The 57,112-nt window shown below is 59.0% G+C and carries 53 protein-coding genes and 1 pseudogene (2 of these 54 cut by a window edge); 20 read left to right on the top strand and 34 right to left on the bottom strand.

The window, feature by feature from the left end; all coding sequences use genetic code 11:
- From EPN93_07725 to EPN93_07670, 12 genes and pseudogenes are all read right to left on the bottom strand, one after another.
- Positions 1-548, bottom strand: the beginning of a protein-coding gene (locus EPN93_07725) for a TolC family protein (GenBank protein ID TAL36703.1). Its footprint begins 706 nt before the window's first position; the window shows 548 of its 1,254 coding nt (coding positions 1-548); it begins with the start codon at positions 546-548; its stop codon lies off the left edge, out of view.
- Positions 549-569: 21 nt separating this feature from the next.
- The gene (locus EPN93_07720; GenBank protein ID TAL36702.1) at positions 570-869 is read right to left on the bottom strand and encodes a YHS domain-containing protein; all 300 of its coding nucleotides are present in this window, start codon (positions 867-869) and stop codon (positions 570-572) included.
- A gap of 266 nt (positions 870-1,135) precedes the next feature.
- Positions 1,136-1,510: a hypothetical protein gene (locus EPN93_07715; GenBank protein ID TAL36701.1), complete on the bottom strand. Its 375-nt coding sequence runs from the start codon at positions 1,508-1,510 to the stop codon at positions 1,136-1,138.
- 83 nt (positions 1,511-1,593) lie between these two features.
- Positions 1,594-2,259 carry a methyltransferase domain-containing protein gene (locus EPN93_07710; protein TAL36700.1) on the bottom strand — a complete coding sequence of 222 codons (666 nt, stop codon included), beginning with the start codon at positions 2,257-2,259 and terminating at the stop codon, positions 1,594-1,596.
- Positions 2,260-2,348: 89 nt separating this feature from the next.
- Positions 2,349-2,726, bottom strand: a complete 378-nt coding sequence (locus tag EPN93_07705; GenBank protein ID TAL36699.1) for a hypothetical protein — start codon at positions 2,724-2,726, stop codon at positions 2,349-2,351.
- 329 nt (positions 2,727-3,055) lie between these two features.
- Positions 3,056-3,883, bottom strand: a pseudogene (locus EPN93_07700) (HD-GYP domain-containing protein).
- Between the two features lies 1 nt (position 3,884).
- Positions 3,885-4,463, bottom strand: coding sequence for a hypothetical protein (locus EPN93_07695; protein ID TAL36698.1), 579 nt, complete (start codon positions 4,461-4,463; stop codon positions 3,885-3,887).
- A gap of 148 nt (positions 4,464-4,611) precedes the next feature.
- The gene (locus EPN93_07690) at positions 4,612-5,217 is read right to left on the bottom strand and encodes a class I SAM-dependent methyltransferase (GenBank protein ID TAL36809.1); all 606 of its coding nucleotides are present in this window, start codon (positions 5,215-5,217) and stop codon (positions 4,612-4,614) included.
- A gap of 126 nt (positions 5,218-5,343) precedes the next feature.
- Positions 5,344-5,658 carry a hypothetical protein gene (locus EPN93_07685; GenBank protein TAL36697.1) on the bottom strand — a complete coding sequence of 105 codons (315 nt, stop codon included), beginning with the start codon at positions 5,656-5,658 and terminating at the stop codon, positions 5,344-5,346.
- A gap of 290 nt (positions 5,659-5,948) precedes the next feature.
- Complete coding sequence (gene larE, locus EPN93_07680) at positions 5,949-6,743, bottom strand: ATP-dependent sacrificial sulfur transferase LarE (GenBank protein ID TAL36808.1); 795 nt, start codon at positions 6,741-6,743, stop codon at positions 5,949-5,951.
- Between the two features lie 83 nt (positions 6,744-6,826).
- Entirely contained in the window at positions 6,827-7,684 is an 858-nt protein-coding gene (locus EPN93_07675) for a hypothetical protein (GenBank protein TAL36696.1), read from the bottom strand.
- 301 nt (positions 7,685-7,985) lie between these two features.
- Complete coding sequence (locus EPN93_07670) at positions 7,986-8,186, bottom strand: hypothetical protein (protein TAL36695.1); 201 nt, start codon at positions 8,184-8,186, stop codon at positions 7,986-7,988.
- A 247-nt stretch (positions 8,187-8,433) separates the two neighbouring features.
- On the opposite strand from EPN93_07670, the gene EPN93_07665 reads away from it, so the two are divergent.
- Both EPN93_07665 and EPN93_07660 read left to right on the top strand, forming a co-directional pair.
- Positions 8,434-9,078 (top strand): hypothetical protein, encoded by a 645-nt coding sequence (locus EPN93_07665; protein ID TAL36694.1) that lies wholly within the window; start codon positions 8,434-8,436, stop codon positions 9,076-9,078.
- Positions 9,079-9,155: 77 nt separating this feature from the next.
- A complete protein-coding gene (locus EPN93_07660) occupies positions 9,156-9,809 on the top strand; it encodes a hypothetical protein (protein ID TAL36693.1) in 654 nt (217 codons plus the stop codon).
- Positions 9,810-9,895: 86 nt separating this feature from the next.
- On the opposite strand, the gene EPN93_07655 is transcribed toward EPN93_07660, so the two are convergent.
- From EPN93_07655 to EPN93_07640, 4 genes are all read right to left on the bottom strand, one after another.
- Entirely contained in the window at positions 9,896-11,503 is a 1,608-nt protein-coding gene (locus EPN93_07655) for a hypothetical protein (GenBank protein ID TAL36692.1), read from the bottom strand.
- A gap of 45 nt (positions 11,504-11,548) precedes the next feature.
- A complete protein-coding gene (locus EPN93_07650) occupies positions 11,549-12,616 on the bottom strand; it encodes a hypothetical protein (GenBank protein TAL36691.1) in 1,068 nt (355 codons plus the stop codon).
- A gap of 28 nt (positions 12,617-12,644) precedes the next feature.
- Entirely contained in the window at positions 12,645-13,232 is a 588-nt protein-coding gene (locus EPN93_07645; protein TAL36690.1) for a PadR family transcriptional regulator, read from the bottom strand.
- 285 nt (positions 13,233-13,517) lie between these two features.
- Positions 13,518-14,849, bottom strand: coding sequence for a radical SAM/SPASM family putative metalloenzyme maturase (locus EPN93_07640; GenBank protein ID TAL36689.1), 1,332 nt, complete (start codon positions 14,847-14,849; stop codon positions 13,518-13,520).
- A 203-nt stretch (positions 14,850-15,052) separates the two neighbouring features.
- On the opposite strand from EPN93_07640, the gene EPN93_07635 reads away from it, so the two are divergent.
- From EPN93_07635 to EPN93_07615, 5 genes are all read left to right on the top strand, one after another.
- Positions 15,053-16,789, top strand: coding sequence for an aldehyde ferredoxin oxidoreductase (locus EPN93_07635; protein ID TAL36688.1), 1,737 nt, complete (start codon positions 15,053-15,055; stop codon positions 16,787-16,789).
- Between the two features lie 69 nt (positions 16,790-16,858).
- The gene (locus EPN93_07630; protein ID TAL36687.1) at positions 16,859-17,464 is read left to right on the top strand and encodes a hypothetical protein; all 606 of its coding nucleotides are present in this window, start codon (positions 16,859-16,861) and stop codon (positions 17,462-17,464) included.
- A gap of 33 nt (positions 17,465-17,497) precedes the next feature.
- Positions 17,498-17,722, top strand: a complete 225-nt coding sequence (locus tag EPN93_07625; GenBank protein ID TAL36807.1) for a MoaD/ThiS family protein — start codon at positions 17,498-17,500, stop codon at positions 17,720-17,722.
- Complete coding sequence (locus tag EPN93_07620; protein TAL36686.1) at positions 17,719-18,540, top strand: HesA/MoeB/ThiF family protein; 822 nt, start codon at positions 17,719-17,721, stop codon at positions 18,538-18,540. Before EPN93_07625 ends, EPN93_07620 begins: the two co-directional genes overlap by 4 nt.
- Before the next feature lie 137 nt (positions 18,541-18,677).
- Positions 18,678-19,061: a DUF1801 domain-containing protein gene (locus EPN93_07615; protein ID TAL36685.1), complete on the top strand. Its 384-nt coding sequence runs from the start codon at positions 18,678-18,680 to the stop codon at positions 19,059-19,061.
- A 61-nt stretch (positions 19,062-19,122) separates the two neighbouring features.
- On the opposite strand, the gene EPN93_07610 is transcribed toward EPN93_07615, so the two are convergent.
- The 3 genes from EPN93_07610 to EPN93_07600 are packed head-to-tail and all read right to left on the bottom strand — an operon-like array spanning position 19,123 to position 24,445.
- Complete coding sequence (locus EPN93_07610) at positions 19,123-20,898, bottom strand: hypothetical protein (protein TAL36684.1); 1,776 nt, start codon at positions 20,896-20,898, stop codon at positions 19,123-19,125.
- 12 nt (positions 20,899-20,910) lie between these two features.
- Positions 20,911-22,500, bottom strand: a complete 1,590-nt coding sequence (locus EPN93_07605) for a hypothetical protein (GenBank protein ID TAL36683.1) — start codon at positions 22,498-22,500, stop codon at positions 20,911-20,913.
- Between the two features lie 7 nt (positions 22,501-22,507).
- Positions 22,508-24,445 (bottom strand): cadherin-like beta sandwich domain-containing protein, encoded by a 1,938-nt coding sequence (locus tag EPN93_07600; GenBank protein ID TAL36682.1) that lies wholly within the window; start codon positions 24,443-24,445, stop codon positions 22,508-22,510.
- Between the two features lie 448 nt (positions 24,446-24,893).
- On the opposite strand from EPN93_07600, the gene EPN93_07595 reads away from it, so the two are divergent.
- Positions 24,894-25,682 carry an IclR family transcriptional regulator gene (locus EPN93_07595; protein ID TAL36681.1) on the top strand — a complete coding sequence of 263 codons (789 nt, stop codon included), beginning with the start codon at positions 24,894-24,896 and terminating at the stop codon, positions 25,680-25,682.
- Positions 25,683-25,726: 44 nt separating this feature from the next.
- Here the strand turns inward: EPN93_07595 and EPN93_07590 are convergent, their stop codons facing one another.
- Positions 25,727-26,020 carry a hypothetical protein gene (locus EPN93_07590; GenBank protein TAL36680.1) on the bottom strand — a complete coding sequence of 98 codons (294 nt, stop codon included), beginning with the start codon at positions 26,018-26,020 and terminating at the stop codon, positions 25,727-25,729.
- Between the two features lie 139 nt (positions 26,021-26,159).
- Positions 26,160-28,328, bottom strand: coding sequence for a penicillin acylase family protein (locus tag EPN93_07585; protein ID TAL36679.1), 2,169 nt, complete (start codon positions 28,326-28,328; stop codon positions 26,160-26,162).
- Between the two features lie 119 nt (positions 28,329-28,447).
- On the opposite strand from EPN93_07585, the gene EPN93_07580 reads away from it, so the two are divergent.
- A complete protein-coding gene (locus tag EPN93_07580; protein TAL36678.1) occupies positions 28,448-29,260 on the top strand; it encodes a protein-L-isoaspartate O-methyltransferase in 813 nt (270 codons plus the stop codon).
- A 48-nt stretch (positions 29,261-29,308) separates the two neighbouring features.
- Here the strand turns inward: EPN93_07580 and EPN93_07575 are convergent, their stop codons facing one another.
- The 4 genes from EPN93_07575 to EPN93_07560 form a co-directional block, all read right to left on the bottom strand.
- Positions 29,309-29,755 (bottom strand): ORF6N domain-containing protein, encoded by a 447-nt coding sequence (locus EPN93_07575; protein ID TAL36677.1) that lies wholly within the window; start codon positions 29,753-29,755, stop codon positions 29,309-29,311.
- Between the two features lie 191 nt (positions 29,756-29,946).
- Complete coding sequence (locus EPN93_07570; protein ID TAL36676.1) at positions 29,947-30,270, bottom strand: hypothetical protein; 324 nt, start codon at positions 30,268-30,270, stop codon at positions 29,947-29,949.
- Entirely contained in the window at positions 30,267-30,998 is a 732-nt protein-coding gene (locus EPN93_07565; protein ID TAL36675.1) for a class I SAM-dependent methyltransferase, read from the bottom strand. The genes EPN93_07570 and EPN93_07565 overlap by 4 nt, the downstream gene beginning before the upstream one ends.
- Positions 30,995-31,993, bottom strand: a complete 999-nt coding sequence (locus EPN93_07560; protein TAL36674.1) for a 2-hydroxyacyl-CoA dehydratase — start codon at positions 31,991-31,993, stop codon at positions 30,995-30,997. Before EPN93_07560 ends, EPN93_07565 begins: the two co-directional genes overlap by 4 nt.
- Before the next feature lie 187 nt (positions 31,994-32,180).
- Between EPN93_07560 and EPN93_07555 the strand changes: the two genes are divergently transcribed.
- The 6 genes from EPN93_07555 (at position 32,181) to EPN93_07530 (ending at position 37,651) form a co-directional block, all read left to right on the top strand.
- The gene (locus EPN93_07555) at positions 32,181-32,996 is read left to right on the top strand and encodes a hypothetical protein (GenBank protein ID TAL36673.1); all 816 of its coding nucleotides are present in this window, start codon (positions 32,181-32,183) and stop codon (positions 32,994-32,996) included.
- A gap of 10 nt (positions 32,997-33,006) precedes the next feature.
- Positions 33,007-33,858: a hypothetical protein gene (locus EPN93_07550; GenBank protein TAL36672.1), complete on the top strand. Its 852-nt coding sequence runs from the start codon at positions 33,007-33,009 to the stop codon at positions 33,856-33,858.
- A 74-nt stretch (positions 33,859-33,932) separates the two neighbouring features.
- Positions 33,933-35,225 carry an ATP-dependent 6-phosphofructokinase gene (locus EPN93_07545; GenBank protein ID TAL36671.1) on the top strand — a complete coding sequence of 431 codons (1,293 nt, stop codon included), beginning with the start codon at positions 33,933-33,935 and terminating at the stop codon, positions 35,223-35,225.
- 148 nt (positions 35,226-35,373) lie between these two features.
- Positions 35,374-36,255 (top strand): ABC transporter ATP-binding protein, encoded by an 882-nt coding sequence (locus EPN93_07540; protein ID TAL36670.1) that lies wholly within the window; start codon positions 35,374-35,376, stop codon positions 36,253-36,255.
- 3 nt (positions 36,256-36,258) lie between these two features.
- Positions 36,259-37,296, top strand: a complete 1,038-nt coding sequence (locus EPN93_07535; GenBank protein ID TAL36669.1) for an ABC transporter permease — start codon at positions 36,259-36,261, stop codon at positions 37,294-37,296.
- A 103-nt stretch (positions 37,297-37,399) separates the two neighbouring features.
- Entirely contained in the window at positions 37,400-37,651 is a 252-nt protein-coding gene (locus EPN93_07530; GenBank protein TAL36668.1) for a hypothetical protein, read from the top strand.
- Here EPN93_07530 and EPN93_07525 read toward each other — a convergent pair.
- Complete coding sequence (locus EPN93_07525) at positions 37,641-40,229, bottom strand: hypothetical protein (GenBank protein ID TAL36667.1); 2,589 nt, start codon at positions 40,227-40,229, stop codon at positions 37,641-37,643. The genes EPN93_07530 and EPN93_07525 overlap by 11 nt on opposite strands.
- 128 nt (positions 40,230-40,357) lie before the next feature.
- Here EPN93_07525 and EPN93_07520 point away from each other — a divergent pair, with 128 nt between their 5' ends.
- Positions 40,358-40,987: a TetR/AcrR family transcriptional regulator gene (locus EPN93_07520; GenBank protein TAL36666.1), complete on the top strand. Its 630-nt coding sequence runs from the start codon at positions 40,358-40,360 to the stop codon at positions 40,985-40,987.
- A gap of 14 nt (positions 40,988-41,001) precedes the next feature.
- Here the strand turns inward: EPN93_07520 and EPN93_07515 are convergent, their stop codons facing one another.
- The 3 genes from EPN93_07515 to EPN93_07505 form a co-directional block, all read right to left on the bottom strand.
- Positions 41,002-42,207 carry a hypothetical protein gene (locus tag EPN93_07515; protein ID TAL36665.1) on the bottom strand — a complete coding sequence of 402 codons (1,206 nt, stop codon included), beginning with the start codon at positions 42,205-42,207 and terminating at the stop codon, positions 41,002-41,004.
- Entirely contained in the window at positions 42,185-44,461 is a 2,277-nt protein-coding gene (locus EPN93_07510; protein TAL36664.1) for a DEAD/DEAH box helicase, read from the bottom strand. Before EPN93_07510 ends, EPN93_07515 begins: the two co-directional genes overlap by 23 nt.
- Positions 44,462-44,649: 188 nt before the next feature.
- Positions 44,650-46,518 carry a long-chain fatty acid--CoA ligase gene (locus EPN93_07505; protein TAL36663.1) on the bottom strand — a complete coding sequence of 623 codons (1,869 nt, stop codon included), beginning with the start codon at positions 46,516-46,518 and terminating at the stop codon, positions 44,650-44,652.
- Between the two features lie 217 nt (positions 46,519-46,735).
- Here EPN93_07505 and EPN93_07500 point away from each other — a divergent pair, with 217 nt between their 5' ends.
- From EPN93_07500 to EPN93_07485, 4 genes are all read left to right on the top strand, one after another.
- A complete protein-coding gene (locus EPN93_07500; GenBank protein ID TAL36662.1) occupies positions 46,736-47,257 on the top strand; it encodes a cupin domain-containing protein in 522 nt (173 codons plus the stop codon).
- Positions 47,258-47,388: 131 nt separating this feature from the next.
- Positions 47,389-48,033, top strand: a complete 645-nt coding sequence (locus EPN93_07495) for an XRE family transcriptional regulator (GenBank protein TAL36661.1) — start codon at positions 47,389-47,391, stop codon at positions 48,031-48,033.
- Between the two features lie 151 nt (positions 48,034-48,184).
- Positions 48,185-51,859 (top strand): DUF3683 domain-containing protein, encoded by a 3,675-nt coding sequence (locus EPN93_07490; GenBank protein ID TAL36660.1) that lies wholly within the window; start codon positions 48,185-48,187, stop codon positions 51,857-51,859.
- A 79-nt stretch (positions 51,860-51,938) separates the two neighbouring features.
- Entirely contained in the window at positions 51,939-52,712 is a 774-nt protein-coding gene (locus tag EPN93_07485; GenBank protein TAL36659.1) for a hypothetical protein, read from the top strand.
- Position 52,713: 1 nt separating this feature from the next.
- On the opposite strand, the gene EPN93_07480 is transcribed toward EPN93_07485, so the two are convergent.
- From EPN93_07480 to EPN93_07460, 5 genes are all read right to left on the bottom strand, one after another.
- A complete protein-coding gene (locus EPN93_07480) occupies positions 52,714-53,988 on the bottom strand; it encodes a hypothetical protein (protein TAL36658.1) in 1,275 nt (424 codons plus the stop codon).
- Positions 53,989-54,147: 159 nt separating this feature from the next.
- A complete protein-coding gene (locus tag EPN93_07475; protein ID TAL36657.1) occupies positions 54,148-54,771 on the bottom strand; it encodes a flavodoxin family protein in 624 nt (207 codons plus the stop codon).
- On the bottom strand, positions 54,749-55,753 hold the full coding sequence (locus EPN93_07470) for a TRAM domain-containing protein (protein ID TAL36656.1): 1,005 nt from the start codon (positions 55,751-55,753) through the stop codon (positions 54,749-54,751). The genes EPN93_07475 and EPN93_07470 overlap by 23 nt, the downstream gene beginning before the upstream one ends.
- Before the next feature lie 124 nt (positions 55,754-55,877).
- Positions 55,878-56,357, bottom strand: coding sequence for a transcriptional regulator (locus EPN93_07465; protein TAL36655.1), 480 nt, complete (start codon positions 56,355-56,357; stop codon positions 55,878-55,880).
- Between the two features lie 106 nt (positions 56,358-56,463).
- Positions 56,464-57,112, bottom strand: partial view of a PBP1A family penicillin-binding protein gene (locus tag EPN93_07460; GenBank protein ID TAL36654.1) — the 3' portion only. It continues 1,640 nt past the right edge of the window; the window shows 649 of its 2,289 coding nt (coding positions 1,641-2,289); its start codon lies off the right edge, out of view — the gene reads right to left on this strand; the stop codon is at positions 56,464-56,466.

The following is a 57,112-nucleotide window of genomic DNA, read 5'->3' as shown; positions in this document are numbered from 1 at the left end:
GAGTACTCGAGGTTCGCCTTGAGCACGGCCGAAAGAGACCCGCCCCCGGTCTTGTTCGCCGCGATTTCGCTTTCTATGAGAAGCTTCACCTGGTCCCGGATCTCGTTCACGATCGCGATCGACTCGCGCGCGTAAGCGAGCTCATAGGCTGCCATGCGCAGCATCGCGAGCATCTGGATCTTCTCGCGCCGCACGCGCTCGCGCGCCGCGAGATATTCCCGGAGCGCGATTTCTTCCTTCGCGGAGAGTTTCCCCCCAAGGGGCACCATCTGCGAAATGCCGATCTCCTTGGATGTCATGTCCTCCATGCGGAAATTCGGGTCCTTCACCGGAAGATTGTTCACCCCGAGCTTGAGCCTGGGATCGTCCAGCGCCCCGGCCGGGGACACGCGCTCCTTCATCATCGCGGCCTCGCGCTCCATCGCCTTGATGCGCGGGTTGTGCGCGAGCATGGTCCCCTCGGCCTCGGCGAGCGTAAGCGCACCGGACGAGGCCGGGGGGGCAAGGCACGCCGCGATCGTTATTATAATAAAGGTTAATCGGACCATGACGGGCCTGCCCCTTCCTGCTTATTTTTTAACCGGCGCCGGGGACTTCTCGAGCTCCACACCCTGGTCCCTGAGCTTCTTCATGTACTTTTCCGGGTTCTTGCTGAACTCCTCGGGGCATCCCTTGCAGCAAAAATATATCCGCTCTCCCTTGTAATCCGCGTAGAGGGATTTATCGATCGCTCCTCCCAGTACGGGACACTCCGTCTGCGCCTTGGACGACCCGTGCTTGTGCTCGTGATGCTCGCTTTCCCCGCACGCGGCGAACGCGAACGTCATGCACAGCGCGAGCGTGAGGGTGGTGATTTGAAATCTCTTCATATGGATTCTCCTGGATTTTTTGCGGCGCCTTGCGCCGACAGATTTATAAACTACTCCCCTTGACGACATTAGTCAATCTTTAATGGCACCCGTGCCCCGACTGGTGATCGCCGTGACTGTCTGAGTGTCCGTCCGGCGTCGACGAGCATCCCGCGACCGTCCCCAGTGCAGTGAGTATCAATACCGCGATAACGAGTTTTTTCATGTGAATCGCTCCTTCAAATTTATACCAGTGCTTTCGCCCGGCGTTCCGGCCCTTATTTAGTCTATTCATGTATTTCGATTTCCGCCATCGCGTTCTTTTCGGCTTTCCCGGAGACGATTACGGCTTGCGCATAATGCTCGTCGTAGATCGCCGTTATACGAACCACCCCGGTTTTTATCCTCCGGTATTCGGGAACGGCACTCGGGTTTGCGCGTGTGACGCGCCCCTCGATGGCGTACACCTCCAGCTCCTGTCCCACCTTCGCGCCGTCCCTCGTGCCGATGCAGAGGTCCACCTCGTTTCCCCTGGCGTCGAGTATCGCGCCCCGCATGATATACTTGTGGTAGGCCTTGTCGGCGCGATTGCACCCGGCCGGCCACGCGATCAATAACGCCCCCAGCACCAGCGGTACCACCCCGTATTTCAATCCAATCATGATCTCTCCTCCTCTCCGGAAAACCGTTCCGTTTTTCTAATCATTCAAACGCAAAATCTAAATTGTCCGATACCGCCCCATGATCAACGTTTCTCCCCCCTGTAAAAACATACGGTTCCAAAGACGGTGTTCAGCGAGTACGTGACCGCGACCTCTTTGAACCCCGCGGATTCCATGCGCGCCGGGATGAGCCCCTTCACGTTGTCCAGCGTCGTCTCAGGGCTGTCCAGAATGCGGATAATCGAAAAAATGATTTTCATCATGAGATTCGACGGCCTGCCGAAATCGGCGATGAAGAGCGCTCCACCCTTTTTCAGGACCCGGTAAATCTCTTTCAACGTCGCGACCTTTTTATCCGTCGTGAGATGATGGAACATGAGGCTGGAAAAGACCCGGTCGAAATGCCCGTCCGGATACGGCAACGAGTCCGACATCGCTTCCTTGAAGGAAAGCTGCACCCCCTCCCTCGAAGCTTTATCGGCGGCCCTCGCCAGTATTGCCGGGTCCCCGTCCACACCGTACACCGTGGCATCGGGATGCGCGTTCTTGATCATCACCGTAAGCGTCGCCGTGCCGCACCCCACGTCGAGGATCGTGCTCCCCTCCCGGATGTGCGCCTGGCGTATAAGCGCGGACTTGAACCGCCTTTCCCGCATGGTGGCCCCCACGAATAAATCGTATACCGCGGTCAGCCATTTAAAGCGCAGGGCGTAGATATAGCCTTCATGATTGTTCTTATCGTGTTTCATTTTTTCGTACCCGCTTCATTTTTCAACCTTCCTTACGATGTCACGATTCCCTGCCCGACGTGCCGCATTCGATCGAGCACCGAATTTATTCAATTGATCGTTCTCTCCAGCTCTACCACCGAATATTTCTCCGCGATACCCGAAATCACGACCGCCCTGGCGTAATGCACGTCGACGATTTCGACGATCTTTACCGCTCCGGATTTTTCCTTCTTGTAATAGGCGGTCGCGCTTCGGGGCCCGGACACGGTTCCTTCGGGTATGTTTCTGAATACCTCGTATTCCTGGCCCACCTGCGCGCCGTCATAACTTCCGATACAGAGATACACGTCCTTATCGGACACTTCGAGAATCATCCCGCGCATGATGTACGTGTGGTACCCTTTGCGGACCCCTATGCAGCCCGTTACGGATCCTGCCGCGATGACGCCTATAAGCATCATGGTAATCAAAATGGATTTCTTCATCATTCTCCTCCTTGTTATTTCGTCTCGGCCCGGGTCTACAAATTATCAGGCGACGAACGCGCATCCGAAACATATTTTTCAGGGAACGCGGTGAAAGACTCCCCGCACTCCCGGGAACAAAAATAGTAGACGGTCCCCTTGTACTCGAACGACGCCGGCGCCGTGGCCGGGTTCACCTTCATGCGGCACACCGGATCGACGGCAACCCCCTCAAGCTTTTCCATATCCAGCCTCCCTGCGACATTTCTAAATGCACGCACGACCCCCGGATCGAACTGGTTTCCCGCGCCCCTCTCGATCTCTTCAAGGGCGGCGCCGGTATCCTTTCTCCGGTTGTATACCCGGACGGAGGTCATCGCGTCAAAAGCATCGGCGACGGCGATGATGCGCGCGTCCGGGGGAATGTCTTCTCCCCTGAGCCCCTCCGGGTAACCGCTGCCGTCGTATCGTTCATGGTGCGATTTCACCCCTGCGACGGCCGTCCTGAACGCCTCCACGTCGCGTACGATCGCTGCGCCGATACGCGTGTGGGTTTTTATAAGCGCGTACTCCTCCTGTGTAAGCTTCCCTTCTTTCTTTAAGATCGCATCCGGGATCCCGATCTTGCCGATATCGTGAATAATGCCCGCCTGGTACAGCGCGCCAAGCGCGTCCTCGCTCATCCGCAGCTCTTTTCCGATCTCGCGCGCGATGCCCGCAACCCGCAGTGAATGGCCTTCCGTGTAGGTATCGCGCGCGTCGAGCGCAGCGCTCAGGCCTTTAAGAAAATCCATTTTCGAGGATTCGAGAAGGCTGCTTTTCCTCTTCTCTTCGCTGGAAAGATAACCGATCAGCGCGCCGGTGACACAAAAAATTGACGCCTGTAATACCAGATCAATATACATCACGCGGCCATGCATGGCAATGTGAGCGGATGAGCCGACGGCGGACAGTAATCCGAAGAATACGCCGAAGCGCGGCCCCAGGAGGTACGCGGACAGGATTATCGGCATGTAATATAAATGCCTCAGCAAATCGTGGTACTGGGGGAAGTACAGAACCGCGGAAGACTGGAACAGGAAAACCCCCAGGATGGCAGCGATCGCGGAAAGGAGATTCCATGTCCCCTTCCCCGCCCATCCTGATGACAGCTTATAGTGTAGCCCAAACACCGTCATGTCAGAACACCCCGAATTGAAGCGCAAGACCGGCGGTAAAGCCCCCCGCCTCGGAATCGCTCAGTCCTTTCCTGTCGACGCCGCGGGTAAACCGGTAACCGGCTCCCACGCCCACGCGGAAATACTTCACCACGTTCACGTAGAACGAAAGCTGCGGCTCCGCCGCGAAGAAGGCATCCATGTTGTGATTCATATTCCCGGTCGCGGGGTCGTTCACCCGCACCCCGCCCCCGCCGATAAGTGCGGAAAGGGCAACATTGACGATCCTTCCGGGGTTGAAGACATACTCAGGGACAAGCCCGTAATAACCCATCATGAGGTTACGATCGCCGTAGGGACTGTCGGCGTCCACGTTACTGGCCAGCCCGTACCCCGCGATCCCCAGAGAGAAGAAATGGTTGTAGATCAAACCCGCGCGGGCGCCCATGAGAAAACCACCCTCGCCGTTAATGATCGTATACCGCGCTTCGGGTCCGATATACCCGCCGTATTCCGCGTCACCCTTGATGAGCGTGTCCTGTTCGGCAATGCCCGGAACAGCCATGAGCATTATTACCATACACACGAAAAGCTTTTTCATTTAGTTTCCCTCCTTTCCCTAAAGAATATTCCCCCTATTAATCCCAGGACCGATGAAACCGCGGTAATAAGAACCGCCACTATGAAAATCGCGACACAACACATATCATACCCCCTGCCTTCGAATGGATTTTATCCCTGCCCGGATTTCACGGCCTCGCCTTTAAATACCTGAAAATATCCCGCAGCAGATGCCGCTCCTCGATGATTCCGAATCCCGCCTCCCTGATATGCCCGACCGTACGCCTGTTGACGTTAAAGCCAATGAGCCGCGAGGTGAGGGGATTCATCATATCGAACACGATCCCCAGCAGTCCCTTGTCGGGCCGCATGTGCTCCAGGAAAATCGCCGTGCCGTCCTTTTTCAGCACCCTCCTCATTTCACGGAGCGCGCCAATCGCGTCGGGCACCGAGCACAAGACGCAGGTGGTGAATACGGCATCGAAGGAATTGTCGGGAAATTTAAGATCGCCCGCGTCCATTTCCAGAAGCTCGATTTTCTTGCCGAGCCTGTCCGCGCGCGCACGCGCCTTCGCGAGCATTTTAGGGCTGATATCAATCCCGGTATAGTCGCGCGCTCCGTCCGGGTAGTATTCGAAATTCACTCCCGTCCCGACACCGATTTCCAGAATCCGTCCCCCGGGCAATTCGGAGAAGAGCATGGGCCTCCACTCGCGGCCGCCCATCATCTCCATGGGTGCGGCCCATAGATCGTAAAAATACGAGGTGCGGTCCCATTTCCTTTTTGCGTTCATCGCGTAATTCCCCCTGCGATCAGTCATAACCGGCAGCCGGTCTTCTCCCTGGAATCCAATGCGCGCAACGCCAGGGGAATGTCGTTTTCGACAGCCCGGAACAAATCAAATTTCGTGGTTGTTAAATCAGCAGATAAAGGCGTTGTACTGCAGGTAAAGGGGCGGAGCCGACGCCGGAATGGTCCGGACCGGTACCATGCTCATGAGCCCGATCGTGGAAAAGGGATTCTCCCGGCCGTGAAGCGCGCAGAATTTCTGTGCCTGAGACGATATTACGAATTTTTTCTCCGCGGGGACAACAGAAATAGTGGCGATTTCCCGGCCGGTTCCCGCGCAAAACGATTGTTCCCCGGAACAGCAGCATGGTTTCGATATGCTCCCCTGCGATGCATGGGCCATCGAAGAAGCAATGCTGTCTCCCGACGCAGCACTACACTTCATTGCGCATGCGCCGTCGGTGCACACACCGCCGGCAAGGACAGCGGTTGCGAGAAAGATGAAAATCAAAGCTTTTGCCAGTAATGTCATTCTTTCGTTTTGCATGGTTCATTCACTGCTATTGACACGGGCTGTACAAAATAAGTCGCTAAAGCCCAGTAATTCTATCAATATGGTAGAGTATACCGGATACCAGTGATACGGTCAATAAATTATTTAACGATTTTCCTATTAATCGATGTTTTTTGTCAAAACCGGATTCCAATGCTGCTCAATATAACGTTCTCAGGCCTTTACCCGGTTTCGTCCATGCTTCCCGAGCGGAAGCCCCGGATGTCCAGCGCGATGTATGCGAACCCCAGCCCCCTGAAATCCCGCGTGAGCGCATCTGCGAAATCCCCGTCCAGGAACGCCGGCATGTCCGCCCGCGGAACCTCGATGCGCGCGACGTCGCCGTGCACCCTCACCCGACACACGCGAAATCCCCGCTCATGGAGAAGCTTCTCCGCGAGGCCAATCCTCTTTAATATATCCGCCGATAACGCTGTCCCATAGGGGATGCGCGTCGCCAGGCACGGCGCCGCGGGCCGGTCGTGCGAGGGCAGGCCATACATGCGCGCGAGCTCCCGCACCTCGTCCTTGGAAAGCCCCGCATCCCGCAAGGGGCTTTTTACCCCGAGCTCCGCAAGCGCCCTCTTCCCGGGCCGATACGCCCCTTCGTCGTCGGCGTTGGTTCCGTCCAGCACGCAGGCGAGGCGTTCGGCGCGCGCACGCTCGATGAGTCCGGAAAAAATCTCCTTCTTGCAATGATAGCAGCGGTCCCGCGTGTTGGCCCTCACGCAGTCTACGGCCAGGAGGTCTATCGGCGCCACCTCATGACGAACCCCCAGGATTTGGGCGATCTCCTCGGCCATGCCGCGCTCTTCCGGCGCGTGGAGGTCCGATACGGCCGTAACCGCGAGGACGCGCCCCCCCAGCGCCTCGCGCGCAACGGCAAGCACGAGCGCGCTGTCCACACCGCCGGAAAAGGCGACGAGCGCGCTTTCACAGGCGCGGATGAGCTCCTTCAGGAATGCGAGCTTTGTCATGATGTCGGGGGAAAGGCTCATGGGCGGATGGTAGGGGAATTGCGGGCGGGTGACAAGAACTTTTGCGTGCCAGGAGGGACTGTTCACTCCGCCTTGAATGCGACGTCCACGTACTTGTCGCCGAGCTCAAGGTCAAGCTGGTGCGCGTGCAGCAGGATAAGAAAAGGGATCGCCAGGCAGGTGCAGCTGTCGCCGCGCCCGACCTCTGTGATGCGCAGCTTGGATGTTTCGCCCTTTTTGACCGGCAGGTCGAGCGTTTTGTGGTCGGTCAGGCCGATCGAGCTGTTCCCCGACTGGTACACGGTCAAGCCATTTCCCTGTTTTACCAGCCTTGATATCAGCTGGTATCGAATTTGAGCGGTCCCCTCCGGTACCTTCACTTCGTATAATTCTCCCGGTTTTCTCCTGAGCTCCTTTTCGGGAGATCCGTTGATCGAGATTCGCGCATCCCACTCCTTCACCGCGTCCGAGCTGAAATCGAACACGATGATGGCGTCGTCCTTCTCGCCGGAATACTTATCTGCGAGATAGCCCTCGATGTCCTCCGTCCCCATACTCGCCCGGATGCCTTCGAATACCCTCCCTGCGTCTGTAGTCTGAGCTGAAGGAAGGAGGTTGATTGTGTACTTGAATTCAATATCCAGCCTCACCTGGTACGCGGACTGTTCCACGAGCATAAATAGCAGGCTCTTGCCTCTCCCCTTGAAATCGAGCTCGTTCTGTCGGAATTTTGTTCGGATTATCCCTGCTTCCGGATCGCTTGATTCGATCTCGTATCCGTTTTCCTGGCAGTATTTGAGAACGGCTGCGTAAACAGTCTTCTTGGATCGCGGAAAGGTCCGGTTTTTATTGAAGGTCGACTTCATCTCCAGCGAGGTGCACGAAGGCAGTAAGGAAGCTATGAGGCATACGCAAATGCACAACAACGGGATCCCTTTCATGGCACTCCTTTTACTTTAGCGACCCGGCTTATGTATGACCGCGGGCTTGTTTAAAGTGGATGCGGACTTTATCGTATGGCAATCATATAAGGCCTGCGCCGGAAGGACAAGGATATTTACGGGCACGGGAGCCTTCCCCGGGCCGTGTCCGCTAAAGAGGCCGCGGCGTCCCCGCTGATGTCCGGCCCTTACCCGCGCAGGCGGACGATGTGTGACGACTGGCATGAGCGTAGAAACACTGCGATTGCGCACAAGCCTGTACATAACCGAAGGATTTCATTAAAACTTCTATGCATGATGGTCAGGTGAAGATGAAGGTAACGATCGGTTCCACTTCGGGCTCTTTGTCATAACCGATGGAGCGCATGTACTGTTCCCTGAGTAGTATAACGGCCTCAATTCTTTCTTCGGGCGTTTTACCGAGCCAGTAACGCAGGTCCGCGGCATCGTCGTCGCGGTCCACAATACGCACTATGGATTCAATGGAAGTTTTCCGTTTCATGGGGGATGACCGTCAGATATTAATATATCGAATTATTTTTTCACCGGTGTCAAGCTTTAATCATACGCAGGGCACCTTGTGAAATTACGGCAAATATGCATCAAAATAACCCGTATGCCGAATATACTATAATAAAAATCATTGAATATTTTAAAATCCTGCAGATGATGAAAAACGTAACGGCATTCAAGAGGCGCACACCAGGCACTCAATCGCATTGGGCGGTTTTTTTCCGGAAAGTGAGAGTTTGGAAACAGTCGCAGTGGGAGGAATTTTCCCCATGGACCAGGACATGATTCCCCGGCTGCTAAAGGAGAAGTCGATGATAGTATTCAGATATATCATGATCATTCTGTTCTTGTTCATTTCAAGCGCCCCCGGCAACAAGGTATTTCTCAGAACCATTCCCCTCGAACAACTCGTCCGCTTATCGGACATGATACTCGTCGTGCGCCCGCTTAAGCCGTTCATGGCCAGCGAGTCCATTAAGATACCCGGCTACAACAAGCGCGAATCCTCGAAAATAATTCCCGATTTTCAAACACACTCTTTGAATGTGGAGGTGCTGCGCGTCGTCAGCGACAGGCTGCACAAGAACTTGACAGGCGCGAAGATCGCCATCTACCCGGCGTACGCGCAGGAGGGCTTATACCTGCACACCAAGTACTACGCCGAGGGAATTGCGAAATCCCCCCTGAATTACAGGTACGATTCAATCCTCAGCGAAGAATCGCTGGAAAAGGAAAATGAATTCGTCGCCTTCGTCACCTACTCATGGACGCGCGAAGGCGGGCAAACCGATTTCGAATTTACCGCTGCAAGGAGCTTTGACCGCGCCGAGGTGATTCCAAAGGTCGAAGAGATGCTAAAGAAGGTAAATCAAACGGAATAGAATTATTTAGGGGCGCGGAGCCGTTCCCGCCAGTCCGCAAATAATTCCCGGACAACCGGGACTTCACGGAGGTCGTCATGACGCCATCATCCGAACAGGCACTCAAGGGACTCAGGGATCTGTCGACGCTGCAATGGTACGTCATCCCGCTCCTCGCGGTGGTTTTTTACATCTACACGCTCGAAATCAAGAACGCACGTGAATCGAAAAACTGGGACGCAGTGTTCGCGGGCCTTGCGCTCTTCGGCACGGATTTCCTGTTCGAGACCATAAACGGCTGGGTGTTTGCGCTGTCCTGCTACTCGGCGCTGTGGACGACGCCCGGGGAAACGGCGCTTCGCACCACCGTGGGCTGGAATATCGAGATAATGTTCATGTTCTCGATCGCGGGGATCATCTGGTACAACACGCTGCCGTTTGACCGGAGCACGAAGGTCCTTGGGATACCGAACCGGCTCTTCTGGGTAATCGCCTACGCGATCTTCTGCGTCTTTGTCGAATGCCTGCTGAACATGGGCGGCCACCTGGTGTGGGACTGGGCGTATTACGGACGAAGCCTCAAGGGCGTGTGGCCGATTTTCTTCTGCGCTTACTTCCCGCTCTTCCTCTCTCCCATGCTGGTGATCGGATTGAAAGACGACAGGCGTAAGGCGATTGCCGTGGGGGCGATATACGCGGTCGCGGCGGCGATGAACCTGCTGGCCTTCTGGGTGCTGGGATGGAATTATTGAGTTTAATTCCGTACGATCAGAATGTCGGGCCCGTGCTCGTCAAGCCATTCCATGATCCCTGGATTTTCCCCGGATTATCCAGGTGACTATTCCCTATTGGGGCTTAAGTGAAATGAAATTTTACACCTGGGCACCTGAAGCGTATCAAACCCGACTATCGTGAGTGCTTTATTTTTTCGCAATGCCTCGTTGAGCGCTTCGAGCGGGATTTCTATCCTAGATACGGGAACAGGCGTTATCTTGATATCCGCGAGCAGGGATACTACCCCCTCCCTTGAAGTCCAATTACCCATGCTTTGTGAAGTGGCATCGATCCAGTTTTTTGCTTTGGGCACCAGTTCCATGATATCCAATTCGGGAGTCGCTTTCGGATAGAATACCGCGATGGCATTGGCTGTATGATTTCCGGCATCGGGTGCAACGAGATAGAATCGCAGGGAATTGATATTCTTATAATTCCTTATTGAATCGAACTCCTTTTCCGTCAGTGTGGCAATATCCGAATTGCCCAGGTCGGTACAGGTCAGCTCGGGCCCTCCCCATAAATTGCGCAATTTTTCCGCCGAAAAAGTACCAATGTCCCTTAAATCGCTTAATCCGCCTCCCGTGCCGTCCAGGGTTGCGTGTTGCGATCCGGGATAGAAGCTGAACGCTCCCTCGCCTGGAATATAGTATTTCTCAAACTTGATCCTGATAAAGTTTTTAATCAATCTCTCGGCTGCGATCTTATTTTCCGGTGAGGCGGTATTCCACAAGTATCTCGTCACCACTCGTAATGCCTTGGGCGTTTTTAGATTCCACTCGTGCCACTCCTCAAATTCGTTGTCCCCGGGAATTGATTTCACCAATTCCTTAAGGATTGTGTTAAAAAGCTCGTTTTTATAACGCAAGGGGTATGATGCATTAATATTGTTTCCGTCATTATCCACGAACGCCTTCAAAATCGAAGCGGTATTCGATAAATCCATTTTAACGAGCGTACCGCTTTTCGACTTTGGACCCCAAAGGCCTGTTTCGGGATCCTGATTCTTATAAAACCACCCCAGCATCGCCTGTTTTGATTCCGGAGAAAGATTGTACAGGTTGTATTTTTCAACGGTATCATCTTCATGATAAAGGCTCAATAAATCCCTGGCGTTATGAAAAGTAGTTTGGGGAAATTTCGAGGCGATCCACCCGACGGTGGACACCTCATCCAGATAGGCATTCATTTTTTCAGGGGTATTGATTTCATCGAGATATTTCAAAGGATAGTAAAGCCGCAATCGCTGTCCTGTTTCTTGTGCTAACGCGGAAAGATGCATCAATACATTTCCCGTGGGCCCGGTGTAGGTGCAATACGGATACGAGTCGTCCATGAAAGCGCCTGTTCGGGGATTCTGGAGGTTCAGGTAAAACTCGAGTTCCTGCTTCTTGTCGCTAAACTTTGGCACCTTGATCAATCCTTCCCTCGTTGTCAGTTGCGAATGCAGATTCCTCATGCAGGTTAATGCTTTGATATATTCTCCCTTATCGATATAGTAGGCCAATCCCAGCATCTTGAATTCGAATTCAGCCATGTAATAGCCCTCTTCCTGGAGCTGCTTGTTAAGCCTGAACATTCCGGGAATAGAAGGGATACTCACATACACGATGACGCCAAAGAAAATAACGCACGCCGATACACCCAGGAAAATATTTTTTAATCTGCTCATATACTACCCCCGCAACTAATGTTTGAATTATAAAAAGTAGAATAATTAAAAAGCCTCGAGTATTTTTATATATATATCCTTATTTCCCCGGGAGTCGAGGGCCAAATCGAAACGAAGGGTGATGTTCTTTTTTTTATTCAGCGTAAGCCTGATCCCGGGACCGCCCGCGACGCGGACATTTTTCCCGAAATCCCCGGCATGTTCCTCCACCTCGCCTGCGCCTGCAAATACGGCCGCGCCGATTCTCCAGAAGACCGGAAAGCGATATTCGGCCTGTGCCGCGATCAGGTTGGCGGCGGCATATCCGCCGCCTCCCCGTAAAATCTTGCTTCCGCCAAGGACGGGAAAATAATAAAAAGGGACCTCGCCCGCGCTTCGTTTCCCTATGAATTGAACCCCCAGTACGCCCTGTGAAAAAATCGGGAAATAATGCCTGTAATCGATTCCCATGGTATCGAATGACGAGGAGCCCAGAAATGCCCGGGCGTAATGGACACCTTTCAATTCGCAGTAAGTGCCGCTTCTTTTATAGAGCTGCCCCTTCGGGGTGCTTTTATAAACAAGGTGCGCTCCCATTCCGGAGGAATACATGACACCGGTTCCTCTGAGGTCCCGGTCTACATACCAAGGATCGGTTTCCTTAACCGTTACATTGCCATATTGGAAAGAATATACGGGTCCCGCGTAGATATAATCAAATAGCCGAACTGAACACGCGATATCGACAGGAACGAATGCCGCGTCGTAGGACATTCCGGTCGATCCGGAAACATCGTTGCCAATGCCGTGAAAATCATCGGGAGCCCTGATATAGCCTATCTCACCTTCAATGCTGTATTTGTTGTCCCTAAAATATTTGCTGAAACCGGTTACCAGATCGTATTGTTTTTTTAAATTGTAACTGGTAATAAACTCGACCTCGTCCAGGTCCTGATTTTTACTCTCAGGTTCAAAATAGATAACCGCTCCCGCTCCCAGGGTCAGACTTGTTTCGGCTTCGTAACCTATGACAGGGTGGGCGCCGACCCCCCAGGTATCGGGTTCTTCGGCCTTCAGGTTATTATCAGGAAAAAGAAGGACGATGGAAATTGCATTTACGGTTAGTATCTTCAAAATTATTTTTCCGATTGAGTTACGGATTTCACCGCCGGTTCGAAGCATTCCGTTTTCTTTCCTTGGAGCGCGCTCCCGATAACTCGACCAGGGACTCCTCCGCCCAACGCACGGACGCCTCCGTGATCATGCGTCCCCTTTTTAACACCAGCCCCCAGAAAAACCGTTCTTCCGGCTTGCCTATTTCCCTGGAAAATACCTCGATTATTTTTTCAACCGCGGCCAGCGATTCCAGTTCTTCCCTGCCCTCTTTGATAAATTTCCCCAGTTGATACTCCAGCTCTTCTTTTTGAAGCGCGGACCCAAAAAATACGCGTATTGAAAATTCCTCTCTGATCGGGGCCCGTAATACACTGGGAAATTTATTCATCCAGTCCCGGAATATCGCTCTCCCTTCATCGGTTATGTGGTAAATTTTTTTATCCGGTTTTCCTGTCTGCGGTTCGATTATTGAAGACACCAGCCCGCGGGATTCCAGGGACCCGAGTTCACGGTAAATCTGGCTGAGTTTTGCGGACCAGAAAAAGTTTATGGATTCGTCGAATATCGCCTTAAAATCGTACCCTGACATGGGTTTATAATTCAACATACCGAGTATTGCGTGGTGCAGGGACATACAGGACCTCTATATTATACAAGTTATATATAACATGTTCAATAAACAATTCAGCGATTTATTGTCAATAGTTTTTTTAATCAAATCCCTATGACTTGAACCGGAAGGCATAACAGCTCGTGTGGTGCTTGGAAACGCGAAGCAAGCTTTATTGCGAAAAGGCTTAGTTTTAGGCGTGGCCCACGGCAGGATTCTCGCTAATGAAAGCGCGGCCCGCCGCACGGTAGTACGCGGTATAAAGACAGATACGTATCCACTCGGCGGGAGGCTGTTCCGCGACCCCCCTCACCTCATGCAGTTGAACAACCCCGTGCACCACAGGCACGCGGCGCAGGGCACGGGGCTGATATGGCAGTCCTGCTCGAAGTCCTCCGTCTGCACCAGGTCGCACAGCGCGAGACTGCAGTCGTAACAGAAGGGAAAGTCGTACCGAAGCACTCCCTTCCGGAACGATGCGAATTCCCCGGCGTTCCAGATATCAATGATCGGACTCTCCCCCAGGTCACCGAACACGAAGGGCTTCACCGTGTTCATCACACCCCCCAGGTAGCAGGTGAACCGGTGCCAGAGGAAGTGGCACGGATGCACCTTCCCGTCCCACGAGACGAAGACGCTTCCCTCCTCCACGAAGTCGCACCGGCGCGCGCTGTGGGGGACGGTCTCGGGGAGCGTGAGCTCGATGCCGTACCGCTCTGCGCACGCGCGGGCCTCCGCGAAGGCCTCGCGCGTGCGCGCGAGCATCGCGCCGTCGCGCGCCAGGAGACTTTTAATGTTGAGCGACACGCCCTGCGCGGCCGCCTCGTCCACCATTTCCTTCGCGAGCCTGAGCACCCCCGCCTCGGCGGGGGTGCGGGAATATCGGCCCAGCGCGCGGAAGTACAGGGAGATATCGGTTGCCCGGGCGGCGGCACATTCCTCCCAACGTTCGTAGAATTCGAGCGCGGCATCGGTGTTCGTGTCGTAAGCCGCGTGTCGGACCATGGGGGCGTCGTAGGGAAGGAGCTGGGTGACCAGGGCGAACCGTATCCCCCGCCGGGCAGCCCCTTCCAGCACGCGCGGCAGCTCCATTAAATTTTCGCGCATGGCGACGAACTCTATACCGGCCTGGAAGTCCCCCCGCCCTTCCCGGCGCGCCGCGTCGACGAGAATTTCGACCGCTTTCATGGCGTCGGTCGGGTGAAGGCCGCTCGCAGCGCAGGAGGCGCCCGGCGCGACGCTGTCGGCGGAAACGCACACGCGGTCAACCCCCGAGCGCATCAGCGCCCGCGCCCTCTCCGCCGCTAATAATATTCCGTTCGTCTGGAAGCCCACCCGCCCATGGGACGGCATGAGTGATTTCGCCCTGGCTACGAATTCCTCGAGCCCCGGGTGGAGGAGCGGCTCGCCGATTCCGGAGAGAACCAGTCCCTCCAACCGTGGAAATGCGGGCTCGAGCGCCCGGAAATGCGCCTCCGAGAGGTCCCCTTGGGCGATGTTCCCTCCCCCGCTCTGCTTCACGCACATGCCGCAGCGAAGATTACAGCGCGTGGTCACCTCCACAAAGAGCCTTGCGGGATGGTCTTTCAGGGCTGCGGGGGCATTTCCCCCCGCGCGCGCGTTTTCATTGTCCATTGTCATATTATACACACAATTAATAAAATGTAAAAATTATTTCTTGACACCTTTTGGTTTTCGTCGCATTTTGATCATTATGCGGCGCGTGGACCATTGCATTCATGGGGATCACTCGTTTCAAAGCGCTCATGTCACCGTTTCAAACCAGTATTCCCCCCTGTGCATATTCGCCGCGAAAATAAAGAATTCGCGCATGGAGGACTCAAATGGACAAGATTTTAAGGATCGACATGGGGGCCGCCGGCGGCCCAAAGGTTTCTGAAGAGCCTGTGGGCGCATACGCGGGCCTTGGCGGGAGGGCAATGACCTCCACCATCGTCTCGAAGGAAGTTCCCCCGCTCTGCCACGCCCTGGGCGCGGAAAACAAGCTTGTGTTCGCCCCCGGGCTGCTTTCCGGCTCCGCGGCGGTCATTTCCGGAAGGCTCTCGGTAGGATGCAAGAGCCCGCTTACCGGCACCATCAAAGAGGCGAATTCGGGCGGACAGGCGGCGATTGCCATTGCGCGCCACGGCTATGCCGCGATCGTGCTCGAGGGCAAGCCCGTGAAGGACGAGCTCTACGTCATTCACATCAAGAAGGGCGAGGTAACGATCAAGCCGGACAAGAGTCTCAAGCTCCTTCCCAACTACGACCTAGTTGACAAACTGAAGGCGACATACGGCGACAAGATCGTGTGCATGTCGATTGGCCCGGCGGGAGAGATGAAACTGGGCGCGGCCACCATAGCGGTCACCGATATGGAGATGCGTCCCAGCAGGCACGCGGGACGGGGCGGCGTGGGCGCAGTCATGGGTGCGAAGGGCGTAAAGGCCATCGTGCTCGATACGACCGATCTCAAGATGCGCCAGCCCAAAGATCCCGATAAGTTCCGCGCAGCGAACAAGAAATTCACCGAAGGGCTCAAGAGCCACCCGGTTACGGGACAGGCGCTGCCTGCGTTTGGCACAAACGTACTCACGAACATCCTCTGCGAAGCGGGCGGATACCCGACGCGGAACTTTTCTCACGGCGTATACGCGGACGCCGCGAAGATCAGCGGCGAGACCATCGCCGATATCGAGACCAAGCGCGGCGGCCTCGCGACCCACGGATGCCACACCGGATGCGTCATACAGTGTTCGGGCACCTATGTGGACAAGAACGGGAAGTTCGTCTCCAAGCAGCCGGAATATGAGACGGTATGGGCGCACGGTGGAAACTGCTGCATATCCGACCCGGACGTGATCGCGCAGCTTGACTTCCTTGACGACAATTACGGGGTCGACACGATCGAGATGGGAGCGACGATTGGCGTTGCCATGGAGGCCGGGATTATCGAGTTCGGTGACGCACAGGGGGCAATCCGCCTGGTGAACGAGGTGGGAAAGGGAACGCCGCTCGGGCGCATTCTCGGCAGCGGCGCCGAGGTGACGGGCAGGGCCTTTGGCGTGGAGCGCGTCCCCGTGGTGAAGGGGCAGGCAATGCCCGCCTATGACCCGCGCGCGGTGCAGGGGATCGGTGTTACGTACGCGACGAGCCCTATGGGCGCCGACCATACGGCCGGCTACGCGATCGCGACCAACATCCTCAAGGTGGGCGGCTTCGTAGACCCGCTCAAGCCGGAAGGACAGATCGAGCTCTCGCGTAATCTTCAAATCGCGACCGCCGCGGTCGACTCGACCGGAATGTGCCTTTTCATCGCCTTCGCCGTGCTTGACCAGCCCGAGACCTTCCAGGCGCTCATTGATTTACTGAATGCCTTTTACGGCCTCTCGCTCACCGCCGACGACGTGGCGGCGCTGGGCAAACAGGTGCTTTCTGTAGAGCGCGACTTCAACGCGCGCGCCGGCTTCACCGCGAAGCAGGACCGGCTGCCCCGCTACTTCCTGACCGAGAAGTTCATGCCGCATAACGTCGTGTTCGACGTGAAGGACGAGGACCTCGACAGGGTTTTCAACTGGTAAAAGCCGGGCCCGGCGGGGATGGATGCGGTTCGTTCCCGCCGGTTTCCCGGACGCACCAGGGGGGTAGTCATGAAAAAGGTTAATTTGACGAGCATTGGCGGGGAGAAATCCCCGCCAATATTCCGTATAGCGGTCGAGCGGGGACTGGCGGACGAGTTCCTGGTCCTGTTTCAAAATGGGGTTTTCATGCGGGCCCGCGCCGGTATGAGCGCGGGGGAATTCATGGAAGGCGTGCTGGGCCTGGATCCTGAATATATCCGCACCCGTGTGAGCACTATATTCCTGAACGGCATGCCCGTGGACGACGTCGAGAAGGCGCATCTCGCCCCCGGCTGCGTGCTTTCGCTTTCGGCGGCTATGCCGGGGTTGGTGGGGGCGACATTGCGCAAGGGCGGCATTCTCTCGCCCATGCGAAGCGGCATTTCCTACCGCGAGGACGCATCCGCGACCGGTGGCGGGGGCTTTCTGGTGCGCCTCAAGCTCTTCAACATGATCATGCGCGAGGCGGGGCCCGATATCCTCCTGGGCGGAGTGATCGTTCCAGCCTCCGCGGCGCGCGCCGTGATTGACCTGCTCCCGCCCGGCGCCCTCTACCGCGAGGAGATGGACCCCCTGCCTGAAGGTGATGTCCTCATCGAACTAATCGTCGAACCCCTCGGGGGGCGCGCGGGATAGCCGGGGGGCGTGGAGAAAGAATTTATGGCGCCGATACACGTGACGGTAAAACTTTTCGCCTCGCTCAGAACCGGGCGCTTCGAGGCGCGCACCATGGAGCTCAATCCGGGGACCAGCGTGCGCACGGTCGTCGAGACGCTCGGCATCCCCTTGAACGAGGTGACCCTGATCCTCGTGGATCACAGGCACCGGGACCTGGACTTCGAGCTTTCGGACGGCCAGACCTGCGCACTTTTCCCCCCGGTGGGCGGGGGATGAGCACGCTCAGGGATTACGTCACGAGCGCCGCGCGCGACGGGCACATCGCCGCCGCCGATATTCGCGCCGTCGCGGATTGCTTTGGCTTCGGCCTGCGCGAGACCGAGGAGGTCGCACTGGAGCTCGGCATCATGCCGGAGCGGTATCTGCGCAACACCGGCTCCATTTCCATGGAAGAACAGCTGAAGCTGCTGCGGAGCACCGTCGCGGTTATCGGCTGCGGGGGGCTGGGGGGCTGCCTCATCGAGATCCTCGCGCGCCTGGGTGTGGGGAGGCTCATCGTCTTCGATCCGGACTCCTTCGAGGAGCATAACTTCAACCGCCAGCTTTTATGCGACACCGTGTCTATCGGAACCCCAAAATCCGACGCGGCGGTCCGCCGCGCGGCAGCGGTGAACCCGGCGGTCGAGGTGGCGGCCTATCGCGCCGCGTTCACCCGCTCCTTCGGGCGCGCGGAAATCGCCGGCGCGCACGCCGTCGCCGACGCGTTGGACGATATCCAGGCGCGCCTGGAGCTCGCCGTGGCGTGCCGGGGGCTGGGCGTTCCGCTGGTGCACGGGGCCATCGCGGGATGGTATGGCCAGGTTGCGGTGCAGTTCCCCGGGGAAAAGATTCTTGAAACCGTCTACCCGGCCTCCGGTCAGGCAAAGGGCGTGGAGGTGAGGACCGGAAACCCCGCGTTTACGCCGTGGGCCGTGGCGAGCCTCCAGGCTGCCGAGATAAGCAAAATACTCCTGGGCCGCCCGACCGCGCTGCGCGGCAAGCTCCTCTGCATCGATCTGGAAAACATGGATTTCCAGGCCGTAGATATCCGGTGAATTCCGGCTGCCCCGGTTGATTCCCGCCGCGATTTCATTATATTGTGTTGAGGTTGAAGGCCGCTTTCCGGAAGCGCATGAATGGGAATGGGCACGCATACGGGATGTTACCTTTCAGGCCCCGGGGAGTGTGAACCATGAGAAACGTAGAAATCGACGAAAAAATTATTTTCAAGACGATTCGGAAAATGCTTGCCGCTTACAAGGGCAGGCTTATCTCGCGCAGAAACGTAAACGATTATTATGACCTTTGGTCGCGGAAGGAAATCATGATCGAAGGGAAAAGGAGAAAAGAAGTGTTTTTCGCCGCCGTCCGAAGGCAGGGAAGCTATGTGGGATTCTACTTCATGCCGGTATACCTGGAATCGAAACTCCAGGAGATGTTCGGCGAGCCCTTGCGGAAGCTCCTCAAGGGAAAATCCCACTTTCATATAAGGGAAATGAACGAGGAGCTCAAGTCCGAAATCGCGAGATGCCTCGAAGCCGGCTACCGGCTCTACGAAGTACGGCGCTGGATTTAAAAACGGACCGCCCCCGGACGGGGGCAGTCCGCCAGTGTCGCTGTCCGCCCCTTCCCCCCTCCTACAAGTCCCCCCACTCGCTGTCTTCGTTGCTCGCCGGCGTGGTATAGGTTCCGGCCGTCGCGTACACCCTATAGGTATAGTTGACGAGCGAAAGGCCGGTATCGCTATAGTTTGTCACAGTGCCGCTCAGGGTCGCAATGGTCCCCCATGATCCGTAGCCTTTCCGCTGGAGTACATACGATTCCGCGCCCGCGACGGCGGTCCATTGAATATTCACGATCCAGTTCCCGCCATCCGTAGCGTCCAGGCCCGTGGGCGTCGCGATGATACCCATGCCGCCGTTGGCGGCGCTCAGGGCGCTCTCCCCCCATATGCTCACCGCGCTCACTTTATAATAATACGCGACCCCGAGCGACATCGTGGTATCGTCCCATGAGGTACCGGTCAGGCCCTCCGCGATCTCCGTGTAGCTTCCCGATTCGCTGTCGGAACGGGATATCGAGTAGGTCGCGGCCCCGGTCACGGCATCCCAGCTCACCGTGATCTTGTTGTTCACGCCGTTGGTCGCCTGCACGTTGACCGGCACGCCGGGCGCACTGCCCACTGCGCGTCCCGAATCGGCATCGCTTAAGTCGCTGTCGCCGTCGTCGTTTACGGAGCGCACCCTGTAATGATACGTAGTGCCGGCCGTAACCGTCGCGTCCACCCACGTGAGATCCGTTACCCCCGTCGCGACTACGGCGGTCTCGTCAAACGGGCCCGCCGCGGAATCCGCGCGATACACCTTGTACGAGGTCGCGTTCGCGCCCGCGTCCCACGAGAGTGTAATCTGGTTCGTCTGGCCGTCGGAGGCTTGTATGTTTTCCGGGACCTCGGGCAGGACGGCACCGGTGGAGGCGGCCCATCCCTCGTCAGCCGTGCAGGCCTCGCCCTCGCCGCCCGCGTTGGCCGCCGTTACCCGGTAGTAATAGTGCGCGTCGACCGCGGCCGCGTAATCGGTATACCCTGTCGCAGCGAGGTTTTCCGCGAGCGCCGTGAACGGGCCTTCCGGGGCATCGGCCCTGTACGCCGTATACGAGACCGCGCCCTCCGAGGAACTCCACGAAAGCACGACCTTGTTCCCGTACTGCCCGTCCGTTGCGGCGAAGGCCGCGGGTGCGAGCGGCGGGTACGGAAGCGCGGAGCCCGCGTCATAATTGCTGAATGCGCTCGCCCCGTCGCCGTTGACCGCCTTCAGCTTGTAGTAGTACGCGCTCCCCGCCGATACGGTGCTGTCGGCATACGAGGTGCCGGTTATTCCCGCCGCGAGCTCGGCATAGATTCCGTTCCTGGTCCCCGATCGGTACACGGTGTACGAGGCCGCGCCCTCCGCGGCCTCCCAGGAAAGCCCGACCGAGCCGATAGCGCCGTCGCTCGCCGCAAGGTTCCGGGGCGCGACCGGCGGCTTGGGCGTGCCGCTTCCCGCGTGCCCCCCGTCTTCCGTGCTGAGCACGCTCTCACCGCCGTCGTTTTCCGCGCTCACCCTGTAATAGTACGCGCGTCCGACCGTTACGGCGGCGTCTTCCCACTCGGTCCCGGTGATCCCGCGCGCGACGCGCTGGTACTCGCCGTCGGCGGTGTCCGGCGACTTGTAGACACGGTATTCCCCTGCCCCGGTTACCTCGTCCCAGGTTACCGCGACCTTGTTGCCAAAGGCGCCGTCGCTTGCGCTCACCCCCATGGGCGCTCCCGGCGCGGCGGTCTTCGATTCACCGCGCCCCCCGTCGTCGCAGGAAAGCGTCAGGAGGGAAAATATCGTGAATGCAAAAGCGGCGCGAATCGCGTTCGTTCTCATGGAGCTCCCCCGTCAATTGGTTTCTTTTTCCCGTTCCCGTCCAAGCGTGAGTCCCGCCGGATCGGCCCCACCCCCCGCGCCGAACATGCGGTAGGTGACTCCCACGCCCATGCTGAACCTGTTCTCGTCGTAGGATTTCCGGAGGTAGTGCGTGGTGGGCCCCACGACATTGGTGTACTCGGTCGTGTACTGGGTTTCCTTCACGAAGAACATCTTGAAAATGCCTATGGAAATATCGGTCCGGTCGTCCAGCCGTATCCCGACCCCCGCGCCCACGGAATGGCTGGACAGGAGCTGGTCCGCCTCGTCACGCGCGCTGTCCTTGATGCCGAAATTGTTGTAGACGTAGCCCAGGCTCACCCTCATGGCCGGACTCAACGCCCACTCGATGCACGCGCCCGCGCGATAGCCCAGGCCGTAATCGTTCTCGCGGCCGTCCAGGTCCCGGTACTGCCTGAGCGAAATCTCTCCCGACGCCTCGACGCGCAGCGACGGGAGCACGCTGTACGAAATCCCCATCGAAATCGTCTGCGGGTAGGTTACCTTGAGGGTGGACTGTCCGTTACCGCCGGGGGACTGATAAATCATGTCCTTGCCGGACGTCCCGTCCTTGAAGATGTCGAGCTTTCCGCTGGACTCGAGGTTTTCCGGGACCAGGAATTTATTCGTGGTCTTCTTGAGCACCATCGGCGCGTAGTATTCGTAGCGCAGGCCGATATCCGTTCCCTTGAGGACCGATACGTACTCTCCCGGGCGGAAATGTGCGCCCAGGATGACGCCGGCCCCGTGGCCCTGCGTATCGACATCGATGTTCCAATCGTTTACGAGCACCGTTTCAGGAGCCGATCCCGTCTGATACGTGTAGGATATATCGGTCACCGCGATCTTCATGTTGCCGTGCGCGTTGATATAGCGCAGTCCCCCCGCGACCGAGATTCCCTTGTATACCTCGTACGCGTAACCCGCCGTCATGCCGATATAATATTCCGTGCGCACCGCCTCCGCCTTGCTCTGGAAGCTGTAAAAGTCGTTGCTGCCGTCCTGCTCGAGCAGGGTCTCGGGCGTGGCGAGGTTCCCCCAGTCGATCACGGCCAGTCCCTTGGGGAAGGTCATGCCCGGCGCCGCCTGCATCACGCCCACCCCGAAATAGGCCGCCTGCCCCCCGCGCCTCCAGACGACGTTCAGGTCGGGCAGGGCCGGCGCGGTGGTCTCCGCGTAGTATTTTCCCGGGAGCGTGTCGCTAAACGCGTTGAGGGAGTGCGCCGTCGCGTGCGCCCCGCCGCCGTTGAGGTCGATCGCGTAATAATCCATGGTATGCTCGCGGCGCGCGTAATAGGTCTGGCTCGAGAACATCACGTAGAGGCCGTCGCGCTCCATGAACGCGAGCCCCGCCGGGTTATAGAACGCCGCGTCCGCCTCGCGCGAGGCGTTGCGGTTGAGCGTGCGCACGTATTCCGCGCTCTGATTGGGATAAATGCCGTCTTCCTGGTGCAGCCGGGACGCGTAAGCCCCGGCACACGGCAGGATCGCGGCCCATACCAGCAGGATCGAGACCGTTCGTTTCATGCGCATCACCCCTCCCTTCATGGTCACCTTCTTCATGCCGGCCTCACAGCCCGTCGTCCCACGCGGCGCGCCAGTCGTATCCGGTACCGAACGGGTAGGGGGCGCTGCTCCCCTGGTAGAGAATCACCTGGTCCTCCCCCATGTAGTGGAAGGTCACGTAGGAATTCGGGTCCACGACCTTGTTCCCGTCGTCGATCACATAATGGAAGTCCACCGTGCCTATGGAATCCCCCCACGGCGTGGTGACGGCATACGTACCGGTCTGTATCCCGTCCTTCACGAACGCGCTCTGGAGTATGCCCTGGGTCTGGCCGTTCACCACGAAGCCGTCGTACGCGGCCGCGCCGCCGTTGTCGTTATACGGCACGCGGATCGTGAAACCCTCGCCGTCATGGTTCCCGTCCTTGTAATCCGTCAGGGTAAGCCGGTTCAGTATCTTGGTCCCCTCCGTATAACCCAGGTACCATTCGAGGTTTCCCGCCACGAGCCCCCCGATGTTCACCGTCTTGGTGGGGAGCTTGCTGCCGAACTTCGATTCCCACCGCGCAAAGGAATTGTTCATGAGCGGCGCATAAATTCCCCAGTAGAATTCCTCCATGTTCAGAAGCTTGACCGCGAGCGTGTAGGTCGCCGTGCTCGCCCCGTCCTCCGCGGTCACGGTGACGCCCACGTCGGTCACCAAGCCCTTCGTGAGGGAAACGCTCACCGTCTTCACGCCGGCGGCGTGCTCCCCGCTCCCGCCGTTAATGCTGATCGAGGAAACGTTCGGGTCCTGGGCGGTCACCGTGAGATCGATCGTTGCGCACGCGTAGACCACGGCCGCGTACGATGTGCGTTCCGCCTGAAAGCCGGCGGCATCCGGCGTGCCGAACGCGTGATAGAGGGGCCTCATGCTCGAATTGACCCCCGTCACGAACGCCATGGCCGAAAGCTTCGCGTTGGTGTTACCCGTCGTCTTCGTGATGGTGATCGTATAATCCCGTATAGTCGTCCCGTCCCCGCCGGTCACGCGCACCAGGAGCGAATTCGTGTCAAGCGGGAGGTCGATGGACGCGGGATCGGACACCGCGGCGCCATCAAGGAAATACGCGACCGTCGCCTCCGTCGACTGGGGCGTCGCCGTGACCCGGATGGGGACCATGGACGCGGAAACCGTCGCGGCGTAATCCGAATTGGCCGTGTCGCCGGGATCGAACGCCGGGGTGAGCGCGCTCACCCCGTCTATCGCGAGGACCGAGAGGTTCGCGTTGTCGCTCGCGCTGGAGCGGCGCAGAATTTTCAACGTATAGGAATCCGTACTCGCCCCGTCCGCTGCGGTAATCGCGATCACGATGATGTTCATGCCAATCACGAGATCCAAACAGGCCGGGTCGGTGACGGGTATATCGTTATGGGTGATTTCAACACAGGCCCCCAGCGCCTCCCAGGCCGCGGCGGCCGTGAGGCCCACCTGTTCCGCCTGTGTCTCCGCCGTGTATATCCGGGTCGCCGATGCCGCGTCGAAAGCCGGGTCGAGGCCGGTGATGCCGCTCACCGACAGCTCCCCGAGCGTCGCGCACTCGGTCTCTTCCGCGTTGCGTACAACGGTGATCCGGTAGGTGTGCGCGCTCCCGTCTTCCGCCGTTACCGCTATGATCAGCCGGTTGTCGTCTCCCACGTTCACCGTAAGGGAGGGCGATTCGGCCCCGCTCGCGAGCCTTTGCCCGTTCACCGTCATGACCGCCTTGCGGTGATCGAGCACCGGCGTAACGCGGATCGCGCTAACGCCGTTACGCACGGTGAGCGTGTAGGCGAAGTCCGATGGATTGAAGGGATAATTGAGCTCCCCCTCAGAGATCGCGAGTGTTTTAATGAGCGCGTCATCGCTCAACCCGCTCTCGAATTCGGTTATTTTGCCGCTGCCGTGATCGCAACCGGCGAGCGAGAGAAACACGAACGCGCCGGCCAGCACGCACGCGGAAAGACGCGTGAAAGAACGCATGGCACACCTCCGGGGTAGTTGCGTGAGACACGAGCCTGATTCGTCGGTATCGTCCGGCGAAGAATCCACATTTTATAATATTCGACAATGCCGAACGATATGCAACATTACCGAATAAACTTAACGTTGTCAAGAATTAATATTACTACATTTATAATTTTTGTCGTAATATTAGAAATACCGTTTTTTATTAACAGACTTGTTGCGAAGCTGCCGTCTCGCGCTCGCGGGGAACCCCTGCGGGAGATTTTAAGGCGCTTTGCCCCTTATACCCCGAAAAAAATTGAGTTATGCAACAAGTCTCGTATACGACGGAACGGAGAAACCGCACTGGACGAAGCATGCCGGCCGTTCCCGCGGCCGCGCCCGTGGAATACTTATTGCGCAAAGCAGGGGGCTGATATTATCTGGCGGTGGACGCCGCGTCGCGGCGTGAAGGGGCGCGTACATGACGAAGAAAGCGAACGGCGTCGTGAAGGGACAGATTCATTCGCTTATCAAGGCCGCCGATATACTGGAACTCTTTCTCAAGGAAAAGAAGCCGCTCGGCCTCGCCGATTTCGCCGAACGCCTGGAGATGCCCAAGACCACGATCCTGGGTTTCGTCAAGACCCTGGTCGCGATACATTTCCTGGAAAAAGACCCCATAACGCAGAAATACCGGCTGGGCCCCAAGATGCTGCAGCTGGGCCTGCGCTACATCACCAATACCGACGTCATCACCCTCGCAAAGATTTGGATGGAACGGCTGTGCCACAAGTTCAATGAAACCGTGAATACCGGCATACTCGTCGGCGACAGCGTGGTGGTCATTTTCAACGCCTCCCCCGAGAACGAATTCATGACCGTACCGCGCGCGGGCACGGCCATCCCGGCACATACCTCGTGCATCGGGAAAATGCTGTACGCGCACCTTTCACCGAAACGCCTGGAACGCATCCTTGAAACCTACGAGTTCATCCGCCTCACCGAAAACACGATCACGGACAGGGACGCCTTTCTAAGGGAGCTGGAGGAGGTGCGCCGGGAAAAGGTGAGCTTCGACCGGGAGGAAAACTTCAAGGGTCTCGCCGGGATCGGGGGGCCCGTCTACAATTACACCGGAAACCTGATCGCCGCGTTCGCCATAACCGGGAAGGCCGATACGATATACCGGAAACGGGAGCAGATTATAGAGGAGGTCAGGAGCTCGTCGGTGGAGATTTCACGGCAGCTCGGCTACCTCCCGGGCGAATAGGGCTCCGGGAATCCCTGCCGGACATGCATCCCGGCTCCCCGCAATTACGTAATCCCCCGCTGGTTTTTCTCATCCTTTCCTTTCAGCGCCTTCATCTGCCGGTTGAATTCATCGATATGCTGCATCCTTGCCAGGAATTCGGGCGAAGGGCGCGCGTCCCTTTTTCTCTTTACATTCTCGATGAGAAGCTTGCCCGCGAGCGCGCACCCGAGGAGTATCGCCATTGACATGAGCCTGCCGAAGAGGCCCGGGGGCAGTACCCCCCTGATCCCCAGTACAAAAATGATGATGAACCCTGCGGCAAAGCCCGGGAGCCAGAGCATCGGAATGCGGACCATGCGGACCTCCACGATGCGGAAACGATTTCATAAAACCGCAGCGGCGTCAATCGCTCTCAGGCGGCGGGGGCGGGGCGCCGATGCGCGCAGCGGCAGGGGAAGCGCCGTTATGCGGCATGCAAGCCGTGGGGCCCGTCCGTCACGAAAGCGTCTTGTATACCCCGTGCAGCCAGTTCTCCAGGTCGTTCGCGTACCATTTCGAGTAGCGCCTGTCGCTGGAGCCGCCGGCCATGTTCGTCTGGAGCGCGGCGGTCGCCATATCGGCGATCATGCGGAAGGACGGGCTGAAGCTGGTGAGGCGCCCGGCGCTCTTGAATATCTGTCCCTGGGGGATGGTCGCCCTGTTGCCGGGGAGCGATATCGGACCCCTGTCGAAGCCCAGGAAGAGGGGCAGCTTCCCCCCGAAGAGCAGGTGCGAAAACGTGAGACGGCGCGTCTGGCCCCACGGGACCGCCTTCACCGCAAGCCCCTCCGCGATCGCGATGCGGAAGAGCTCGTCCCTGCTTGAGTCCGCGTACCAGGAGGAGCGCGGGTTCATGAGGATGGTATCGAAATTCCCGTAGTAGTCGTTGAAGATGCCGGTTTCCTTGACGAGGTAATCTACGACCTCGCGGCCCATGCCGTGGTCGCCGAACACCACGCGCAGGAGCGCGAGATACACGGACTCGAAGAGCATCGCGCCGTGCGAATCGGGGGTGTAGACGCACTCCCAGTCGCGCAGGGCCGCCCCGTTCGCGCTGTCGGGCAGGAGCGGACGCAGCACCTTCATGAGCTCCTGCGCCTGGAGCGAGTAGAGGTCGAAATGCATCTTCTTCATGTAATCCGCGTTTATCACGCGCTTCTTTCGCAGGAGTTGCGCGATGCGCATGGAACGGTACGGCGCCATGGGAAGATTTATGGGCTTGTCCTTCCCCAGGTGGTTCAGGTCCTGGTTCGCCGTGACGATGTAGCCCTCGCGCGGGTTGTAGCTCGCAGGCAGCTTCGCGGCGGGAATGAAGCCCTTTGAATTGAACTTTTTGTCCCACGCCGGATGCGGTATAAGGCCGCTCACGCCCTTGGGGCGCCGGAAGGTCCTGCCGCTCATCTGGTAGCCGATATTTCCCTGGGTATCCGCGAGCACCCAGTTGAAGCTGAGCGCCTCCAGGCGGCGGAAGCATTCCATGCCCTCCCGCACGTTCTTCGCGAAGGGCAGGTTGAGAAATCCGTTGAACTCGCCCGCCCCGCAGCCCCGCGCCGCCGACCAGCAGAGCACCAGGCAGTGGCCGTCGCGGAACGGGTCCCCCTCGAGCAGCCCCAGGTCGTTCTCGTATACCTTCTCGACGACGGGCTCGCCCTTTTTCACCTTTATGATTTCCTCGCGCACCTTGAAGGGCTTCCACTGCGCGCCGCGCAGGTACTTGCCTTCCCTGCACTGCTCAACGCGGAAATCGACGGAGTCCATGAATGAATAGGTGGCCCCCCAGGAGAGAACATTCGAGCGCCCTATCGCGACGCCGGGCACGCCCGGAAGGCTCGCGCCCGCGAGGACGTTATCCGGAAGGCGCATCACGATCTCCTGCCATATGTTCGGCAGGCGGTTCACCTCGAGGTGCGGATCGTTGCAGAGAATTGGCTTCTTCGATTCGGTGAGCTTTCCGGATACCACCCAGTTGTTCGAGGCCATCATCTTGGGAAGCTTCGCGAGCCAGTGCGCAGCCGCGGGAACCAGGGGCGGCTCAAGGTGCACCTTTTTCAGGAGATCGGCGTCGATCTTGTCGGTCAGGTAGGGAAAGAGCTCGCCCAGTTTCTTCCGGGGAATGTCGTTGCGTATCATCTGGACGATGAGCCGCTCCATCGCGACCTGCGCGTCGCCCAGCCCCAGGTATCCCATGATCTTTCCCAGTATCAGGCTGTCCTTTATCTCCCAGGGCCCGGGCGCGTAGCCCATGAGCTTGAACTCCCATACCGGCCCGTTATCCGAAAGGCAGCGGTTATACCCGTCCCGGTAGGCCTCGAGCTGCGCCCTTACGTGCGGTTCCAGGCGCTTGACCTGTTCGTCGGGGTCGGGAAGGAAGTTCATGCGGCGCATGTAGCGGTCGATCTCCACCAGCTCCGGGTCCCCGGCCAGGCATTCCGCGGCGCGTCCCTGGAGGAGCACCCGCGTGAGGAGGGTCTGGAGCTGCCGGTCGTGGGCGTGCACCCATCCCTGCCCATACACGCAATCCTCTATGGTGCCGGCCGTCACCTCGGGAACGCCGTGTTTATTGCGCCGTATGCGCACGCTGCCGTTCGGCCCGGTCAGAACGAGTTCGTTGTCTTTGAGTTTCATGGTACGCCTCCCGTGGAAACGCTTCTCCCGGCCCGTCTGGGGACATGCACTGCAAGGAGTACTTCGGCATGATGCGGTGAGCTTCGAATGCGTGATGATAGTATTATGGAGAACCTGATATGTCAAGCGGTAAAGGACCGCCCGGACGGTCGCCCCCCTGTAGAGACGCGATTAATCGCGTCTCTACAGGGGGGCGTATTAAAATCTTGACAAGATATCCGCGCTTTTACATGGTATGGGGCGCCGCCGATACGCAATTCCCCGGCGGACGAACGCTTTTCACCAAAACCATGTACAAGAATAAAACCGATTTCCTGAAAAAGCTCAAGAAGCTGAAGGTCAAAAAGCCGATCATGGACGCCTACGAGGCCGTGGACCAGCGGCATTTTTTCGACGCCATGTTCCGCGACAGGTACTACGGCGACGAGCCCCTGCCCCTGGGATTCGGAGAAACGAGCGACCCGTTCGTCTCGCAGGCGCTCATGCTGAACCGGCTCGCGCCGCAGAAAAAATGGAGGGTGCTTGAGGTGGGAACCGGCTCCGGCTATTCCACCTCGCTCCTGGCCCACCTTACCGAGTACGTCGTGAGCATCGAGATCAATGAGGACCTCGCCCTGGTCGCGAAAAGGAACCTCGCGGCGGTTCACGTGAGCAACGTGCGCCTTTTCGCCGGCGACGGGACCGAGGCGAACCCCAAACTGGGCCAGTTCGACGCGGTCGTCGTATGGGCGGCGTGTATAAAGCGGCCCGTGTCGCTCATAAGTCGTGTCCGCTACGCCGGGAGAATGGTCTTCCCCATGGGCCCGCCGCACCAGCAGCAGATATCGCTGCTCATCAACCAGCCGAAGGAATCGACCGAGGAGCTCTTCCAGACGACCTTCCACGAGATGTGCCTGTTTACGCCGCTGTACGGGATGTTCGGGATCGGGTGAGTGCGGGTATTTTTCATCTCACCCGGCCGCCCCCTTATTTTTCGAATCTTATTTAAACCCTATTTTCCGCTTTTTTATCTTCGGTCCCGTTTCCATTAATCCGCGAATAGACTGAATTATCGCCTTGATCGCCTCATCATGGAGGCCAACCTTTCGTTCAAGCTCTTCAAACTTGCGCGACAGCTCTTTCCGGACGGAAAGAATTTCACGCAATTTGATAAAAGCCCGGACCACAAAGGTACTCATTTCGACGGCCCTTGGAGTATTTAAGATTGCCGCCAGCATGATTGCTCCGTGTTCCGTAAACGCGTGAGGGAGCGCTTTTGAAAATTTAAGCCGTGCGAGGTGGTCACAATTTGTGACCACCTCGTCCTTCTCTACTTCATTGAGCTGAAACATGAAGTCCGCGGGAAAACGTCCCGGATTACGTTTTACCGCCTGATTGAGAGCTTTCGTGGGGACACCGTATAATTCCGCGATATCAGCATCGATCATGACCCTCTGGCCGCGAATGAAGAGTATCCTGTTGTCTATCTTGTTTATGACACTGGTGCCCGCCACAGCTTACCGTCCTTGATGTCCTGCATTTTGTTCGCTATTGATCGCGTTGGAATTATTATGCCGATGGTACTGATACGTACACCATGTGATTTTCGAGTACACTTATTCCGGTATACCCCTATTTTTCATTCCCCCGTCTTATAACAATACCTGCACCCCATGATGAGAATCTTGGGCCCCTCGGCCGTTTTGAGCGGGGTCGCGTAGAGCCCCTCCATCTGTGTGAGGAGCGAGCCGCAAAGGGGGCACACGCGCTCGCCCGGGGCGCGCAGCCCCCGCTTCCCGAAGACCATGCGGGGGTCCACGGCGTCGGGCTCCGCCTTTTCCGCGCTGGCCGCGGATTTTTGCAAGCCACGGACCTTTTCCTTTCCCGACTCGTACAGCGTGAGAAGGTAGATGAAAATCGCGACCCCTATGACGAATCCCAGGAGATACAGGAGGTAGCTCACCGCGTCCTCCGCGTCACGAAATTCATCATGACCGTGTCCGCGCCGGGGGGCGAGAAGGTATAATCGCCGTATACGTCGAGTACCTTGAAGCCCTCCTTCGCCAGCAGCGCCGATACTTCCTTTTTGGAGTAAATGCGCTGCACGTGGGCCTCCACCGCGAACGGCACGCCCTTTCTCTTGAACTCGAGTGTCGAGACGACCTGCTTTTTCCTCTTGTCGTAGGTGTTGCTCCATTCGACCTCGGTCCCACGAATAGTATACCGCGTAACGCGCCCGTCGAAATAGGTCAGGATGTTGTGCTCCGTGGTGACGTCGAACATGAATACGCTCTTCGCGTGCATGGCTGCCCGCACGCAGCGGAGCACCTTCGCGAGCTCCCGCAAGGTCAGGAAATAATTCATGGTGTCGTGGACCGAGAAAATAAAGTCGAACTGCCGCGCGAGCGAGAAGCGCGTCATGTCCCCGCAGAAGATGCGGAAGTTCCTGAAGGCGCGCGCGCGCGCCACCCGGAGCATGTCGACCGACTTGTCCATGCCGTATATCTCGAAGTCGTCCTTCGAAAACTTGGCCCCGAATTTCCCCGTCCCGCAGCCCAGCTCCAGGATGGGTCCCGGGTCGCGCATGTACTGGAAAATGAGCGTGCGCAGGTAACGGTACCACTGGTCGTAGTCGACGTGGCGGAGTATGTAATCGTAGGCGAAGGCGAGCTCGGTGTAAGGCTCTTTCATGAGCGCCCCCGCGCGCGCACGAGCATGTCCGTGAAGGCCTCGATGCGTATTTTCATCGTCTCGGTCATCCGTGTGGGCAGATCGCCCTGGAGGGTGAGCACGGGGACGGAAAGCTTCGCGCGCAGCACGATGTCCTCGATCCCCCTGAAGCAGAACGCCTGTACATAGTGGACCAGTCCATCGATCCCCCGCGCCTTCACCTCTCGGGCGATGTCCTCCAGCCGCGCGTAGATGCCGTAGGGGTACGTGTAGTGGTGGTACGATTCCTCGATGCTTCCCGGCACCGGCAGGGTGAACTGGCGCTCGACCTCGCTGAACACGACGCGCGTCCCCTCGCGCTCGATCTGCGCGTACAAATCCTTCACGATGGGCGGGACCCCGAGCATCCCCATCCGGAGGCCTTGGGTCATGGGCTCGCGCGCGCCTACCTCCCGGATTTTTTCCTCAACCATGGCCGTGTAGGCGTCCGGATTTCCGTTGAAGTCGCTCGCCTGGAGCTGGACGAGGCGCACCTCCTCCCCAAACGCGCGGTTCTCCTTCCATAAAAGCTCGTCCAGCCGGTGAACGCGCGCGCGCACGGCGTCGAGCCGCGCCTTCACACGCTCCGCCTCGTCCATGGCCGCCCCCAGCCGCGCCGCGAAGTTCGCGAGCGCGCCGCGCAGGGCTTCACGGTCGCGCTCGTACGGATACGAGAAGGGTATCACCTCCACGCCCCGGTGCGCGAGCACCTCCATGAGTGCCTGCGTCTCCGCGCAATCCCCCCCGCACACCCCCACCACGCGCCGGATGCCGTGCTCCATGATCGCGCCGTAAAGCCCGCATATCCAGCTGCACGTCGTGTCGGGAAAGCCGTCCATCTTCGCGCGCCGCACCAGGGCCGCGGGATCGGGCGCCGCGATGAAGAGGTTGTTGACGTCCACGGGCACGAGTCCCGCCGCGAATATGATCTCCGCGGGCACCGTGGAGGTGATGCCAATCCTCGCGTCCGTCGTCATGGGGTATATTCCCGGGCCGTCATGCGTACTATTAGTGAAAGCGGGGCCGGTTTTTTCAAAGACTTTTTATCGGGGGCCGATTCTCCCTGCTCCCGTTCAGCGGCGCCGTGGGTTGCCCGAACAAATGATTGACTTTTCCCCGGCCGGGGGCTTCCATCGGCGTATTATTCTATCGGCGGAAAAAATAATGCAGGATGAACCACGGGCCGCGCTCGAATATTACACGCTCATGATCGACCACCTTCGCGAAGGGGGCTGCTCCCCCCACAGGGTGCGGGCGCTCGAATCGCGGCTGAAGCTCCGCGAACAAACCGGGACCCAGGCGAAGCTCCAGGAGAAACTCGAGGAGCTCAACATGCTCCACGAACCCGCCCTTGCCGCGCGGCTCGACGAGCTGTACGCCAAAGAAAGGGCGGCGCGCGAATCCGGCGACGACGAATTCGCCCGGCTCTGCGCCCAGGCCATGGATGCGACCGGCGCCGTCCAGGACCTGAACGCCCTCCACACGGCCACCGTGCACTGGGACGAAAAAATCAGGGAGTTCCTGGAAGCCCGGGAGGATTTATTGTACGCGCTCACCGGGGCGCTCATGTGCTGGGCGGACCTGAAAAGCCTGCACGACGCGGATCGTGATCGCGTTCCCGCCCTCTTGGGACTGCGCGAGATGTGCGAGAAGATCGAGGCCGCGGGCTTCACGGCGGGCGGGCTCCTCGCGCACCCGTGGTACCGCGCGCACCTCACGGGCGCCAATGCACTGCCGCCTGTGACGGACCGCGAAATAGACGGCATGCGCGGCTGGCCCGATATCGACCCCGCGGCGGTCGCGGAGATCCGCGCGAAGGTCGCCGATTCGCTTAAGGATCTCCAGGGACGCGGGTCCGCGCTCGTACGCCTCGCCGCCGCCGAAGAGGCGCGCACGCTCCCGCGCGAATACCTCGCGATCGCCCCCGACGACGCGCCGGGGCCGTACACGTACGTGAAAACCTGGGAAGCGAAAGGATAGGGAAACCGGGGTGGACGAACAACTGAAAAAACTGCTCTCCGGATACGCCGCGGGCTACGAGGCGGTCAGGGACCAGCCGCATATGCGGCGGACGCGTGCCGTCTACGAGGAGCTTTTCGCGCTCGCGGAAAAATCGGACGGCCTTTCCGTATTCCAGCGCGACGCCGAGCGGCTCCGCATGGCCGCCCGCATCACCGCGGAGCCGGTCTACGACACCTATTCCTTGCAGCGCGAGAAGCACGATCCCAACGAAACCCCGCTCCGGGACCGGGAGGAATCGGTCATGCGCGCCGCGAGCTCGTCGCGCTCGCCCGACGAGCTCGCGTATCTCGTAGAGCTCGAGATGGCGCGCGCCAAGAAGGAGATCGCGCGCGATTCGTTCTTCCAATATCTGGTCGTCTCCCTCGCGAACAGGCTTTTCTCCTACAACATTGGGAAGGCGAACGCCCGGGTAAGCCCCCGCGACTACCTGGGCCCGTTCATCATGGTGCGGGAGGAGATCGCGAAGAGCTACCGCTACATGGAGCATGCCTTCGGCCTGGGCTGGGACGCGATCACGGGCACGCCCCGGTATCTCAAATGGCTGCTGAACTTTCAGCCCCTTTCAGCGGACACCACGCGCGTGTATTCCGCGCTCGATCCGGGGAACCTTGAGTGGATGCGCGAGGCGCTTTTTGAAGAGATATTGTCGGATAAATCGGCGGCCGGGATTCTGATGCGCGTATCGGACCATGTATTCAACCCTTCGCCGGACGAAACGGAAGCGAAGGCCGCGCGCGCGAAAACCGTCGCCGCCGCCTGGGACCACATCAAGAAATACCCCTGGGCAGACCGGGAAAAACTGCAAAACGCAGACTATTAAATAAAGAACATGCGTCGCGGCCGATGCCGCGCCGCATTCACATAGAGAAAACCACGCATACGGGGAGAAACACAATGCTTGAAATCCAGGACACCCAGGTCGATCGTCTCGGGGAGTGTGCGATCGACACACCGCTCAGGATCCCCAAGTTCATCGACGAGGGACAGCGCATCGTCGTCGACGTCGATTACGAGAGCCTTCGAAAATCGATCGCCGGGAACGGCGACACCGCCTCGTTCGAGAACGCGGGTCCCCGCAGGAAGATATTTTTCGACCCCGCAAATACTCGGGCGGCCATCGTCACCTGCGGGGGACTGTGTCCCGGCATCAACAACGTGATACGGGGCATCGTCCTCGAGCTCTTCCATCAGTACAAGGTTAAATCGATCTACGGCGTGCGTTACGGCTTCGAGGGCCTCATCCCCAAGTTCGGCCACGGGTTTATGACGCTCACCCCCGAGGTCGTTGAAAACCTGCACATCGAGGGCGGCACCCTGCTGGGATCGTCCCGCGGAAACCAGAACATCGAAGAGATGGTCGACACGCTCGAAGCGAACTACATCTCCATCCTCTTCACTATCGGCGGGGACGGCACCCTGCGCGGCACGCAGGCCATCTATGAGGAGATCGCAAAGCGCGGGCTCAAAATCTCCATCGTGGGGGTGCCCAAGACGATCGACAACGACATCTCCTATGTCGATCGCACCTTCGGTTTCGAAACCGCGGTGAGCACGGCCACCCCCGTGCTCTACAGCGCCCACGCCGAGGCGAAGGGCGCGCGCAACGGCATCGGCCTCGTGAAGGTGATGGGGCGCGATTCCGGGTTTATCGCCGCGACCACCGCGATCGCGTCGAACGTGGTGAATTACGTGCTCATCCCGGAGGCCCCCTTCCGGCTCCACGGGCCCGGCGGTTTCCTGGAGCACCTGCACCACCGGCTCGTCACCAAGAAGCATGCCGTGATACTCGCCGCCGAGGGCGCCGGGCAGGAATACTTCGAGGGGCTCAACGAATTCGACGCATCGGGCAACAAGAAGAAGGGCGATATCGGCACCTATCTCAGGGACCAGATAACCGGTTATTTCAAGGAAAAGAACACCCACATAAATCTAAAATATATCGACCCCAGCTATATCATACGAAGCGTGCCCGCGTCCCCGGACGACGCCGTATTCTGCATAATGCTCGCCCAGAACGCGGTACACGGCGCGATGTCCGGCAGGAGCGGCTTCCTGGTGGGAAGATGGAACAAGTTCTTTACCTTCATCCCCCTCAAGCTCGCGACGAAGACGCGCAAGAAGGTGGATCCCAAGGGATACCTGTGGTCCATCGTAAAGGAAACCACCGGGCAGGAGGATTTCACATAACGTCCCAGGGCGCGGCGGGAAGGGGACGCGGCTTTCCGCGTATTAGCCTTGACAATCATGCGCGGTTTATCTTATTTATACCTTCAGGCGGGCGTATCCCCGCCGCGCGGGCGGCTTAATCCGCTTTAAGGCTACTACAACGGTAACGATGAACATACTGGAAATACAGGACCTGGTCAAACATTTCCCCGAGGTAAAAGCGGTGGACGGAATCAGCTTCTCCATTCGCGCGGGAAGCTGCTTCGGGCTGCTGGGGCCCAACGGGGCGGGAAAGACGACCTCGATCGAGGTGATCGAGGGCATACAGAAACGGACCTCGGGCGAAATCCTCTACAAGGGCTCCCGGCGCGGGCCCTCGTTCAAGCAGGAGGTGGGCATCCAGCTGCAGAACACCGAGCTCCCCCAGTACCTGAGCGTGCGGGAGACGCTGGAGTTTTTCAGGAAACTCTACGAACGGAGGGCGGACTTCGCCTGGCTCGTGGAGATATGCAGGCTCGAGGAGATCATCGACCGCGACAACTGGAAGATATCGGGCGGGCAGAAGCAGAGGCTCCTGCTCGCCATCGCCCTGGCGAACGACCCCGATCTCGTATTCCTTGACGAACCCACGACGGGGCTCGATCCGCAGGCGCGCAGGCACCTCTGGGAGATCGTCCGGCAGATACAGGCGCAGGGAAAGACCGTGATCCTCACCACGCACTATATGGAAGAGGCACAAATACTGTGCGACGAGATCGCGATCATGGACCACGGCAAGATCGTCGCCCTGGGCTCGCCCGAAGAGCTCCTGCGCATCCACGCCCAGGGTTCCACGATCGTGCTGAACGGGCCCATCGACGAGAAAGCCCTGGGGGGCATCGCCTGCGCATGGAGCCGCGAGGAGGACCGTATCGAAATACGTACCCTTACCGTGAACGACTGCCTTCGCGAGCTTATAAAGCACGACGTCGACCTCACCGGCATGACCATACGCTCGCAGAACCTCGAGGATATATTTCTCATCCTCACGGGACACACGCTCAGGGGGTAAGAAATGCTCGGGAGAATGTGGACGATATTCGTCGCGCGCAACAAAGAGTTCTACCGCGACCGGTCGGCGTTCGGGTGGAACATACTGTTCCCCTTTCTCGTGATCATCGGCTTCAGCTTCCTGTTCAACCAGGACCGGCAGGCGATGTTCAAGGTAGGCGTCATCACAACTCCCGGCGCGATAGTAAGCCCCGTGCAGGCGGCGCGGTTCGAGGAGTTCAGAAAAACGCATTTCCTGGAATTCGTGGAGCTCGCGTCCGCGGACGAGGCGATCTCGAAGCTCCAGCACCACCGCATCGATATGCTCGTGGACCCCACCGCCGGCGAGTACTGGGTGAGCCGCTCCTCGCCCAAGGGTTACATTACCGAGAAGCTCCTGGGAACGGGCGCCGCGGCCGACACGGCGAACTTCAAAAAGCGCGAAGTCGAGGGGTTTGATATACCCTACGTGGAATGGATGTTCCCCGGCATACTGGGCATGAACATGATGTTCAGCGCGCTCTTCGGCGTGGGCTACGTCGTGGTACGTTACCGTAAGAACGGGGCGCTCAAGCGCCTGTCCGTGGCCCCGCTCTCCCCCTTCGAGTTTCTCACCGCGCAGATAATCTCGCGCATGGTGATTCTCATCGTCACGACCGCGATCGTGTACGCGGGCTGCGCGCTCATGTACGGGTTCCAATGCCGCGGATCGTACGCCTCGCTCGCCTTCGTATTCGCCCTGGGGGGATTTTCCATGATCTCGCTCGGGCTCCTCATCGCGGCGCGCAGCGCCAGCGAGGAATTCGCGGGGGGCGTGCTCAACGTCCTGTCGTGGCCCATGATGTTTCTCTCCGAGGTCTGGTTCTCGCTCGAGGGCGCGAAGCCCTGGGTGAAGGGCCTCGCGAAAATATTTCCCCTCTCGCACATGGTGGATTGCGCCCGCCGCATCATGAACGACGGCACACCCCTGCACGAAATGCTCCCCCAGGTGGCGGTGCTCGCGGGATCGTCGGTGCTCTTCCTCGCGCTGGGTTCGCTCCTGTTCCAGTGGCAGAAGAAGTAACCGGCCGTGAATCGGGATACCGCCGTTGTCGAATAAATAGCTTGATTTCTCCGGCAGATATGATTATTTTGAACCAAACTAGATCAATAATGGTTCAAATGTCATGAAATCAATCACCATTCACAACCTTGAAGACTCCCTTGAGTCGATTATTAGGGAAAAATCAAGGACCCAGGGAACCAGCCTCAACAGGACCATCCAATCCCTTCTAAAACAGGCACTCGGGCTCAGTGAGAAAAACCCCAACAACCACAGGAACGATTTTCTCGATCTGTTCGGTGTCTGGAGCCGGAATGACCTGGACGATTTTACCCGGCGCACAGCTGAATTCGATAAAATAGACATCACAACTTGAGTTCACCCCGCGCCGCGGGATACGTGTCTACCATGTAATATGCGCGCACCTCGCCTTTCACCTCCCCGGCATCATACTCGACGCTCACCCTGGTCACCCTTCCCGCGGTATCGGCCTCGACGATTGTGCGCTTGGTGTAGTAGAGGGGAAAGGCCTTCCCGGTCTTTACATCGATCAGCAGCAGGCTGAAGACGTGGTCGCCCTTTTTGAGCTGCCCGCCCGTCACCGTCGCCGATGCGGACGTTTCCCCCGCCCTGAACTCTATCGTCCCCGCGCCGGCTGGGGCCGTTTCATACCCTCTGCCGTGAAGCGCCATGGTGAGCCCGCCGAACACTGCCATGTGGCCCGTTTCATATTCGGACATCCCCATGAGTTTGAGGAAGCGCCCGTAATGCTCGATCTCGTCGCATTTCGCGATTGCGTTCAGTACCGGGGAACGGTCTATGGCGCCGCTCAGGGGATTCGCATGCGCCGCAATTCTATAAAAGCCGAACGGCATGTCCCAGGAGCCCACGAAGTTAACCTTGAACCCGTCGTAATTATAAAAGGTCAGCAGCCCTCCCCTGTACTCCAGGGTGAGCGGAAATCGCGCCGCCAGGGTCGGGTCCACCACGGTGGCATCGCCCTGCAATTTGCCGGGAATCACCCACACCAGGATTCTGCCATCAACGGCCTCCACTGCCCCGCCTAAATAATGGATGGAATCGAATCCGATCTGGTTCCACGAGGGAAGCATCACGGGATTGGGCGCCGCGAATCTCTTGAACTCGAACACCGTCGACGGATCGCCCGTCGATACGGGTATCTTGTACGGCTGCGCGGCTTCCCGGTATCCCGGCACCGCGAACCGGTAGCTGACGTCGAACGAGCCGCCCCTGGAGCCCCTGAAGAACTTGAGTCCAAAGCGACTCATGTTCGTCTTGTAGTCGCCTTTAATCTCCACGGTAATTATTCCCCCATCCGGTCCCGTCCAGGTTTCACGAGGCGTCATCATGAAGAAATGGCCGTCGGCGGATATCTTTGCCTCCATCCTGGGATTCCCCGTCACCGAAATTTTCAGCGTGTCCCGGTCGATGACGGCCTTGACGGTATCGCCCTTCTCCCTGACGAAAAGCGAAAACGCGAGCGCCTGGTTGGCGTCAATTTCCCGGGGAGGCTGTACCTGCAGCCCGCCGAAATTGGACGTATAGATCATGTACGCCCCCTCCGGGGAAAGCACCTCCCCCGGGCCCAGGGTGCATCGGGGATCGTTTTTGCCGATCGGGCCCAGGGGATAATCGTACGGCACGAAAAATACGCCGCCGTTTTCCCCCGCGATAAACACGCCCGTTTTTCCCAGGGCCGGTGAGGAATTCAAATCGTTGCGCTCCTCATCTATGCAGAGATAGGCCCAGCGCAGCGTGCCTTCAGCATTCAGGCAGAAGAGGCGTCCCTCGCCGGAGCCCACATAGATGCGATCGTTTCCGTCTACGGCGGGCGAAGAGCGTATGGGCTCCAGCGTATCGAACGCCCACTTGATTTCGCCGGTGGACGGCTCCAGCGCGTAGACGGTGCCGTCGGTGGAAGGCTGGATGATCGTACCGTCGGACAACTGGGCGGGACTGGAGTAGATATGCCCCCGCAGGCCCTGCTGCCACAAATGCTTTCCGTCCGTCTGGGTATAGGCGCGCACATAGCCGTCGAATCCGCCCAGCACCACGGCGCCCCGCCGGTCGGTGGAGGTTAAAAGCGGCGACGCGACATTGGAGCCCCAGCGACCGTTCGTCCATTCGGTTTCGCCGGCGGCCGTATCGACGCAGTAGACGTTTTTAAGGGCCATATACTGGGAGCCGTAAAATATCCTGCCTGTGTTCACGTTCACGGCCGGAAGCGACCACATGAGCTCGTTGCCCAGGTATTCGGCCTTCTTCTTCCCGGTTTCACGGTCTATCGTGTAGACCAGGAAATTGTCGTTGGGGGCGACGATAGTGCCGTCCTTGAGCATGGCGATATTCGCCTCGAACCAGTCCACGTTGTAGGATTTTATGCCGTAACGCTTTTCGACCTCGGCAACGGGATCGGCCTTGAACGTCCAAACCAGCGCCGCGTTTTTCCGCTCAAGGCAGTAGATATGGGCATCGCCGGAGCCGAAGTATATCCGACCCCTGTCGTCCAGCAGCGCCGAGGAATCGATCACCTCGCCGGTCCTGAATTTCCATTTCAGGGAACCGTCTTTGTGTATCGCATAGAAATAATGGTCGGCCGAACCAATGTAGACTGCATCGTTGGCGTCCACCACACCGCTGCTGAATACGCCCTTCCCGGTCCGGAAAGTCCACGGCCGCAAAGCAGGATCGACAATGGGTTTCACCTGGCTGCGGCCGTTCTGGGGCGCATTGTTACGAAACTTTGGCCAGGGGCTGGCGGGATCGAGCGGGATGTCGTAGGCATACCCGGCGCGCGCCGCGGCGAGCTTGTCAGGCAAGAAGACATGACTGCCGAAAGGCACGGAAGAAGAAACAAGGTAGAGCCCAATAATGAAAACGAACGCGATTGCAATCTTCCATTTGAATATCTTCAACTTGTTTACCAGATCCATCTCGACCCCCCTGAAAATGTCGCTAAAATAACTAAATGAACATTTATTTATTATGTCAATAAAAAAATTGTGATTTACTTATTTTCAAACTGCCGGATAAAGATCATATATTCCGACTGGAGCCCCACATGAACAAGCTGCGCGCCCGATCCGATTCCGAAAAGCAGGTCCGGAAGGACAAAATACTCCAATCCGCGAAGAAAGTATTCTCGCTGCACGGCTACCAGCCCACCACCATCAAGATGATCACCGAGGACGCGCGCCTGAGCCCCGCCTCGTTTTATCTTTACTATGAAAGCAAGCTGGAGGCCTATCGCGCGCTCAATCTTATGGGGATCGATATACTGGAAAAAATGATCACGGAATCCCTCGGCAAACAGTCCCCCGGCGCCGCAAAGAGGCTCAGGGCGGTGTCCGGCGCCTATTTCAGGTTTTTCACGGAGGAAAGGGACCTCTACAACATCATCGCGATCAATCACCTGGGGGTAAGGGAATTTTTCTCCGACCTGGACATGGTCCCGGTGCTTGAGGGAAGGACGAAGGTGCTGCTGGACCTTGTGGCGTCGATAATCGGTGAGGGGATAAAATCGGGTGAATTCCGGAAGGTCGATCCGTGGAAAACGGCGGTGACCCTGTGGGGAATGATGGACGGCGTGCTGATCCTTGAGGTCAAACAAAGCGTGGGATACGTTGACGCAACGATTGAAGAACTGCTGCGGCACATGATGGACCTCGTGCTGAAGGCGCTCGAGGCGTAAGATTCCGCGCTAATCTAGCCCTTTAATTTTTTCTCCAGCCGCGCGATCCTTTTCGCGATCCTTTCCGTGATGCGCGCCCTCTTCGCGGCGGGGATCGGTTCGTCGTCTATCCCGGAATAGATTCCCCGCTCGGAAAGCGCGCGCGCCTCGCGGGCGCACGCGAGCGCCCTTGAAAAATCGCGCGCGCGGTGCTCGAAATGCTTTGCCAGCTCCTCGAACGCGAAGAGGGAGCGGTTCTTCTCCCAGAACACCAGGGCGTCGCCTATTCGTCCCGCCCTCACCAGGGCCGACGAATACTTCTTGAACAGCCCCCGGTCGTGCAGCGCGTCGTCCCCCAGGAAATCCATGACGTCCAGGAAGAGCGCGCGGTCGGTCTTGAAGAGGTGGTGCGCGAGGTTCGCGAGGCTCCGCTTCCCGATCTCCCCGAAGCTGCGCGCCTGGAGCGCCTCGTGCACGCCCGCGACAAGCTCCATGATGAGGAGCATCGAGACGATATCTTCCCGGTTGTGCTCCACCACCGCGGGGATGCGCCCAAGCGAGCCCTCCCGCTGGTACGTGAAGTAGACATCCGGAATCATCCAGCCCGGGATATCGTCCACGCGGACGATGCCAAGCGAGCGCTCCTCCATGGTCTTGAGAGAACAGCTTTCATAGACGCTTTTAAAAATGCGCCTGCACGGATACAGGAGGTCCAGCACGGGGATATCCACCGGGAAGCCGGGTACGCGGTGCATGCGGTAGCGCGTCTTTATGAGCGGCACGTCGAAGCTCTTTCCGTTGAACGTCACGAGCGCCTTGAAGCGCGCGATGATGCCCGCGAGGTGCGCGAGGATCGCGGGCTCGGCGGCATAGTCGTCCATGAAGTACTGCTCGGTCACGAACCGGTCGCCGTTAAGGTATCCTATGCCGATGAGGAACGGGTAGTTCCCGGTGCCGGTGGAGAGCGAGGTCGTCTCCAGGTCAAGGAAGAGCATGTCGCGCGGAAGCAGGGCGGGGTCCATCCGCAGGCTCGTCAGGAGCGCCCGTACGGGTATCGGCCCCCCTTCCGTTCCCGCGCGCGAACGGATCGCGCGCTCGGGAAGGGAACCGGTGAAGCGGTAGATCGTGCGTCCCGCCGCATCGAGCGGCTGCGCCCCCAGCGATTCGAGGGGCGCCGTTTCGCGGCGGGCGGGTGCGCCGCCTTTCTTCTCGTACAGTTTAAGCTTGTCTTTCAGGCTCATGCGCGAGCGACCCCAGCACCCGTGAAACGTATTCTTTGATGGCACCGTCCTCGGAGGGCAGCGGTCCGATACAGGCGGGGCAGCCCGTTTCGCATTCGCACTGCTCGACGACGCGACGCGCCTCGCCCGCCACGAGGCCCAGGATCGCGTACACCCGCTCGGCGATGCCGACCCCGCCGGGGATCGAGTCGTAGATGAAGACCGCCGGCTTCCCGCTGAAATTCGAGCGCGTCTGGTGCGCGACCCGGATGTCGTTCACGTCCGAGAGGGTGAAGATGGGGACGATATTGCGAAACAAGTACGCGATCGAGTAGAGGATGCGCCCCGCCATCGCGCGGCCGGCGATGGCCGCGAGCGCGTCCTCGTCGAAATCGAGCCATGCCGAGGCGGTGTGCATCTCGAGCTCGGGAAGGTCGATCTTGCCCCACCCCAGGTTTTCGTGCGTGTTGAACTTGAGCTTCTTGAACATCACGGTCTTGTTGCGCACGTTCACCTCACCGCGGCTGAGCGTCGTCGGTCCGCACGCGCGGCTTTCGAAGCTTTCGAGCACGTGGATGTCGGTCTTGGTCTCGGCGTCGGTGAAGTAGTCGGACTCGACCTCGTGGCAGAAGGCCATGCGGCTCTCCCAGTCGAGCTTGTCTATGTAGTACTGGCGCCCCTGGTGCAGGTAGATCGCGTCGTTGTGGATGAGCGTGGGGGCCGAGTAATAGTCCACCTCCCCGATCACGCGCGAGCGGTCCTCGTTGTCGACGATCACAAAGTTTTCGTGCGCCGCGGTGCGCAAGCTAATCTCGTTCGCGGGGTATATCCCGCTCATCCAGTGGAACTTGCCCTCGGACCTTTTGAGCACGCCGTTTTCCTCGAGGTACTCGAGCATCTCGGCGGTCGTGCCCAGGTGCGCGGCGAAGCGCTCCGCCGCGTCGAAGGGCAGCTCGAAGGCCGCGCATTTTAAATGGTCCATGAGGATGAGCAGGTTGTCCGGGTTTATAGTCGCAGCCTCGGGGTTGGAGCGGATGATGTAATCCGCGTTCGACGCGATGTACTGGTCGAGCGGCGAGCTCGTCGCGATGATGATCGCGAGCGACGACTTGCCGCGCCTTCCCGCGCGCCCCAGTTGCTGGTGGAGTGAGGACACCGAGCCCGGGTATCCCACCGTGATGGCCGCGTCGAGCATGCCTATGTCGATCCCGAGCTCGAGCGCGTTGGTCGACACGACGCCTATGAGCTTCCCCTCGCGCAGGCCCCGCTCGATCGCGCGCCGTTCGTTCGGGAGATACCCGCCCCGGTACGCTGCGATCTGCGTGGCCGCCCTGGGGCATGCCTCCTTGAGATAGGTGGAGATGATCTCGGTGCGCACGCGGCTGCGCGAAAACACGATGGTCGGGATCTTGTTGTTCAGGAAGAGCGCCCCCACCTTCGCGGCCTCCTTTATCGCCGAGGCGCGGATACCCAGCTCCTTGTTCACGACGGGCGGGTTGTACAGGATGTAATCCTTCTCCCCGCGCGGCGCGCCGTTGGTGTCGATGAGGCGCATGGTCCGCCCGGTAAGCGCCTCGGCGTGCTCGCGCGGGTTCCGGATCGTCGCCGAGCAGCAGATGAAGCGCGGGTTGGAGCCGTAAAAGGCGCAGATGCGCCGGAGCCTTCGCATGAGGTTCGCGAAGTGGCTCCCGAACACGCCCCGGTAGGAATGGATCTCGTCGATCACGACGAATTCCAGGTTTTCGAAGAGCTTCACCCATATCGTGTGGTGCGGGAGAATACCCGCGTGCAGCATGTCCGGGTTCGTGATCACGATGTTTCCCGCCGCGCGGATCGCCTTGCGCGCCGAGTTGGGCGTGTCCCCGTCGAAGGTATAGGTCTTGATCTGGGCGCCGGTCTCGGTCACGGTCTCGTGGAGCTCCGAGAGCTGGTCCTGCGAGAGGGCCTTGGTCGGGAACAGGTAAAGCGCACGCGCCTCGGGATTGACGAGCATGCGGTTCAGCACCGGCAGGTTATAGCAGAGGGTCTTCCCAGAGGCGGTAGGCGTGACCACGACCAGGTCTTCGCCGCGCGCGACCGCGTCGCACGCCTCCCCCTGGTGGGAGTAGAGGCTTTCTATACCGCGCTTTTTGTAAATCTGCACCAGGCGCGGGTCCAGGGACTCCGGGTAGGGAACGTACGTCCCCTGCACCGCGTCGAAGCTCGCCCAGTAGCGCACCTGCGCCATGAAGGGCTCGTGAGATTTAAGGTATCCTATAAGCTGTTCAATATTCATACTGAAACCGGTGTGCGCCCGGGGCAGGTCGCGATGACCGGGAGCGTGCGGTCCGGGCGGCTTCTCGCCTGAGGGGGAACTCCCGCGTATCGGCCCCCTTGACGTGAGCCTCGCAGGAATTCCCTTATGTCGCATAGAGATAATGACCGCGGGCGCGATTCTTGTCAAACGAGAAAATGCCGTCTTCGCTAAAACTCGTCGTGCAGGGCGTCGCTGGAGGGATACATCATGTCTATCTGGGACTTGTACTTGTCCTGCACCGCGTGCCGGCGGAACTTGAAGGTGGGGGAAATCTCGCCCGTCTCGACCGAGAACTCATCGGCGAGCAGGGTGAATTTTTTCACCTGTTCGAACTTGGCGAGCGTGGACGAGATCTCGCCCACGCGCTCCTTGTAGAATTTCACGATCTCGGGACGCGCGATGAGGTCCTCGTTCCCCTTGAAGGGGATGTTCATCTCGCGCGCGAGCGTGCGGAGCATGCCGAAATTGGGCACAATGAGCGCCGAGATGTACTTCCTCCCGTCGCCTATCGCGCAGAAATTGCTGATATACTGGTCGGTCTGAAAGCGCTTCTCGATATGCAGGGGCGCGATGTTCTTTCCTGCAGAGGTGATGATGAGGTCCTTGATCCTGCCGGTGATCGTGAGGTAGCCGTCCGCGTCGAAGGTTCCGATATCGCCGGTCCTAAAGAAGCCGTCGGGCGTGAATGAAAACCGGGTTTCCTCGTCGTTCAGATGGTACCCCCTGCAGACCATGGGACCGCGCACCAGCACCTCGCCCTCGTCCGATATCTTCTCCTCGCAACCCGGGATGGGCGGCCCCACCGTTCCCGGCTTGTTCGCGTACGGCGGGTTCACGTTCATCACGGGGGACGTTTCCGTAAGCCCGTATCCCTCGAGTATGGACAGCCCCAGCCCGCCGAAAAAATACGCGACCTCGACCGGGAGCGGCCCGCCGCCTGAAATGAGAAGCCTGACCCTGGCCATGCGGATGCTTTTCCTGATCGACCTGTATACCGGTGAGAGAAGGAGGCGCAGCGCGAAGGCGTGCGGCGGGATGAACTGCTTTTTACAGCGCCGCATGTATATGTTCGTGCCGGTACGGACCGCGAGCGAAAAAAGCGTCTTCCTTACACCGCCGCCGTTCTGTATCTCCTGCAGCACGTTCGTGCGGATCTTTTCGAACATGCGCGGTACGGAACAGATGATCGTGGGACGCACCTCCGCCATCGCGGCGAGCATTTCCCCGGTCTCGAAGCTCCTCATAATCCCCATGAGCGCGCCCGTGGTCGCGCAGGAGAACACATCCGCCGACAGCCCGAATACGTGGCTGAACGGCAGGTGGCACAGCTTCACGTCGCGCGGGCCTACCTTTAAGATGTCCATGACGCATCGCTGCGAAGCGAAATTCGCGTGGGAGAGCAGCGCGCCCTTCGGTTCGCCGGTGGTGCCGGGGGTGTAGAAGAGCGCGGCCAGGTCGTCGCCCTTCATGTTTTTAAGCGCATCGATGACCTCGGGAAGCCGGTTCGAGGTGCGCCCCAGCTTGATAAGCTTCTCGTAGGTGATCACGTTTTCGGGTCCCGCGTCCATGTGGTGACAGGCGATCACCCTGCGCAGGGGGGACTTGACCTTGTCCAGGATCGCCAGCGCCTTCTGGTATTCGGCGATCTCCCCCGCGAAAATGGTGCGTGTTTCGGAATGGCGGAGCATCTGCTCCACCTCTTCCTCTGTGGTGGTGGGATATACGGGAACGAACACGGCGCCTATGGAGAAAATCGCGAAAAGCGAGGCGGCGTACCGGATGGAATTCTGGGAAAATACGGCGACGGTCTCGCCCTTTTCGACGTTGAGTTCGAGCAGGCCCGCCGCAAGATACAGCTGCTGCTCGATAAAATCGCCCCCCGTCGTGGGGACGAAATCCTGTGTGGTATAACCGTTTTTCTCTCTGGAGAGGAACTTGACCTTGTCCCAATACCTCATGTAGGTATTGAATTCAATGCCCACGACGGTGTCCTCGTTCAGGACCAGTCCGCCGAGCTGGCTCCTAAGCTTATCCATCAGCCACTCCGCTCACGCGCGTTCTCGGGCCCGCCGGTGTCACTATGCGGGGGACCGGTAGGCCGTCAATAATTATATATAACCCAAAAAATTTTCCGTACAAATTAAACGGTTTTTTTGTAAAATAATGAACAACGGTTTATACTTAACGCGTGCCCTCGTTCCGCCCAAGTCTTTTGCAGCGGAACGGGCCGGGTAGCGCAGGCGCCACACGATAATGAGCCCTCGAAAGAAAAAGAAAGAACCCCAGGAGCTTGAATCCTCCTGCAGGGGAATCGATCCCGGAGAATTTCTCCAGGGACCCGAATGGGACGAGTACGTGCGCGGGTTGTGCGCCCGGCACCAGGGCGCGGGCGTTGCGCGTAAACCGGGGGGCGGGGGTCTTGGATACACGGTAATAAGGAAGGATGAGGCGGCGCGCACCGACCCTGCGCGCATGCTGCCCATCGACAGTATCGCCGCACGCCCCGGGAAAACCCCCGGGCCGGCCGGACCTCTTCCGTCCATGCGCGCCTTCGTGATCACCCTGACCGGCAAGGGCAGGCGGCGGGAATGCGCCTCGCACAGGGGAGAGGAGTTTATCCTGGTGCGGAAAGGCTCGATAAAAATTTTCCTGGGCGAGGAGGAGATACTGCTGCGCGAGGGCGACAGCGTTTACTACCGCTCCTCCATTCCTCACCGGATCGAAAACCGAACATTCCGCAAATCGATAATCGTCGCCGTCATCTGCGGCCTGTAGTTCCGTTTACCGCACGCGAAACGCTTTTTACATTGACAACCCCCGGTTACCGGGCATACCATACCTCGCATCGATGAGCGGGCGGCCCCGGGCAGCCCGCGATCACGTTCTCCCCGGGAGGAGGCGCCGCCATGAAAACCAATTTTCAGAGCAGGGACTACCAGGAATTTCTCGAGGACCTGAGCGGCTATTACCAGGAGGAAAACCAGGCGGAGGAAAAGCTCTATATAGGCGACAGGCTCCGCGGCATCCGCGAGATGCAGGGTCTTTCCCTGGAAAAGCTCGCTACGCTCTCCGGCATCGAGGAGGCTCGGCTGGCGGAGATCGAGGACAAGCAGGCGCTGCCCGACCTTCACGCGATCATACGACTGTCGAAGGCACTGCGCATCGGCGCGGGACTCCTCCTGGACGAGGCGTCCGGATTCCACTACTCGGTGACGCGCAGGGGCGACCGCGCGCAGCAGGCGCACGAGCGTCCGGAATCGTGCCTGAAGCGCGCGTACCTCTACCAGTCGCTCTCCACGGGCGTGAAGTCGCGCCACATGGAGGCCTTCGTCATCACCCTGGAAAATTCCTTCTGGCCCCCGGAGACGTCCTTTCACGACGGGGAAGAATTCCTGATAGTTCAGGAAGGCGAGATCGAGATCAAGCTGGGCGGGAAGGTGGAAACCCTGCGTGCGGGCGACAGCATCTACTATCTTTCAACGATCCCCCACGCGCTCAGGAGCGTCGCCAGCAAGCCGTCGGTCATCCTCGCGGTGGTGTACACGGGCTAACCGCCTTCGAGAGTATCGGCCCCGCCCGAACTCCTTCGCGTAGCCCTCCCGCAACGCCCCGAATGCCGGCACGCCGCACCGTAAATTTTCTTGCCAAACCGCACCGCACCTTGCAATCGTGTGCTATATTGTGCGCATCATACGCGGACCCATGCGGAGGATCATGAAGAAGGATTTTCGATTCAGGGAAATTCCCTATAACTATACATCGTTTTCGGACCGGGAAATAATCCTCAGGTATTTCGACTCGGAGATGCTCGATATCCTCGAGAGCCTGCGCGCGAAACGCGTGACGGGGCGCAGCGCGAAGCTGCTCTTCGAGATGATCGGCGATATTTTCATCATCGACCGCAACCCGTACATATTCAACGACCTCCTGGAAAACCGGAAAAAGCTTCGCCGCCTCGAGAATCTCCACGCAGCGCGGCTCTCCATCATCGCGCGCGGCTCCGGGGGAAACCCGCTCGTGGAGCGCATGGTCGAAAAGACCCGCGTCCTCCAGGGGGAGTTTTTCGGACGCTTCGCCGCCGAATCGCGTTTCCGGGCCAGGGCCCTGCGGGCGCTGGGGCGGGAGACCGCGCGGTCGAACGTGCATTTCACCGCCATCCACAAGGTGGCCCACGCGACCGACGCGACGGACTGGCGGGTCGAATATCCCGCGGCGATCGCCTACCCCGATTCGGCGGGAGAGGTGCCGGGAATCGTCCTCGCCGCGTGGCGGCTGGGGCTCTCCCTCATTCCCCGGGGCGGCGGCACGGGGCTTACCGGGGGCGCCGTTCCCGTTATGCGTAATACTCTGGTCCTCAACATGGAAAAGCTCGACCGCGTCCTGGGCATCCAGACCGTCACGTCCGGCGGCGCGGAAGTCCCCGTGGTCCGGGTCGAGGCCGGCGCCGTCACCGACGACGTTATCGAGTATTGCGCCCGCCACGATTATATCTTCGCCACCGATCCCACCTCGGCGTGGGCCTCCACGATAGGCGGCAACATCGCCGAGAACGCGGGGGGGAAGAAATGCGTAATGTGGGGCACCGCGATAGACAACCTCTATTCCTTCCTGATCGTGGACGCCGCCGGGAGGACGCTCGAGGTGACGCGGCGCGATCATCCACACCGCAAGATCGAGCCGGGGGACCTGGTGGTCTTCGACGTGCGCGACGCGGGATCAGGGTCCGGCGAGGTTTTAAAAACGATCACCCTCTCCGGGACCGACGTCCGCCGCAAGGGGCTCGGCAAGGACATCACGAACAAGGCGCTGGGCGGACTTCCGGGCGTGCAGAAAGAGGGGGGAGACGGAATCATCGTATCGGCGTGCTTCGTGCTCTATCGCCCGTTCGCGTTCAGGAAGACGATCTGCCTTGAATTTTTCGGCAGCGATCTCGTCAACGCCGCGCGCGCAATCGTCGACATCACCGCGGCGTTCCGGGACGGCGGGACGGCCTTCCTCACCGCGCTGGAGCACTTCGACGAGAAATACGTGCTCGCGATAAATTACCGCAACAAGTCCGCGCGCACGGAAATACCAAAGGCCGTGCTCCTGGTCGACGTCGAGGGAAATGACAGGGACGCGCTCGATAAGGCGGGAACGCACGTTCTGGACCTCGTGCGGCCCTACAACACGGAGGGCTTCATCGCGGAAAGCGACGCGGAGGGCGCGCTCTTCTGGAAGGACCGCAAGAACCTGGGGGCCATCGCGCGCCACACGAACGCGTTCAAGCTTAACGAGGACGTGGTCATACCCCTCGAGCGGCTCCCCGAATTCGCCGACTATATCGAGCGGCTGAACATCGAGAAGGAGATCGCCAACGACCTGCGCCTCACGGAGCGCATCGTCGAGTTCCTTCTCACGTGCAAAAGGTCGGGAAAGAGCGGCGCCCCCGAGGCTAAACTGGACGCCTTCGCGCACCGGGTAACGGAGATCAGGGACCGGTGCCGCGGCTGTCTCGCGGGACTTGAGGGCGGCCTTCCGGATAAGGACCGGGACGGGCAGATACTCGTCTCCGTCGAAGAAGACGTCCTGGGCGCGTTCCCGAAATCCTTTCACGGCTACGCCGAGCTCATCCGCGAATTCGAGACCCTCGCGGCCGCGGAGCGTACGCGCCGGATCATCATTGCCACGCACATGCACGCGGGCGACGGGAACGTGCACGTCAACATACCCGTTCATTCGAACGACTACCTCATGATGCGCGAGGCCGACGAGACGGCGGGCGCCGTCATGCGGGAGGCGGTCCGGCTGGGCGGGGTCGTGTCCGGCGAGCACGGGATCGGTCTCACGAAACTCAAGTATATCGGACGCGAGGTGCTTGACGCGTATGCCGCGTACAAGCGCGATGCGGATCCCGGGAACCTGTTCAACCCCGGCAAGCTCGATCCCGATTTCCCCCTGCACATGGTATACACGCCGTCCTTCAACCTGCTCGAGCTCGAGGCGTTCATCCTCAAGGCCGCCGACATCGAAAGCCTGTCCGCGTCCATCGCGGCGTGCGTGAGATGCGGCAAGTGCAAATCGACCTGCAACACGCACTACCCCCGCGGCACCATGTTCTATAACCCGCGCAACAAGATACTGGGCGTCGCGCTCATCACCGAGGCCGTGCTCTACGACGCGCAGACGTCCAAGTCGCTCTCTTTCCGGCATTTCAAGAAGCTCAGGGAGATTTCCGACCACTGCACCATGTGCCACAAGTGCAGCGTACCCTGCCCCGTGAAGATCGACTTCGGGAACATCACGCTCGACATCCGCGATCTCATGTTCCAGCGCCGGAAGGCCAAGTTCAAGCTCGTCACCTGGCTCACGCTCTACTACCTGAGGCGCAGGGGCTATTACGCCAACAAGTTCTTCCGGCTCGCGCTTCTCAAGGCGGGCTATGCGGCGCAGAGAACGGCGCACTATGCCGTGAAACCGGTGCGCGCCCTCGCGGGCGCGCTCGCGCCGCGTACGACCGCGATGCTCAAGGGCCGGCTCCCGCGCTCGGGGGACAGGACGCTCCGCGAGCTCCTGGGCATCAAGGGCTCCGGGACCTTCTGCGTGTTCGAAAATCCCGACGTCCCCGTAAAGGGGAGCGTCGTCTACTTCCCCGGGTGCGGATCCGAGCGCATGTTCCCGGAGATAAGCATCGCGACCATCGCGCTGCTCTACCACGCGGGTGTGCGCATCGTGATCCTTCCCGAGTACCTCTGCTGCGGGTACCCGCTCCTGGCCAACGGCAGGACCGCCGCCGCCGATATGAAAAGCTATGAGAACCGCGTGATGATGCACCGTATCGCCGACATGCTCGGCTACATGGAAATCCGGCACGTGCTCGTCTCCTGCGGCACCTGTTTCGAGATGCTCGAGAAATATGAAATAGAAAACATTTTCAACGGCGCCGCGCTCATGGATATCAACGAATACCTCGCGTCGGAGGGATTGTACTCGTCCGTAAGGAACGGCCTGAAAATTCTCTACCACGAGCCCTGTCATACCCCGCTCAAGAACCTGGGGGCGTCCAAAACATTCGAGTCGCTATTCGGCGCATCGCCGGTGATGGTGCCCCGCTGCTGCGGCGAGGGGGGCACGCTCGCGCTCTCGACCCCTGAGATATCGAACCTTCTCAGGGAACGCAAGGCGGCGGGCATCGTGCGCGAAAGCCCGGGCCGCCGCTGCACGGTGCTCACGACATGCCCCAGTTGCGTCCAGGGCCTTTCCCGGATCGACGAGGGAACCAGGGTGACGGCGCGCGCGCTCGTCGTGTACGCCGCGGAAACCTTCCTGGGAATCGGCTGGAAGAAACAATTTATGCGGAGCGTGAAGAAAAAGGGGGTTGAGAAAATACTCTATTAGGCAGATATTGTAGGTACAGGTATGCAATCTTTCAAGCGGTGAAACTTCGCCACCAGCAATTCCGTCCGGAGGCCGTCTCATGAATAAACCCGCACGAGTCCTTGCGCTTGCGATACTCGCGGTCCAATGCGCGTGCGGGACGGGGGCGCACACCGCCAGGCCCGACGATTCCGGCTCGGGAGACCCGTTGAGGGATTTCTTCGCGCTCTGCGAACAGGACATGGCGCATGCGACCGCGGTCATCGAGAAACGCGCGCTCATAGACAATCTCACGCATCTGCAGAAAATGAACGAGGGGGGCGACCGGTTCTACCTCCTCGAGCGCGAGGGCATCACGGAGATGATACGCGCGGTCACGCAGGGCAATTATTCGGACTTCATCCTCATCAACGCACACGGCATGGTCGTGTACACCAGGGACAACGACGACCTGTTCGCCAAAAACATCCGGCACTTCAAACCGGAGAGTCCCCTGGGACGATGCTTCTCGAACAGGAAGACGCCGCTGCATGTCGAGGACGTGACCGAGTTTCCCCGGAGCTCGGGCCTTTTCCGCATGCTCATCGCGGGAAATGTTTTTCAAGGCGGGGAGATCAAAGGGGTTTTCATCCTGCAGGTCGACATGGAAAGACTCCTCGGGGTGGCGGGGGCCGATACGACCATCGCCAGCGCAGACGGCATCGTAAGGGTCGATTCACGAAAGGAGCTCGTCCTGAACCCGCTCATCACCGACGACAGGGCCTCGCCCGAGGCGCTGTGCACGCACGGCTCGATACTCCAGGCGGGCAAATCGCGCCGGTGCCGCATATTCAGCTATGACAGCCTGCGCTGGACAGTCATCGCGGCGCCCTGATTCAAAGCTCCGCGCACACGATCTCCTCGATCCTCGCGTGGATCCCGCCCATCGGGGTATACACATTCCCTTCCTTGGCGCGGATATTTTTAAGCCTTCGCGCGAGCTCTATCAGCGTATCGTTATCGTACGACTCGCGGCGGCTCTTGATCATGCCGCGCAAGAGGCCGGGAAAAACCAGGGAGGTGTCCAACTGGTCGCGCGTCACGTGGGTGCGAATCCCTTTGTCGGCGATGATATTTTTCTCGAGAAGGTCCTCCTCTATGAGGGAGAGGAATTTCTGCCCGCTGCGTATCCGGTGCAGGTCGTCCACGGTGAAATGGTTCTTGTTCAGTATCACGACGTCGGAATTATTGAAGATATTCTCCGGCGTGGTCGCGAGTCCGCCCGATTTCTCGAACAGCATCATGAGCTTTTCGTTGTTGTCGTAACCCAGCACCCGTGGACAACCCAGCGAAAGCAGCATGCGCGTAAGCCTGAGCGCGCTCGCGGTGATGCCTATCATGCCCAGGTTGCATTCATAGAACTCCATCCGGCTTTTTTCCACCATGGTGATGATTTCCGCGAGCATGCACAGGGGCATCTCGTCGGTCGCGGCGGAGAGGACCGGGACGTCGATACAGTCGCGCAACTGGTCGAAATCGGTCACATCGTCCATCTCCTCCGCCTCGACTACGCGCACCGCCGCGAATCCCGGGGACACCGCCTGGATGGTGCGGATAAGGTCTTCCATCTGGACATAGCGTACGATGAGCGGGTAGGCGTTCATTCCCGTAAAGAGGTTGAATATGACACAATCCCTCTCGAGCCCCGCGTGCCGCTGATACAGCCGGTCCGCCTGCGCATCCGCGCGCGATTTCATCGCCGACAGGAAGAGCACCGAGCGCGCTATGCCGGAATATTCCGTTCCCCTCCCCTGGGATATCTTGTCGAACAGCAGTCCCGTCGCCCCGAGAAGCTTCGTGTCGTAATCGTCGGGGGATTCGATCGCGAGCTTTCCCGACACGCGAAGCATCCCCCCGACGATGCTGTCCTCGAGCAGGTTTTCGATCTGTATGAGCCTGGAACCCGATTTCTGCTGGGTTATCTCCTCGATGAGGCCATTGAGCGCCTGATTGTCCCCGGCGATTATCTCGAGATCGAACACCTCGCTGTCCTGGGTGCATTCCCTGCGCACGCTTCGCTGCAGCTCGCAGCCCCGTGCGTGGATCTCCCCCACGATATAGGGCAGGCTTCCCCTTTTTACCTGCAGGGTGACGGTAACGATGATTTTCATAATTAACCTTCCGCTGGTATTTACATCCGGTCCGTATTCCCCGTTATTCACATCATCGACAAACAGCCGCGCGGAATTCAGCACTGCAGGGGGACGGCGCGGGCCGCACCTCGTTCCGGGTCGATGATACTATCGCGAAACCTGCGGGGTCAATTTAATTTATGAGGAGGGTGCGGAACCCGGGGTATCGGACAGGAGGGCGCGCGCGTACCGCTCCCCCGCGGCACTCGCGCGCGTGAGCCATTCGCCGGGAAGCTGTCCCTTCCACTTTTCCTCGACGGCGGGAAAGAGCAGGAAATTCTTTTCGCGGTAAGCGATACCCAGCGAATTGAAAAAATGCCGGATCGTCGTGACCGAGGGAAGAAACACGTTGCGGTATTCCGCGCCGGAAACGCTTATAAAAAACCCCTCTCCCGGCACCGGACGCTTCTCGCCGCGTTCGCGCGCCTCCCACAGAACCTGGAACCGGTCGATCACGCACTTGAGGGCGCCCGGAAGCCCCGAAAAATATACGGGGGCCGATATACTTATAAGCCGTGCGCGCTCGATTTCTTCATACAGCGCGCTCATGTCGTCGTCGAACACGCAGCTAAGCCCCCCGCGACAATGCCCGCACGCGGTGCAGGGGCTTACGTTGAGCCCCTGAACGCGCACTCGTTTCACCGATGCGACGGCCGCCAGGGGGGCCAGGAACGCGTCGTGAATGCGCGCGCTGTGTCCCTTTTTCCTGGGGCTGCCGTAGAGCGCGAGGACGCGCGGCCTAGTCCTGCGCGACCCGGGCAAAGATCATTCTCCCCGCGGTCGTCTGCAACACCGAGGTCACCGTCACCTCGACCTCGTTGCCCATTCGGCGCCTGCCGTTTTCCACCACGACCATGGTACCGTCGTCCAGGTAGCCGATCGCCTGGTTGGGATCCTTTCCCTCCTTGATGAGGGCAACGCGCATCTCCTCGCCGGGCAGCACGATGGGCTTCAGGGCATTGGAGAGCTGGTTGATGTTGAGCACGCGCACGCCGTGGAACTCGGCGACCTTGTTCAGGTTGAAATCGTTGGTGATGATGATCGCTTTCATTATCTTCGCGAGCTTCACGAGCTTCGCGTCAACCTCCGAAAGCTCCGCGAAGTCCATGTCCGAAATCTTGACCATGATGGACTGGTCCTTCTGCATCTTGTTCAGGATGTCCAGCCCCCTGCGCCCGCGGTTCCGCTTGATGGAGTCGGCGGAATCGGCGATCATCTGGAGCTCGTTCAGCACGAAGTTCGGGATCACCAGTATTCCCTCGATGAACCCTGAGTCGCAGATATCGGCGATACGGCCGTCAATGATCACGCTCGTGTCCAGGATCTTGTAACTGGCCCCGCGCTCCCCCTCTTCCCCCGACCGGTCCGCGATAAGCTTGTCCAGGAACCGCATATCGTCGCTCTTGATGACGAAGAAGAGCATCACGGCGAAGCCCACGACGTGGTACAGGAGCGCGCGCGCCACCGATGCCGCCGTATCGGACAATCCCAGGGGAATCTGGGTGAACGCGATCGCGAGGAAATGACCGATCACCAGCCCGGCCAGGAGCCCCAGCGCGGCCGCGAGGATGACCCGCGGTGAAACCGTGTGCGTCATGTACTCGATCACGATGATGAGCGCCAGCGCCGCGACCGCGGCGACAACGGCGCCTATAAGCGCCGCCTGCCATGAATAACCGGTAAAATACCAACCCGTGAAAACGGTGCTCGAAAAGATGAAAAATGCTCTTAAAATTGTAACCATATAAATCCGCTCCTTCTATGGGTGAATGTGCATTAAAATAAAATATAAAAATAAGGGAGCACAGGCCATACCTGCCGCGGATTTTCATCCGCGGCTCAATCGTGCTCGGGTTTGGGGAACGGCGCTAGGCGGAAAGGGCTTCCGATACTATGTTGCTCGCCTCTTCGATGGACACGTCCTTCGCCAGGGCTATCTCGTGAATCACGAGTTGGTAGGCGTTTTCATAGAGCTTGCGCTCCATGATCGAGAGTTCCTTTTCCTTGCTGCGGCGGTACAGGTCTCTCGCGACCTCGCTCACCTCGTATATCGACCCGCTTTTTACCTTGTCGATATTGCCCTGGTAGCGGAGCTTCCAGTCATCCTCGGTGATAACCTCTTTCTTTTTCAGCAGCAGCAGGACCTTTGAAACCTCGCGTTTTGAGATGATTGCCCGTATCCCGATCGCCTCTGCCTTCTCGACGGGAATCATCACCTTCATCCCGCTGTTGATGATGGTAATTATGTAAAAATTGTCCCTCTGCTTCAGCACGGTCTTTTTCTCGACCGCCTCTATTTTTCCCACACCGTGCATCGGATACACGATCTTATCACCGACCTTGAACATGGATGACTCCTAAACGAATAATGCCAGTTTCCCCGGATGTACTATAAAAACGAAGCCTACTATAACATGAAAAATTGCACATTTCAAGAATAAATTTGCGAAAGTGTCACTGTTTCTCCTTCAGCCCTTCCTTTTCCATATAAACGTCGAGCACCGACTTCATTTTCTTGAATTCGCCGGCCCCGCCGTAGCTGGGCGCATAATCCGTTCCGGCGGGCTGGGGGCTAAAATGCGGGTCCTTCATCCCGTTATAGATTTCGCGCATATAATTGCCCCATACCGGCGCCGCGACCCCGGACCCGGCCTGGTGCTTCCCGAGCGACATGAACGCGCGGTCGTAGCCGAACCACACCACGGCGCACACGTCGGTCGTGAACCCGCAGAACCACGCGTCCGACCAGTTCGACGTGGTCCCGGTTTTTCCCGCGCACTCCTTGCTGAAGGCGGCCTGGCCGCGGATCGCCTCGGTCGCGGTCCCGCCCTCGATCACCCCCTTCATCATGGTGGTCATGATGTAGGCCACCCATTCGGGGATGACCTGTATGCTCCCGTCCATTTCCTTGGTGGCGACGATGTTGCCGACTTCCTCTTCGATATTGGCAAGCTCGTTGCCGTCCCTGTCGGTGACGTAACGGACCGCGTAGGGGAACACGTCCCTTCCCCTGTTGGCATAGATCGCGAAGCCCGTGCAGAGCTCGAACGGCGTCACCTCGGACGATCCCAGCGCGAGCGCCGGGGCGGGCGTGAACCGCGAT

The sequence above is a fragment of the Spirochaetota bacterium genome, assembly GCA_004297825.1.
In the GTDB taxonomy this organism is placed as follows: domain Bacteria; phylum Spirochaetota; class UBA4802; order UBA4802; family UBA5368; genus FW300-bin19.
Note: the sequence above shows the minus strand (reverse complement) of the source record. Positions and strands in the feature narration are given on the sequence as shown.

What these genes read in the sequence shown, in the direction of transcription:
- EPN93_07720 (TAL36702.1), bottom strand. Translation starts at nt 869, where the DNA reads ATGAAGAGATTTCAAATCACCACCCTCACGCTCGCGCTGTGCATGACG.
- EPN93_07715 (TAL36701.1), bottom strand. Translation starts at nt 1,510, where the DNA reads ATGATTGGATTGAAATACGGGGTGGTACCGCTGGTGCTGGGGGCGTTA.
- EPN93_07710 (TAL36700.1), bottom strand. Translation starts at nt 2,259, where the DNA reads ATGAAACACGATAAGAACAATCATGAAGGCTATATCTACGCCCTGCGC.
- EPN93_07705 (TAL36699.1), bottom strand. Translation starts at nt 2,726, where the DNA reads ATGAAGAAATCCATTTTGATTACCATGATGCTTATAGGCGTCATCGCG.
- EPN93_07695 (TAL36698.1), bottom strand. Translation starts at nt 4,463, where the DNA reads ATGAAAAAGCTTTTCGTGTGTATGGTAATAATGCTCATGGCTGTTCCG.
- EPN93_07690 (TAL36809.1), bottom strand. Translation starts at nt 5,217, where the DNA reads ATGAACGCAAAAAGGAAATGGGACCGCACCTCGTATTTTTACGATCTA.
- EPN93_07685 (TAL36697.1), bottom strand. Translation starts at nt 5,658, where the DNA reads ATGAAGTGTAGTGCTGCGTCGGGAGACAGCATTGCTTCTTCGATGGCC.
- larE (TAL36808.1), bottom strand. Translation starts at nt 6,743, where the DNA reads ATGACAAAGCTCGCATTCCTGAAGGAGCTCATCCGCGCCTGTGAAAGC.
- EPN93_07675 (TAL36696.1), bottom strand. Translation starts at nt 7,684, where the DNA reads ATGAAAGGGATCCCGTTGTTGTGCATTTGCGTATGCCTCATAGCTTCC.
- EPN93_07670 (TAL36695.1), bottom strand. Translation starts at nt 8,186, where the DNA reads ATGAAACGGAAAACTTCCATTGAATCCATAGTGCGTATTGTGGACCGC.
- EPN93_07660 (TAL36693.1), top strand. Translation starts at nt 9,156, where the DNA reads ATGACGCCATCATCCGAACAGGCACTCAAGGGACTCAGGGATCTGTCG.
- EPN93_07655 (TAL36692.1), bottom strand. Translation starts at nt 11,503, where the DNA reads ATGAGCAGATTAAAAAATATTTTCCTGGGTGTATCGGCGTGCGTTATT.
- EPN93_07645 (TAL36690.1), bottom strand. Translation starts at nt 13,232, where the DNA reads ATGTCCCTGCACCACGCAATACTCGGTATGTTGAATTATAAACCCATG.
- EPN93_07640 (TAL36689.1), bottom strand. Translation starts at nt 14,849, where the DNA reads ATGACAATGGACAATGAAAACGCGCGCGCGGGGGGAAATGCCCCCGCA.
- EPN93_07635 (TAL36688.1), top strand. Translation starts at nt 15,053, where the DNA reads ATGGACAAGATTTTAAGGATCGACATGGGGGCCGCCGGCGGCCCAAAG.
- EPN93_07630 (TAL36687.1), top strand. Translation starts at nt 16,859, where the DNA reads ATGAAAAAGGTTAATTTGACGAGCATTGGCGGGGAGAAATCCCCGCCA.
- EPN93_07620 (TAL36686.1), top strand. Translation starts at nt 17,719, where the DNA reads ATGAGCACGCTCAGGGATTACGTCACGAGCGCCGCGCGCGACGGGCAC.
- EPN93_07615 (TAL36685.1), top strand. Translation starts at nt 18,678, where the DNA reads ATGAGAAACGTAGAAATCGACGAAAAAATTATTTTCAAGACGATTCGG.
- EPN93_07610 (TAL36684.1), bottom strand. Translation starts at nt 20,898, where the DNA reads ATGAGAACGAACGCGATTCGCGCCGCTTTTGCATTCACGATATTTTCC.
- EPN93_07605 (TAL36683.1), bottom strand. Translation starts at nt 22,500, where the DNA reads ATGAAGAAGGTGACCATGAAGGGAGGGGTGATGCGCATGAAACGAACG.
- EPN93_07600 (TAL36682.1), bottom strand. Translation starts at nt 24,445, where the DNA reads ATGCGTTCTTTCACGCGTCTTTCCGCGTGCGTGCTGGCCGGCGCGTTC.
- EPN93_07595 (TAL36681.1), top strand. Translation starts at nt 24,894, where the DNA reads ATGACGAAGAAAGCGAACGGCGTCGTGAAGGGACAGATTCATTCGCTT.
- EPN93_07590 (TAL36680.1), bottom strand. Translation starts at nt 26,020, where the DNA reads ATGGTCCGCATTCCGATGCTCTGGCTCCCGGGCTTTGCCGCAGGGTTC.
- EPN93_07585 (TAL36679.1), bottom strand. Translation starts at nt 28,328, where the DNA reads ATGAAACTCAAAGACAACGAACTCGTTCTGACCGGGCCGAACGGCAGC.
- EPN93_07580 (TAL36678.1), top strand. Translation starts at nt 28,448, where the DNA reads ATGTCAAGCGGTAAAGGACCGCCCGGACGGTCGCCCCCCTGTAGAGAC.
- EPN93_07575 (TAL36677.1), bottom strand. Translation starts at nt 29,755, where the DNA reads ATGATCGATGCTGATATCGCGGAATTATACGGTGTCCCCACGAAAGCT.
- EPN93_07565 (TAL36675.1), bottom strand. Translation starts at nt 30,998, where the DNA reads ATGAAAGAGCCTTACACCGAGCTCGCCTTCGCCTACGATTACATACTC.
- EPN93_07560 (TAL36674.1), bottom strand. Translation starts at nt 31,993, where the DNA reads ATGACGACGGACGCGAGGATTGGCATCACCTCCACGGTGCCCGCGGAG.
- EPN93_07555 (TAL36673.1), top strand. Translation starts at nt 32,181, where the DNA reads ATGCAGGATGAACCACGGGCCGCGCTCGAATATTACACGCTCATGATC.
- EPN93_07545 (TAL36671.1), top strand. Translation starts at nt 33,933, where the DNA reads ATGCTTGAAATCCAGGACACCCAGGTCGATCGTCTCGGGGAGTGTGCG.
- EPN93_07540 (TAL36670.1), top strand. Translation starts at nt 35,374, where the DNA reads ATGAACATACTGGAAATACAGGACCTGGTCAAACATTTCCCCGAGGTA.
- EPN93_07535 (TAL36669.1), top strand. Translation starts at nt 36,259, where the DNA reads ATGCTCGGGAGAATGTGGACGATATTCGTCGCGCGCAACAAAGAGTTC.
- EPN93_07530 (TAL36668.1), top strand. Translation starts at nt 37,400, where the DNA reads ATGAAATCAATCACCATTCACAACCTTGAAGACTCCCTTGAGTCGATT.
- EPN93_07525 (TAL36667.1), bottom strand. Translation starts at nt 40,229, where the DNA reads ATGGATCTGGTAAACAAGTTGAAGATATTCAAATGGAAGATTGCAATC.
- EPN93_07520 (TAL36666.1), top strand. Translation starts at nt 40,358, where the DNA reads ATGAACAAGCTGCGCGCCCGATCCGATTCCGAAAAGCAGGTCCGGAAG.
- EPN93_07515 (TAL36665.1), bottom strand. Translation starts at nt 42,207, where the DNA reads ATGAGCCTGAAAGACAAGCTTAAACTGTACGAGAAGAAAGGCGGCGCA.
- EPN93_07510 (TAL36664.1), bottom strand. Translation starts at nt 44,461, where the DNA reads ATGAATATTGAACAGCTTATAGGATACCTTAAATCTCACGAGCCCTTC.
- EPN93_07505 (TAL36663.1), bottom strand. Translation starts at nt 46,518, where the DNA reads ATGGATAAGCTTAGGAGCCAGCTCGGCGGACTGGTCCTGAACGAGGAC.
- EPN93_07500 (TAL36662.1), top strand. Translation starts at nt 46,736, where the DNA reads ATGAGCCCTCGAAAGAAAAAGAAAGAACCCCAGGAGCTTGAATCCTCC.
- EPN93_07495 (TAL36661.1), top strand. Translation starts at nt 47,389, where the DNA reads ATGAAAACCAATTTTCAGAGCAGGGACTACCAGGAATTTCTCGAGGAC.
- EPN93_07490 (TAL36660.1), top strand. Translation starts at nt 48,185, where the DNA reads ATGCGGAGGATCATGAAGAAGGATTTTCGATTCAGGGAAATTCCCTAT.
- EPN93_07485 (TAL36659.1), top strand. Translation starts at nt 51,939, where the DNA reads ATGAATAAACCCGCACGAGTCCTTGCGCTTGCGATACTCGCGGTCCAA.
- EPN93_07480 (TAL36658.1), bottom strand. Translation starts at nt 53,988, where the DNA reads ATGAAAATCATCGTTACCGTCACCCTGCAGGTAAAAAGGGGAAGCCTG.
- EPN93_07470 (TAL36656.1), bottom strand. Translation starts at nt 55,753, where the DNA reads ATGGTTACAATTTTAAGAGCATTTTTCATCTTTTCGAGCACCGTTTTC.
- EPN93_07465 (TAL36655.1), bottom strand. Translation starts at nt 56,357, where the DNA reads ATGTTCAAGGTCGGTGATAAGATCGTGTATCCGATGCACGGTGTGGGA.